We start from the raw sequence: 55,568 nt of genomic DNA, 5'->3' as shown, positions 1-55,568 counted from the left end.
TCTGGCGCCTGGTCAGCAGGGTCGGCGAGGTCGGCGGCGTCGGCCGGCGAGGCGGTCGCGACGGCCGGAGCGATCCCGTGGAGCGTGGCGATGGCGGCTGCGGTGGCCGCAGCCGCGGCGAAGGCTCGTCGGAGCGTCGGTCGGAGCATCAGCGGTTCCTCTCGAGGCGGAGCATCAGCAGGTGGTAGCCGAGGGTCTTGCCGTGGCCGTCCAGACCTGAGTAGCCGGTCACGCCGCCGGCCAGGACCGACGGGACCCGGAAGACCAGCGCGGGCAGGTGCGGGAGCTCGGTGCGCGCCACGGGCTCGCTGACGGCGAAGTGGTCGGCGACCACCTCGGGCGTGAGTGCGCTCTCGAGCACGACGTACGCCTCCGCGTCCCGCGGCAGCACCGCGAGGATCAACGTGTCGCCCTTGTCGCCGGCGCGGACGTCGGCGAGGTCGTCGACAGTCACTTCGTTCATCGATTCTCCATCAGGGTCACGGTCGGGGAGACCAGATCGCGCGGCACCAGGCAGGACCGGACCACCAGCGTCTGCTGCGTACCGGTACGGGCTCCGCCGCCTCCCGCCGGGCCGTTCGTGTAGAGCGACTCGACCTCCCAACCGACGATGCGCGCCTGGGCGGCGTCCGGGGTGCGGGCGGTGACGCGCAGACGGACCTCCAGAGGCTCGCTCGCCGGCGCCAGCCCACGGAACGCGGCGCCGGCACCGATGAGCTCGACGCCGATCGCGTCCGGGGCGATGCCGTGGACGGCGGAGAGGCGCTCGCGGACGATCTCACCCGCTAGCTCTGCCCGTGCCAGCGCACGCGGTCCGGCGTAGGAGATCTGTCCTTCGCCGAGCCAACCGCCGCGGAAGCCAAGGGTCACCTTGAGGTCCTCCGGTCTCGCGGCTCCGTTCGCGCCGGCCACCTCGACCCGGTCCGGGCCCGCCTGCCGGAACGAGACGCCGGAGAAGTCGGCGACCACGTCGGGGGTGAGGTACGCCTCCGGTCGGTCGACCTCGTAGAGGAGCTGCTCGGTGGCGGTGCGTACGTCGAGCCGGCCGCCGCTCCCGGCGAGCTTGCCGAGCGTCGCTGTCCCGTCGGGGCGTACGTCTGCGAAGGGGAAGCCGAGTCGCGCCAGGTCCGGCACCGGCTTGGTGCCGGGGTCGGCGAAGTAGCCGCCGGTGAGCTGGCCGGCGCACTCCAGGAGGTGGCCGACCACGGTGCCGGCGGCCAGCCGCGGCCAGTCGTGCTCGGTCCAGCCGTACTCGTGCTGCAGCGGTCCGAGGTAGAGCGCCGGGTCCGCGACCCGGCCGGTGACGACGACGTCGGGGTCCTCGGTGAGCGCCTGCCGGATCCCGTCGGCACCGAGGTAGGCGTTGGCCGAGACGAGTTCGTCCGTGCATCGGGAGAGCGGTTCGCCGGTCTCCCACACGATCGGGTCGAGGCGGCGTACGGCTGCCAGGGCGTCATCGCCCGTGACGACGGCGACCCGGGTGGGGCGGCCCAGCGCCTCGGCCACGGCGACGACGCGACGGCCGGCCGCGAGCGGATGGGCGGCGCCGGAGTTGGTGATGATCCGTGTCTGCCCGGGCTCGATCACCGGAAGGACGGCGCGCATCCGCGCCTCCAACAGCGGGTCGTACCCGTCGTCGGGGTCGGCGAGCCGCCGCAGCTGCCCGGCGGCCACGGTCCGCTCGCCCAGGCACTCGAAGACCAGGTAGTCCAGCTCGCCGTCCCGGGCGAGCTCGACCGCCGGATCGATCCGGTCGCCGGCGAACCCGGCACCGGCCCCCAGCCGGATCATGCGGCCCACACCGGGATGACGCCGGTGATCAGTGCAACGGCGAGCATGACCAGGGAGACCAGCCACGCCCAGCCGATGAGGTGCCGGATGTGCTTGCCGATGTCGACTCCTGCCAGGCCGACCAGCAGGTAGAACGAGCCGGTGAGCGGACTGATCGGGAAGCCGACCGTCTCCTCGCCGAGGATCGAGGCCTGGGCGATGTCGGCCGCAGCGATGCCGTGCATCTCGCCGACGCTGATCAGGACGGGGAGCACGCCGAAGTAGTAAGGGTCGGGGCCGAACACCAGACTGAGCGGCACGGCCAGCACGGCCACCAGGACGGGGAGCACGGGGGCCGCCCCGTCGGGCAGGGCGCCGGCGGCGGTCTCAGCCATCGCCTCGATCATGCCGCTGCCTTCGAGGATGCCCAGGAAGACGCCGGCGGCGATCAGCGTGGTCGCCATGAGCATCGCGCCCTTGGCGTGCGCCTCGATCCGGTCGGTCTGATCCTTGAGTCCCGGATAGTTGATGAGGAGCGCCACCACGACGGCGATCAGGAAGACCAGCTCGGGTGTGGCTGCGGCGCTGACCAGGGCGGCGATGACCGCCACCGTGAGAGCGACGTTGACCCAGAACAGACGGGGGCGACGCAGCGCCTGATCCTCGGGGCTGAGGGTGCCGACCCCGTCGAGCGGAACGTCGGCGGCTGGGAGCTCCTCGGGGCTGGAGGTGCCGGCAGAGCTGTGGGCAGGTCCGTCGGCAGAGGCACCGACAGCGACCCCGGCGGGAGCTGCAGCGAGTCGGCTGGTCTCGCGCCGGCCGAGGAACCAGGCGATGACCAGGACCGCGACCATGCCGACGAGCTGGGCGGGGATCAGCGGGACCCACAGGTCGTTCGCCGGTACGCCGGAGGTGGCTGCCGCTCGGGCCGTGGGGCCACCCCAGGGGACGATGTTCATGACTCCGGCACCGAGGCCGACGCAGGTCGTGAGCACCAGCCGGCTCATCCCGAGCCGGTCGAAGAGCGGCAGCATCGCCGGGATGGTGATCAGGAACGTGGTCGCGCCGGCGCCGTCGAGGTGGGCGGCCATGGCGAGGGTCGTCGTGGCCAGGCAGACCGTGACGGGCGCGTTGCCGGCGAAGGCGACGATGCGACGGATGATCGGATCGAACATGCCGGCGTCGCGCATGATGCCGAAGTAGACGATCGCGAAGACGAACATCGCCACGACGCCGACGACCCCGCCCAGGCCACCGGCGACGAACTCGCCGATCTCGGTGGGGGAGAAGCCGGCGACGAGCGCCGTCAGAACAGGGACACCGGCGAGCGCGACGACCGCCGCGACCCGGTTGGTCAGGAGGAGGGCGAGGATCACCGCGACGGTGACGAAGCCCATGAGGGAGAGCATGGGTATGAGTGTGATGACGATCACTTGTTCCTGTCCAACACCAATACCCGATAGATTGATGTGCTGTGGGCATCGATCTGACACTGCGGCACCTTCGGGTGGTGATCGCCGTGGCCGACGCCGGTGGGTACACGCCTGCGGCGCGTGAGCTGCACGTCGCGCAGTCGTCCCTGAGCCGTACGGTGCAGGAGGTCGAGCAGCGCATCGGCGTCCCGCTCTTCGAGCGGACGACGCGCCGGGTGCGCCCCACGTTGGAGGGAGAGGAGTTCCTCGCGACGGCCCGGCGGCTCGTGGGGGAGTTCGACACCGCGCTCAACCACTTCGAGGGCTACCTGGCGGGCACCCGGGGTTCCGTGTCCGTGGCCGCGCTCCCGTCGCTCGCCGGCTCGATGCTGCCGCCTGTGCTCGCCGCGTTCCGTCGCGGACATCCCGAGGTCGCGGTCTCGGTGAAGGACGGGTTCTCCGAGGAGGTCCTCGACCTCGTGGTCCGTGGCGAGGTCGACCTCGCCGTATCGGTCGCTACCCAGGTGCCCGCCACTTTGGCCGTACGCCACATCGCGGTCGACGCTTTCGCGGCTGTGCTGCCGTCAGATCACCCGCTCGCCGCCCAAGAGGAGCTCCGGTGGGCGGATCTGGCGGGCCTGCCGTTCGTCGCCTTCGAACGGATCTCGAGCATCCGCAGCTATGTCGACCGGGTGCTGGCCGAGACCGGCACCCGGACCGGGGCGCTCACCGAAGCGCGCAACATCGGCGCGGTAGCGGGCCTCGTCGCAGCGGGGCTCGGAGTCTCCGCCGCGCCCAGCCTGGTGCTGCCGATGATGATGTTCGCCGACGTCGTGATGCGGCCGCTGGTGGATCCGGGGGTCGAGCGCGACATCTGTCTCATCCATGACCCCCGGCGGCCGATGTCACGTGCGGCACAGGCCCTCATGCAGCTCCTGGTCAGCGCGGGCGAGCGTGAGATCGCCACGCCGCCCGGCGTGCGGTGGGTGCCAGGGGAGCCGGGTCAGGCCTGAGCGCGCCGCCGCTCGAACCAGATCTTGCTGGGGCAGGTGTCCATGACCATCGGTACGCCGGCAGCGGTGGTGCGCTCGAAGGCGGCCTCGTCGACCACACCCATCTGGAACCAGACGCCCCCGGCGCCGATCGCGACGGCCTCGTCGGCGAACTGGCCGGCGGCCTCGGAGCGGCGGAAGACGTCGACGACGTCGATCTTCCCGACGGCCGCGGTGGCGTCGGCCAGGGTCGCGTAGACCTTCTCGCCGAGCACATCCTTGCCTTCGGCGGCGGCGCCGGGGTGGATCGGGACGATCCGCTTGCCGTGCTGCTGGAGCTCCTGGGCGATCGAGTAGGCGGTGCGGTAGGGGTCGCCCGAGAGGCCGACGACGGCCCAGGTCTCGGAGTCGTCGAGAAGCGTGTCGATGGTGTCCTGGTCGAGCCATGCAGCGGTCATGTCGGACACAACCACGACAACGCTCCGACGATTCCGTGGCCACCGACGTACTGGCCAGTAGCAAACAGGCATAGACTCCGGGACATGAGTGCCGAGTACCCGTTGTTCGCCCTCTCCGAGGAGCACCAGGAGATCCGCAAGGCCATCCGCGAGATCTGTGACGCCAAGATTGCCCCGGCTGCGGCCGCGGTGGACGAGGAGGCGCGTTATCCGCAGGAGGCGCACGATGCGCTGGTGGAGACCGACTTCTTCGCGCCGCACGTGCCGGAGGCGTATGGCGGTGTCGGGGCGGACGCGCTCGCGACGGTGCTGGTGATCGAGGAGATCGCTCGCGCGGACGTGTCGGCCTCGCTGATTCCTGCGGTGAACAAGCTCGGTTCGCTGCCGGTGCAGATCGGCGGGTCGGAGGAGCTGAAGAAGAAGTACCTCGGTGCGCTGGCTGCCGGCCAGGGGAACTTCTCCTACTGTCTCTCCGAGCCGGACGCCGGCTCGGATGCGGCCAACCAGAAGACCCGGGCGGTCCGTGACGGCGACTTCTGGGTGCTCAACGGGGTGAAGCGCTGGATCACCAATGCCGGTGTCTCGGAGTACTACACCGTGCTCGCCGTGACCGACCCCGAGAAGCGGTCCAAGGGCATCTCCGCGTTCGTGGTGGAGAAGTCGGATGAGGGGGTCAGCTTCGGTGCCCCGGAGAAGAAGCTCGGTATCAAGGGCAGCCCGACGCGTGAGGTCTACTTCGACAACGTACGCATCCCGGCCGACCGGCTGATCGGTGAGGAGGGCAAGGGCTTCACCTACGCGATGCAGACCCTCGACCACACCCGGATCACCATCGCGGCCCAGGCTGTGGGGGTCGCCCAGGGGGCGCTGGACTATGCGCTGGGCTATATCCAGGAGCGCAAGCAGTTCGGCAAGCCGATCGCGGAGTTCCAGGGCCTGGAGTTCATGGTCGCCGACATGGGCATGAAGATCGAGGCCGCCCGCCAGCTGACCTACGCTGCGGCGGGTCGTTCCGAGCGTGGCGATGCGGACCTGACGTTCTTCGGTGCGGCGGCCAAGGCGTTCGCGAGCGATGTGGCGATGCAGGTCACCACCGACGCCGTCCAGCTGCTGGGTGGCTATGGCTTCACCCGTGACTACCCGGTCGAGCGGATGATGCGCGATGCCAAGATCACCCAGATCTACGAGGGCACCAACCAGGTCCAGCGGATCGTGATGGCCCGCCAGCTGTTGGCAGGCGTCCAGTCGACCCTGTGACCTATCGTGTCCGGCGTGACTGATCAGGGCTTTCGGCTTCGACCGTGGGAGACGTCGGACGCCGAGGTCCTGCTCGCTGCCTACGGCGGGTCGGGGATGTCGACCGAGCGGCCGGACGGGGTGGCCGCCGTCGAGGACGCAGCGCGGTTGATCCGCGAGTGGGCCGAGGAGGCTGCGGCCCGCAGGGCCTACACCTTCGCGGTCGTCGACGGCCCCGACGTCCTGGGTCAGATGCGGGTCACCATGCAGTCACCCGTTCACAAGATCGGCTGGATCTCCTACTGGACCCTCGATGAGCACCGCGGGCGAGGCGTCGGGAGCACCGGGCTGAAGCTCCTGGCGAGGTACTGCTTCGACGAGCTCGGCCTCTTCCGTCTCGAGACCGGCCACCGCCTCGACAACCCTGGATCGTGCCGCGTCGCCACCGCCGCCGGATTCCTCGTCGAGGGCCGCGAACGCCAGAAGCTGCTCTACGACGGCGTCCGCTACGACACCGAGACCCACGCCCGCCTCGCGACCGACCCTGACCCTGCCTGACGCGGAGAAGGCAAGTACGTCGGGCGAGACGTCACGGAGGTCGGCCGAGACGTCACGCCCGCGAATCGAGATGGCGCACCGATGCCAGCTCGGCCGACGTACCTGACGCTTCGGCCGACGTACCTGACGTCTCGGCTAGTCCTGGACGCGGCCGCGGAGCTGTTTCGTCTGGCTGCGCTGGCGCTTCGCGTCGAGGCGGCGCTCCTTGGAGCCGCGGGTGGGTCGGGTGGGGCGGCGGGTCGGAGGCGGCGGGGCGAGCAGGTCGCGGACCCGCGCGGCGAGGCGCTCGCGGGCCTCGATGCGGTTGCGGTGCTGGGAGCGCTGTTCGTGGGAGACGACGACGATCGGGCCGTTCGACCGGCTGAGGATGCGCGTGAGCTGAGCCTCGGTGAGTGCACCGGAGGAGGCAGGGTCCCACTCCAGCTCGACCCGGGAGTCGGTGGTGTTGACCGACTGGCCTCCGGGGCCGGGGGAGCGGGAGAACCGCTCGACCAGCTCGGCGTCGGGGATCACGAGCCCGTCGGGCAGGCCGGGCCCCGGTTGTACGCGTACGTCCTTCATCGGACCGCGCCGTGCACCTCGCTGCGCAGCCGGGCCATGGTGGCGTCGAGGTCGGCCGCCGTGCGGGCCGCCGCACCGAGCTCGTCGCGCAGGGTGGTGGGGACGGTGCCGTCGTATTTGTAGTAGATCGAGTGCTCGACGCTGGCCCAGAAGTCCATCGCGATGGTGCGGATCTGCAGCTCGACCGGCACCTCCACGGCGCGGTCGGAGAGATAGACCGGCACCTTGATGATCAGGTGGAGGCTGCGGTAGCCGTTGGCCTTGGGCTCGGCGATGTAGTCCTCGACCTCGACCACGTCGACGTCGGACTGGCTGCCCAGCATCTCCATGATCCAGTAGACGTCGGAGACGAACGGGCAGACCACCCGGATCCCGGCGATGTCGCGGATCTGCTGCTCGAGGGCCTCGATGGTGAGGGGACAGCCGATCTTGCGGGCCTTGGCCAGCAGGCTCTCGGGCGACTTGAGTCGGGTGCGTACGTGCTCGATCGGGCTGTGGTCGTGAGCGTGCTCGAACTCCTCGCGCAGGATCGCGATCTTGGTCGAGACCTCGTCGATGGCGAACTTGTAGCGCATCCGGAAGCTGGCCAGCTCGCGGGCCATCTCGTCGCTGCTCGCCTCGACGAGATCCACCAACCCGTTGATCGGGTTGTCGTCGACTGTTGTCATTGTCCCCTCCTGACAGAGTCATCTTTGCAGGCGGCGACAAGGCGACGGGCAGCGCCCGGCGCGTCCGGGACGCGGTCGGGACGGTGTCGAGGCGGGACCGGGGACGAGGCGGGGCGGGCGTCCTATACCGCACCGGGTCTTCTGTCCCCCTCTTGGGCACCGAGGCTGCGGTCGTTCGGGTGCGCCCGATACAGTGACACCCCTCGGGGGATTTATACCCCTCGGGGGATACAAGGTCTGTTCGGGTTACCTACCAGTAAGGACACCTCCCCCACATGCGCATTCTGCTGCTCGTCTCCGCGTACAACGGTCTGACCCAACGGGTCTGGTGTGATCTCAAGGAGGCCGGCCACGAGGTCGGGGTGCTGCTGGCGCCGGTCCACGACGACGGGGACCTGGTCGCCGCCGTCGATGACATCGCACCCGACCTGATCCTGTGCCCGTTCCTCAAGCACCGGGTGCCGCAGCAGGTCTGGGACCGCTATCCGACAGTCGTGATCCACCCGGGGCCGGTCGGCGACCGCGGCCCGTCCTCGCTGGACCACGCCACGCTCGACGCTCGTGAGCGCTGGGGGGTGACCGCGCTGTCCGCCGTCGAGGAGATGGACGCCGGCCCGGTCTGGGCGACCAAGACCTTCCCGATGGCCGAGGTCCCGATCGCGAAGAGCGCGCTCTACAACGGTCCGGTGGCCGATGCCGCGATGGACTGCGTCGCCGAGGTCGTCCGGATGGTCGCCGCGGGAGAGGAGCCGAGGCCGGCTGAGGAGTGGCCGACGGAGGTCGAGGGGACGGGCGAGCTGCCGCTGCTGCGCCGCACGGCGTTCGAGGTCGACTGGTCGGCACCCGCGACCGAGATCGCCCGGAGGATCGCGGCGGCCGACGGCGCTCCGGGTGCTCCGGCGACCGTCGGGGGCGCGACGTACTGCCTCTTCGACGCCGCCACCACGCCCGACGAGAATCCCGGTGTCGAGCCCGGCACGGTGGTCGGTGTCGACACCGACGCCGTCGCGATCGCCACCGGTGAGGGCACCTTGTGGGTCGGCTATGCCGCGACGCTCGAGAAGAAGCGCGGCCCCAAGCTTCCCGCGGCGTGGGTGCTCGACGCCAAGCATGCGCCCTACCGGCGGATGCCTGAGGCGCTGGCCGAGACGACCTACGAGCGCGACGGCGACGTCGGCTACCTCACTCTTCGCTCCTACAGCGGGGCGATGCACACCCAGCAGTGCCGGAGGATGACCGACGCGGTCCGCAAGGCGCTCGTCGAGGACACCCGAGTCCTGGTCGTACGCGGCACCGAGCACGCCTTCTCCAACGGCATCCACCTCGGCGTGATCGAGGCCGCCCAGGACCCGGCCGTCGAGGCCTGGGACAACATCCGGGCGATCGACGAGCTCTGCCTGGCGATCGCCGAGGCCGAGCAGCTGACCATCGCCGCGTTCACCGCCAACGCCGGTGCCGGCGGCGTGATGACCGGCCTCTGCGCCGACATCACGGTGGCGCGCGCCGGGGTCGTGCTCAACCCCTACTACGACATGGGCATCTTCGGCTCCGAGCTGCACACCTGGGGCCTGCCGAGCCGCGTCGGTGACGAGAAGGCCGATGAGCTGCTCGCCGCCAAGCTGCCGATCTCGGCGGCCGAGGCTGCCCGCATCGAGATGGTCAGCGACCTGGGCCCTCGCGATGCGGCCGAGTTCGACGGCTGGTTGCGTGAGCTGGCGCAGCGGTACGCCGAGCCCGAGGCGTACGTCCCGGCCCTGGCGGCCCGTGAGGCGCGACGAGTCGGTGCGATGCCGATGTCCTACTACCAGAGCATCGAGCTGGCCGAGATGGCCCGGGACATCTTCGAGGACCGCTACGCGTTCGCGGCGAAGCGGAAGGCGTTCGTCACCAAGGCCGCGCCCACCGAGACGCCGTCGAAGATTCGGTTCTGACAGTTGACAAACTAGAACGTGTTCCACCAGCCTGAGGTGTGTGATCTGACTCACGCCCCAGGAGGAGTACGTGACCCAGGCGCCCCCGCCGCCCGAGATGACCTTCCAGAAGTCGGGCCGCGATCCTGCGGCCATCGGCGCCAGGCTGGAGCAGTGGCTGACCACGACGCTTCCGCCCGGCGCCGATCCCGCGGTCGCCATCCTCGGTGGCATCGACGCGAACGGGCTCTCCAGCGAGACCGTCCTGCTCGACGTCACCTCGACGGTTGCCGGGAGCAGGGAGACGAAGGCGTACGTCCTCCGGGTGGCGCCCCGACCGGAGGACATCCCGGTCTTCGCGAGCTATGACCTGCAGGCGCAGTACGACGCGATGCGCCTGGCCGGCTCGCTGTCCTCCGTCCCGGTGCCGGAGGTCGGGCTCGCCGAGCTGAGCGGCTCGGTCCTGGGGACTCCGTTCTTCCTGATGGAGCGGGTCGACGGGGTCGTCCCGCCGGACGTGATGCCCTACAACTTCGGCGACAGCTGGCTCTTCGACGCCTCGCCCGAGGACCGGGCGGCGCTGCAGGCGCGCTCGGTCGAGGTGCTCGCCGGGCTCCACGGGATCCCCGACGCGGCCTCCCGGTTCGCCTTCCTGGACCCCGCCGCTGCCGGCTACACCGGGGAGACGCTGCTCGCCCGCAACCTGGCCAAGACCCGTGAGTGGTACGCCTTCGCCTCCTCGGCCGAGGAGTGGGGCGGTCGCTCACCGCTGGTCGAGCGAGGTCTGGCCTGGCTCGAGGCCAACCTGCCGGACGACGTGAGCGAGCCCGTCCTGTGCTGGGGCGATGCGCGGATCGGCAACATCATCTACCGCGACTTCGCGCCGGTCGCCGTCCTCGACTGGGAGATGGTCAGCCTGGGGCCCCGCGAGATGGACGTGAGCTGGATGATCTTCGCGCACCGCATCTTCGAGGATCTGGCCGCGATGCTGGAGCTGCCGGGGATGCCCGACTTCCTCACCGCGTCCGAGGTGCGTGAGACGTACGCGGCGGCGAGCGGTGTCGAGCTCGGTGACCTGACCTGGCACGAGGTCCATGCCGCGGTGATGTGGGGCGTGATCTACCTGCGGATCGCGGCTCGGCAGATTCACTTCGGCGAGATCGAAGCGCCCGAGGACCCGGAGTCGACGCTCTACCACCGGGCGATGTTCGCAGCGATGCTCGACGAGGTCGGCGCATGAGCGAGCGCCAGCGAGCGACCATAGGTCTCAGGCCGCCGCGTCCGTATCATGGCGCTTGCGCTACGGAGGTGGCGGCATGACGGACCCGGGGGCTCACGGCGAGTACGTCGGGATCGGTCCGCTGGACGAGTACCCGATCCACCAGCTCCCGCGCCCGGTCGCCTGGGCGGGTAGCAGCGACCGCAACTTCTACGACCGCTGCTACCTCAACGCCCACGACCGCACGGGGGACCTCTTCCTCATCACCGGGATGGGGTTCTATCCCAACCTCGGGACCAAGGATGCGTACGTCCTGCTGCGCCGCGGCGACGAGCAGACCGCGGTGCATCTGGGCGACGGTGCCGACCCGCGGGGCGGTGACCGGATGGGGCAGCAGGTCGGGGCGTACCGGATCGAGGTCACCGAGCCGCTGCGGAAGCTTCGGCTGGTGCTGGAGGAGACCCACGGGGTCGCGCTGGACCTGCGCTGGGAGGGCTCGTTCGAGGTGGTCCAGGAGCAGCCGCACATGATGCGGCAGGGGGCTTCGACCGTCCTCGATGCGCAGCGGTTCGCGCAGGTCGGGACCTGGGAGGGAGTGATCGAGGTCGACGGCGAGCGGATCGTCGTCGACCCCGACCGCTGGGTCGGGACCCGTGATCGGTCCTGGGGGATCCGTCCGTCCGGTGAGGCGGTGCCGCCGGGCAAGCCGGCCGACCCGGGGTTCGAGGGGATGTGGTGGCTCTACGTGCCGCTGCGGTTCGAGGACTTCGCCGTGGTCCTGATCATCCAGGAGACCCCTGACGGTCATCGCACCCTCAACGACTGCACCCGCATCTTCGCCGATGGCCGGGTGGAGCAGCTCGGCTGGCCGCGCGTCCGGATCCACTACCGGGACGGGACGCGTCTCCCGGAGGGCGCGACGATCACCTGCTCGACCCCGGCCGGGGAGCCGTTCGTGCTCGAGGTCTCCTCGCTGCTGGGGGTGCCGATCCATGTCGGTGGTGGCTACGGCGGCGACTCCGACTGGGCGCACGGCGTCTGGAAGGGTGCCGGATTCGCCGAGCGGCTGACCTATGACATGAACGCGCCGGAGGTCGCCGGCCGGGTGCCGTTCGGCGTGATCGACCACGTCGGCCGCGCGGTCGCACACGGGCCCGGCGCCGACGGAGTCGAAGGCTGGGGGCTCTTCGAGCACGGCGTCCTCGGGCGCCACGACCCCTCCGGCTTCACCGACTGGCTCGACCGGATCTGAGGAGAATCACATGACGTACGACCACGACGCACTCTTCATCGGCGGCACCTGGACCAAGCCCGCCACCGACGCGACGATCGAGGTGATCTCGCCGCACAGCGAACAGGTGGTGGCGCGGGTCCCCGAAGGCTCGGTGGCGGACATCGACGCCGCGGTGGCTGCGGCGCGTACGGCGTTCGACGAGGGGCCCTGGCCTCGGATGTCGCCGGCCGAGCGGATCGAGATCGTCCAGGCGCTCTCGGGGCTCTATGCCGGCAGGCTCGGCGAGATGGCCGAGGTGATCACTGCCGAGATGGGCTCGCCGATCTCGTTCAGCAACCTCGCCCAGGCGCCGGCGCCCTGGATGCAGATCGAGGCCTTCCTGGCCATCGCGCGGGAGTTCCCCTGGGAGTCGCGGCGGGCCGGTGCGCTGGGCTCGGACGTCGTCGTACGCCACGAGCCGGCCGGGGTCGTCGCTGCGATCGCGCCGTGGAACGTCCCGCAGTTCACCGTGCTGTCCAAGCTCATCCCCGCGCTGCTGGCGGGCTGCACGATCGTGGTCAAGCCGGCCCTGGAGACTCCGCTCGACGGCAACCTCCTCGCCGAGATGCTGGTCGAGGCCGGGGTGCCCGAGGGTGTGGTCAGCATCGTCGCCGCGGGACGCGAGGTGGGTGAGCACCTGGTGACCCATCCCGGCGTCGACAAGGTCGCGTTCACCGGGTCGACCGCGGCCGGTCGGCGGATCGGCGCGTTGTGCGGCGAGCGGCTGAAGCGGGTCTCGCTCGAGCTCGGGGGCAAGTCGGCCGCGATCGTCCTCGACGACGCGGATCTCGCGGCCACGCTCGAGGGCTTGAAGTTCACGGCGTTGATGAACTCGGGGCAGGCGTGCGTCGCCCAGACCCGCGTGCTCGTCCCGATCGGCCGCCACGACGAGATCGCCGACGCGCTGGCGGAGACGGTCGCGGCCATGACGGTCGGCGACCCGTCCGACCCGGCGAGCGAGATCGGGCCGATGGTCGCCCGCCGCCAGCAGGAGCGGGTCGAGAAGTACATCGCCCTCGGTCAGGAGGAGGGCGCGCGCCTGCTCACCGGCGGCTCCGGTCGTCCGGCCGGCCTCGACACCGGGTGGTACGTACGCCCGACCGTCTTCGCCGGCGTCGACAACCGGATGCGGATCGCCCAGGAGGAGATCTTCGGCCCGGTCCTCTCCGTGATCCCCTACGGCTCGGTGGAGGAGGCCGTCGGCATCGCGAACGACTCCGACTACGGCCTGGCCGGGACGGTGTGGACCGCCGACCAGGCGGCCGGGCTCGACGTCGCCCGGCAGGTGCGGGCCGGGACGTACGGCGTGAACACCTACACGATGGACTTCGCGGCACCGTTCGGCGGCTTCAAGGCCTCCGGGATCGGGCGGGAGTTCGGGCCCGAGGGGCTGGCTCAGTACACCGAGCTGAAGTCCGTCTACCTCTGATCCGTGGCGGGTCTCGCACTCCGGTGGCGACGTCTCAGGATCCGAGCGGTGGTTTTATAGCGAATCTCTACTGACTTACTCTGGTTTGGACGGACCAACCAGAGGAGAGCCATGATCCGCCCCACCCCACCTCGCCTGACTGCCATAGCCGCCATCCTCACCACCCTGCTCCTGGGATCGACGGCGTGCGGTGGCGCCGAAGCGACCGACGCCGCCAAGCTCGCCGCCGACGCGGAGCTCCCCGACCAGGTCCCGGAGGGAACGGTCCTGCGCCTCGGGATCCCGCCGGTCGAGGTCGCCCTGAAGGAGTCCGGCCTCATCGACGAGGTCGAGGGCTACGAGATCGAGTGGGCCAACATCTCCGGTGGCCCGAAGAGCATCGAGGCGTTCCGCGCGGGCGCGCTCGACGCGAGCTACGTCGCCGACATCCCGCCGCTGTTCGCGACCTGGACCGACACCCCCGTGCGGATCGCCGCCGTCACCGAGAACCCGGACCCGCTCGAGAACCCGATCTACGAGCTCGGCATCGCGCCCGAGTCGAAGGTGAAGACGCTCGAGGACCTGAAGGGCAAGAAGATCGCCTACTCGCCCGGCCAGGCCCAGGGTGCACTCGTGCTCAAGACCCTCGACTCGGTGGGGCTGACCCAGGACGACGTCGAGCTGGTCGAGATCCAGAGCGTCGATGACACCTACGCCAACGCGCTCGCCTCCAACCAGGTCGACGTCGCACCGCTGGGCGGGCCCCAGCTGACGTCCTATCTGGCCAAGTACGGGCGCGACGGCGCCACCTCGGTCCGCACCGGCATCCGGGACGACGCGATGCTGTTCTACGGGCCCGAGGAGACCTTCGAGGACGCCGCCAAGGCGGCCGCGTTCAAGGACTTCCTCGGGTTGTGGGTCAAGGCCGAGAAGTGGATCGACGAGCACCCCGACGAGTGGGTCCAGGCCTACTACGTCGACCACGAGGGCCTGACCTTCGAGGACGGCAAGGCGGTCTACGAGACCTCTGGCCAGCGGATCATCCCCGAGGGCTGGGACGAGTTCATCGAGCGTCACCAGGAGACCGCCGACATCCTCGTCGAGGAGCAGGGCCAGCCCGACATCGATGTCGAGGAGCTCTATGACCGTCGCTACGAGACGGTCATCGCCGACGCCGTGAAGGAGGAGCAGTGATGGCCACCACGGCAGTCGAGGCGCCGATCGTCGGCGTCGTCTCCGAGAAGGTCACCGACAAGCGGGTCGTACGCCGCCGGCTCGGCCCCGGGCCGCGGATCCCCGGCACGCTGTGGATCGGGCCGGTCCTGCTCCTGGGGCTGTGGTGCCTCGCCTCGGCGACGGGCGTGCTCGATCCGCGTACGTTGTCGGAGCCGTGGGTGGTGGTCGAGACCGCTCAGCGGCTGATCGCCGACGGACGGCTCCCCGAAGCGCTCGCGACCTCGGCCTACCGGGCCGCGCTCGGGCTGGTGATCGGGGTCGCGGTCGGGCTCGTGCTGGCCTTGATCTCCGGGCTCAGCCGGGTCGGTGAGGCGCTGATCGACGGTCCGATCCAGGTGAAGCGGGCCATCCCGAGCCTGGCGCTGATGCCGCTGCTGATCCTGTGGCTGGGGATCGGCGAGCCGATGAAGGTGATCACGATCGCCCTCGGCGTACTCATCCCCATCTACATCCACACCCACAACGGTCTGCGGGGCATCGACAGCCGCTACGCCGAGCTGGCCGAGACCGTCAGCCTGCGCCGCGGCGCGTTCATCCGGCACGTGGTGCTGCCCGGCGCGACACCGGGGTTCCTGCTGGGGCTGCGGTTCGCCGTGCTCAACGCGCTGCTGTCCCTGGTGGTCGTCGAGCAGGTCAACGCGACCAGCGGCATCGGCCACATGATCACCCTCGCGTCCAGCTACGGCCAGACCGAGATCATCGTCGTCGGCCTGGTCGTCTATGCCCTGCTGGGCCTGGTCGCCGACGGCATCGTCCGCTTCACCGAGAGAAAGGCACTGGCATGGCGACGCACGCTGGAGAGTCACTGACACCCCCCGAAGGGCCCGCCGTACGCGTCGAGGGGCTGCACCGCAGCTTCTCCGAGGCCGGCGGGGTGCTCAACGGACTCGACCTCACCATCGCGTCCGGGGAGTTCGTGGCGCTGATCGGGCGCTCGGGCTCCGGGAAGTCGACGCTGCTGCGGGCGCTGGCCGGCCTCGATCGCTCCGTCTCGGGATCGGGTGTCGTCGAGGTGCCGGAGCGGGTCTCGGTGGTCTTCCAGGACTCCCGGCTGCTGCCGTGGCGGCGGGTGCTGGACAACGTGACCTTGGGCCTGTCAGGTCCGGATGCCCGTTCGCGTGGTCTCGAGGCGCTCTCCGAGGTCGGTCTCGAGGGCCGCGACCAGGCCTGGCCGCACCAGCTCTCCGGTGGCGAGCAGCAGCGCGCGGCGCTGGCCCGGTCGCTGGTCAGGGACCCCCAGCTGCTGCTGGCCGACGAGCCGTTCGGGGCCCTGGACGCGCTGACCAGGATCAAGATGCACAAGCTGTTGCAGAACCTGTACGCCGCCCACCACCCCGCCATCCTGCTCGTCACCCACGACGTCGACGAGGCGATCGCGCTCGCCGACCGGGTGATCGTGCTGGTCGACGGTGTCGTCGGCTCGGACATCCGGATCGATCTCGGCGCGAGCCGGAGCCCGGGGGACCCGCGGTTCGCGGCGCTGCGGGCGCGGCTGCTGGCCGAGCTCGGTGTGGTCGAGTCGGTCGGGGAGGAGGTGGCCTGATGGGTGCGCGGCAGCTCCACCTCAACCTGTTCCTGCACGACACCGGCCACCATGAGGCGTCGTGGCGGCTGCCGGAGTCGGATCCCCATGCCAACCTCTCGCTCGCTGCCCATCAGCACCTGGCACGGGTGGCGGAGGCGGCCAGGTTCGACTCGCTGTTCCTGGCCGACTCGCCCGCCATGTTCGGCTCGCCCGAGCGACGGCCCTCGGCGCGTCTCGAGCCGACCGTGCTGCTGGCCGCGCTGGCGGCGACCACGGAGCACATCGGCCTGATCGCGACGGCGTCGACGTCCTACAACGAGCCGTTCAACCTCGCCCGGCGGCTGGCCTCGGTGGACCATCTCTCCGGCGGGCGGGCGGGGTGGAACATCGTCACCACCGCCGGGGACGCGGCGGCCCGCAACTTCGGTCTGGAGGGGCAGCCGCTGCACAAGACCCGCTACGAACGGGCCTCCGAGTTCCTCGAGGTCGCCACGGCGCTGTGGGACAGCTGGGCCGACGACGCGATCGTGGCCGACAAGTCGGCCGGGGTGCACGCCGTCGGCGATCGGATCCGGCCGATCTCCCACGTCGGACCGCACTTCGCCGTCGAGGGCCCGCTCAACCTGGCCCGGCCGCCGCAGGGCCATCCGCTGCTCGTCCAGGCGGGCTCATCCGAGGACGGCAAGGAGTTCGCGGCCCGCTGGGCCGAGGCGATCTTCACCGCCCAGCCGACCCTGGCCGAGAGCCAGGCGTTCTACGCCGACATCAAGCGCCGGGTGACCTCGGCCGGGCGCAACCCCGACCAGGTGCTGGTGCTGCCCGGGATCGTCCCCATCCTCGGCGAGACCGAGGCCGAGGCGCGTGAGCTCGAGGCCGAGCTGGACCGGCTGATCGCCCCGGAGTACGCCGTCGCCCAGCTCGCTCAGCTGCTGCGGGTCCCGCCGTCGAGCTTGTCGCTCGACTCGGAGCTGCCCGACGACCTGCCGTCGGAGGACTCCATCGAAGGGGCCAAGAGTCGCTATACGCTCGTCGTCGAGTGGGCTCGGCGGGATCGGTTGACCGTGCGGGAGCTCATCGGAAAACTGGGTGGTGGGCGGGGTCATCGCACCGTTGTCGGGACGCCTGTTCAGGTCGCCGACACGATCCAGCACTACTTCGAGAACGGTGCCGCGGACGGGTTCAACATCATGCCTGCGGTGCTACCTTCGGGGCTCGAGGCGTTTGCTTCTTCTGTTGTTCCTGTTCTTCAGGAGCGGGGGCTTTTTCGGCGGGAGTATTCCGGGGTCACTCTTCGGGATCACTATGGGTTGGGGCGGCCGGATCGGGTTGCTTCTTAGGGGCGCTTCTCTGCTGCTGATGTTCTTCGGGGTTGGGGTGGGCCGCCGGCCCTCCTTCTACGGTCTTCTCGACGAACCCCGGAGTCAAGGACGGCCTGCGGCCGCCGGCTTCGCCGGTCGCCTTCGGCGATCCTTGACACCGGGGCACGTCGAGAAAACTTGGCTGGCTATCGGGACGGCGGCCCCGGGTGTGGCCGGGAGGCAATCCTCCGTTCGGGACGAGAGGGTTCCACGGGGCTGGGTGTGGCCCTTCGGGCCACTTATCATCCACAGGAGCGATGCCGTTCGCTCACCGCGAAACCGCATTTGACCTGCACCTATGGATGGTTAGGTATCGAATCTAAGCGTAGAATCAGATCCATCACAACACGCCTCTGAACACTCCGGAAGGGAGGAGGCAGCGATGAGTCTGGACAGCGGGATCGACGCGACCACATCGATCATCGATGCCTCCTTCGATGACCTCCTCGATCGGGACCCGATCTACTGGTCTGCCTCCCAGAAGAAGGAGATGCTGGCGTGGCTCGCGAAGACCGAGGCGCGACAGGCTGCGCTGAAGCTGAGGATCCTGGGTGCCTGTGGTGATATCGCTGCTGAGACAGGGGACAAGGACGCCTCCGCTTGGATGCGCGCCGAGCTGCTGCTCGACCGAGGCGTGGCCCGGTCCCAGATCAAGCTTGCCGGCGCGCTGAACAGATACGACCTGGTCGCCACCGAACTTGCCGCCGGCCAACTGTCTGAGGCGAAAGCCCAGGCGATCACCCGTGCCCTCGACACGATCGACACCGACCCGGTCGCCACCCGCGAAGACTTGGTCCTGGCGGAAAATCTGTTGGTCGAGGAGGCCGACCGGCTGACCGCCAACCAGCTCCGGGTCGCGGGGAGACGGATCCTGGAACGAGTCGACCCCGACCGGTTCGACGAAGCCGAAGCCCAAGCACTCCTCGCCGAAGAGCAACGCGCCTTACAGAAGACCGCATTGCGGATCTGGGACAACCACGACGGCACCGTCGGGTTCGAAGGCGTGCTCCCGGTCTCGACCGGGATCAGGCTCAAGACCATGGTCGAGGCCTACGCCCAACCCCGCAAACAACAACTGGTGGAGAAAGGTGCGGCGCTGCCGCCGTGGGAACGACTCCTGGGCCACGGGTTCACCCGGTTGCTCGAGACCATCGACCCCACCGTCCTGCCCCGCCACGGCGGCGACGCCACCGTCGTCATCAGCCTCGAGGATCTCCGCAAAGAGCTCGGCACAGCGACCCTCGGGTACGACGAGACCAACGGCACCACCATCACCGCTGCCGAAGCCAGGAAGATGGCGTGCAACGCCACCATCATCCCCTGGATCCTCGGCAGCGACGGAGAAGTCCTCGACGCCGGCCGGGCCAGCAGGTTCTTCCAACCCATCCAACGCAAAGCACTCCGGATCCAGCAGAAATGCTGCCAAGCCGAAGGCTGCGACATGCCACCCGAATGGTGCGACGCCCACCACCTCGATCCCTGGAGCACCGGAGGACGGACCGACCTCAAAGACGGGGTGCTGCTGTGCCCACATCATCACCGGCTCGCCCACGCGCCCGGATTCACCCATGAGCGTCTGCCCGACGGCACCATCCGGTTCACCAGACGATCCTGAGCCGACCCAGGTGATGCGCGACGGTTGAAGAGAGCGCAGCGTCGGATTCCCGCCGGAAGCGACCGCTGGCGGACTCTAGTTTCGAGGCATGAACACGCATGTCGACATCGATCCGGCGATCCTCTACTTCGGCACGCCGGTGGTGGTGCTCTCGACCCTCAACGAGGACGGCACCACGAACCTGATGCCGATGTCCTCGGTCTTCTGGCTGGGGCGTACGGCGGTCCTCGGGATCGGGGCGTCGTCGCAGACGGCGCTCAACCTGAGGCATCGGCCCGAGATCGTCCTCAATCTTCCCAGCGTCGACCTGGTGACCGAGGTCGATCGGCTCGCGCTGACCACGGGCAACGGGGCGATGTCGGCGACGAAGCTCGAGCGCGGGTATGTGTATGTGCCCGACAAGTATGCCCATGCCGGGCTGACCGCGTACGGGTCGGACACGGTGCTGCCGACGTCGGTGGCGGAGTGCCCTGTGCACATCGAGGGGACGGTCGTAGAGCTTCACGAGCTGCGCGAGCCGAAACTTCTCGCTGTGGAGGTCGCGGTGAGCGCGGTGCGGGTCATGCCCGACGTACGTCTCGACGGGCATCCCAACCGGATCGACCCTGATCGGTGGCGGCCGCTGGTCATGAGTTTTCAGCATTTCTACGGGTTGGGGGAACGCGTCCATCCGTCGCGGCTGGCGAGCATCGACGAGGAGCTCTATCGGTGACCACGTGCCTCCGCTGATGATGTCCGCCATCGTGCGTCGATAACTGCCCTCTGACCTGCGAATATGTTCGGGGCTCGACGACCCGCCGGTTCTCCCAAGGCAAAGATGTGGTTGGGTAGTGACGGTTTTCGAACATGAGGCGAATGGTCGTGGAGGAGTGTTGAGACGTGTGGGAATTCATCGAGGAACGGCATCGACAGATCCTTTACGACGGATTTCAACACGTCTATCTGGTCGTGCTGGCGGTCGTCGCGGCGACGTTCATCGCCGTCCTCGTCGCGATGCTGGTCACCAAGATCCCGCGCCTGAGCGGCGTCACCAACATGCTCAGTGCGATCGGTCTGACCATCCCCGGCTTCGCCTTGGTCGGGCTGCTGATGCCGGCCACCGGCATCGGTAACACCACGGCCTTCATCTGCGTCTGCTTCTACGCCGTGCTGCCGATCCTGCGTAACGCGGTCGTCGGCCTCCAGGGGGTCGAGCCGGTGCTGCTCGAGTCGGCTCGCGGCATGGGCATGGGGGAGGCCGCGGTCATGGCCCGCGTACGCCTCCCGCTGGCGTGGCCGGTGATCCTCGCTGGCATCCGGGTCTCGCTGCAGATGTCCATGGGCGTCGCGGCGATCGCGGCGTACGTTCTCGGCCCGGGGCTGGGGAGCTACATCTTCAGCGGCCTTGCCCAGATCGGCGGCAAGAACGCCCTCAACTACGCGCTGGTCGGGACGCTCGGCGTCGTCGTACTGGCGTTGATCCTCGACCTGTTGCTCGTGCTCGTCGGGCGCGTGACCATTCCGAAGGGAATCCGAGTCTGATGACCACCACACCTGCACCCACCCCCAACGACGCCAGCGCGGCCAGCGAGGTCAGCGGCATCGAGATCGAGCTCGACGAGGTGACGAAGCGGTATCCCGGCCAGAAGGCGGCCGCCGTCGACTCGTTGAGCCTGACCGTGCCGGCCGGCGAGATGGTCATGTTCGTCGGGCCGTCCGGATGCGGCAAGACCACCTCGCTGAAAATGATCAACCGGCTGATCAAACCCACCTCCGGCACGATCCGGCTCGGTGGCGAGGACATCTCGGGCCGCAGCTCCGACGAGCTGCGCCGCCACATCGGCTACGTCATCCAGGGCGGTTCGCTCTTCCCGCACATGACGGTCGCGACCAACATCGCGATCGTGCCGAGGCTGCTGGGCTGGAACAAGTCACGGATCGCCGAGCGCGTCGACGAGCTGCTCGACCTCGTCGGTCTCGAGCCCGGTCGCTATCGCGACCGCTATCCGCGTGAGCTCTCCGGCGGTCAGCAGCAGCGGGTCGGCGTGGCGCGCGGACTCGCGGCTGATCCGCCCGTGATCCTGATGGACGAGCCGTTCGGCGCGGTCGACCCGATCACCAGGCAACGGCTCCAGGACGAGCTGCTCGGCATCCAGCGCGAGCTGCACAAGACGATCGTCATGGTCACCCACGACATCGACGAGGCGATCAAGCTCGGCGACCGGGTGCTGATCCTCCAAGAGGGTGGGCACATCGCGCAGTACGACACCCCTGAGAGGATCCTCGCCGCCCCCGCCAACGACTTCGTGGACGACTTCGTCGGCTCGGGTGCGGCGCTCAAGCAGCTCACGCTGTCCCGGGTCAGCGAGATCGACCTTCAGGAGACGACCACTGCCACGGTCGGCGGATCCAGCGCGGAGGCTGTCGCCCGCGCCAAGGCCGCCGGCGACAGCAGCGTGGTGATCCTCGACTCCCGGCGGCGGCCGGTCGCCTGGCGGTTCCTGCGGGAGCTCGCCCGCCACGAGACGATCCAGGACGGGGACCGCGAGAAGCTGGTGACCCTGGACGAGCGCTCGACCCTCAACGACGCCCTCGATGTCATGCTCGCCTCGAGCTTCGGCGGCGGGATCGTCTGCGACGCCCGCGACCAATACCTCGGGGTGGTCTTCTTCGACAGCGTCACCGACCACATGCGTACGGTGGAGCGGGCGGTCGCCAGCGAGGTGGCCGCCGAGGAAGCGGCAGCCGAGACCGGGCAGGTCGGGGCATGACCACCCTGGACCAGACCGCTGTCACCCCCGGCAAGACCGTACGCCGCTCCCGGCTGCGGCCTGCCGGCGGTGAGAGCGCCGCCATGCTGACGGTGCTGCCGATCATGGTCGCCGTGCTCTTCGTCGGCTACGTGATCTGGCGCCAGACAGCCGACCTGGACTCGATCGAGGAGTCCACGCTGGCCTGGGGCGCGATCCTGGAGCAGCTTCGCGACCACGTCGTGATCACCCTGGTCTCTTCAGCCATCGTGGTCCTCATCGCGGTCCCGCTGGGCATCCTGCTGACCCGCGGCCGGGCCAGGGCGATCGCCCCGGCCGTCGTCGCCTTCGCCAACGCCGGCCAAGCGGCGCCCGCGATCGGGCTGATCGTGCTGCTGGCGATCTGGCTGGGCTTCGGCTTCTGGACCGGCGTACTCGGGCTCGTCATCTACGGGCTGTTGCCGGTGCTGCGCAACACCATCACCGGGCTGCAGGGTGTGGACCCGACCTTGGTGGAGGCGGGCCGCGGTATCGGGATGTCCGCATCCCAGGTCCTGCTGCGTGTCGAGCTCCCGCTCGCGCTGCCGGTGATCATGGCCGGCATCCGTACCGCCTTGGTGCTCGTCGTCGGCACCGCCGCCTTGGTGACCTTCATCGGCGCCGGAGGCCTCGGCGGCGCGTTGACCTCCGGGATCAACCTCTTCCGGTTCCCGGTCATGGTCTCCGCGGCCCTGTTGATCGCACTGTTGGCGCTCCTGATCGAGTGGGTGGGCCGCGTGCTCGAGACCGTCCTCCGGCCGAAGGGGATCTGATGAGGCTCAAGCGACTCACCCTGGCGATCACCACTGCAGTCGTCGCGGTCGCCCTGTCCGGGTGCAGCATCGGGCTGGGCACCGCAGGCGGTCTCACCAGGTCCGGCGCGCTGACCGGCCCCGTCGAGGGGATCGACCTCGGTGAGGCCAGCTTCTCGGTCGGCTCGAAGAACTTCACCGAGCAGATCCTGCTCGGCAAGATGACGGTGATCCTGCTCAAGTCTGCCGGCGCCGAGGTCCAGGACCTCACCAACATCCCGGGCAGTGCGGCCTCCCGCGAAGCCCAGCTGGCCGGCCAGGTGGAGATCACCTGGGAATACACCGGCACCGCCTGGCTGACCTACCTCAACAACGCCAAGCCGATCCCGGACGAGCGGAAGCAGTACATCGCCACCCGTGACGCCGACCTGCGTGAGAACGACCTGGTCTGGCTCCCGCCCGCGCCCTTGAACAACACCTACACCATGGCGATCAGTGCGGAGAGCGCGAAGAAATACGGCATCACGAAGCTCTCGGAGATGAGCAAGGTGCCGCCGGCGGAGCGTACGTTCTGCGTCGAGTCGGAGTTCACCAACCGGCCTGACGGGCTGGAAGGGATGCTCGAGACCTACGGCCTGCCGTTGGGCAGTCCTCAGGGGATCCCGAGGAAGAACCTGCGTACGCTGCAGACGGGCGCGATCTACGATGCGACCGCCAAGGGGCAGTGCACCTTCGGTGAGGTCTTCACCACCGACGGCCGCATCGAAGCACTCGACCTGACTGCGCTGGAGGACGACCGCAGCTTCTTCCCCAAGTACAACGCCTCGCTCGTCGTGCCCGAGCCGCTGCTGGACAAGCATCCCGAGATCGCTGACCTGTTCGAGCCGGTGGCGGCGAAGCTGACCAACGAGGTCATCGCCGGGCTCAACGCGGAGGTCGACGTCGAGGGCCGCGACCCGGCCGAGGTCGCCTGGGAGTGGCTCGTCGAGGAGGACCTCGTCCGCTGACCGCTCAGCCTGCGGAAGCGGCCGCCTTGATCTCCTCGAACTGTGCCCCCATCCGGGCGGCGAGGGCCTCGGCGGCCCGCAGCGGGCGGACCATCACCTTGAAGTCGACGATCCGCCCGTTCTCGTCGTAGGTGAGGAAGTCGCAGCCGTTGAGCTCCAGGCCGTCGACCTTGGCGGTGAACTCGTAGGCGTGATGGGCGCCGTCGTGGATCTCGCGGACGTAGGTGAAGTCCTCGAACACCTTCACCACGGCGCGCAGGATCGCGGCGGTGATCGCCCGTCCCGGGTAGGGCTTGAACGCCACCGGGCTGGTGAACACGACGTCCTCGGCGAGCATCGCCTCCACGGCGTCCATGTCCTTGGCCTCGATCGCCTCACGGAAGGTGGTCATCTGGGTCTTCCTCCTGGGTCTGTGGTCGCGGTCGGTTCGGTCCTGCGGACCGATGTCGCGGCCTGCGTACGCTCCTAGCGTCGTCACCATGATGCCGACAGCCACCAGAGCTCTGGTGAACGACTCCGAGATCCGACTGCGAACAGCCTGGATCCCACTCCTGACCGGGGCGCTGCTGCTGCCCTTCGCCCAGCTGCAGACCACCGTGCCGGTGGCGGCCTGGTTGGCGCCGGTCCTCCTGCTCCGGTTCGTCCGGACCGCCCGGGCGCGCGTGTGGATCCCCACGATGATCCTGGTCACCTGCACCGCGATGACCATCTCCCTGCGAGGTGTCTTCGAGGGGGCCGAGGTGCTGGTCGTGGGTCTCACCGGTGCCTTCAGCGTCCTCCCGTTCGTCGTCGACCGGTTGGTCGCCCGCCGGCTTCGTGGACTGATCGCGACGCTCGTCTTCCCGGCGGCGGCCGTCCTCACCGAGTGGCTGATCAGCCTCACCGGCCTGGGGACGCTGGGGTCACCGGCCAACACGTTCGTCGTGGACGCCGGTCTGCGCCAGGTGGTGGCGGTGACCGGGATCTGGGGAGTGACCTTCGTGGTCTACTGGGTCGCCTCGGCGGCGAACGAGGTCTGGGCGAGGGGCCTGAGGAGCGACTCAGCGCGGCGCGTTCTGCTCCCGGCGGTGGCGCTCGCGCTGATCGTCATCGCTGCCGGTCAGGTGCGGATCGCCTTCGACCGACCCTCGTCCGGCGCCGCGTCGGACACTGTCCGGGTGGCGGCTCTCGCTGCCGACCGCAGCCTGACCGATGCCATGGACGCCCCGAGCCTGCCAGACGTCGCTGCTGGTGGAGTGCAGGTTCGCCGGTCCGCGAGGGCAGAGTTCGCCCCGGCCGCCGACGAGCTGCTGGAGCGTACGACCCGGGTGGCTCGCAGCGGCGCCAAGATCGTGGTGTGGGCGGAGGCGGCCGTCTTCGTCCTGGACGAGGACTCGGCGGCCCTGATCAACCGGGCCCGTGAGGTGGCTCGTGCCGAGGGCATCTATCTGCAGGTCGGCACCGTGGTGGTCCGCCGGACGCAGACCTACCCGTTCGCGGAGAACCACGCGGTGATGATCGGACCGGACGGCGAGGTGGTCTGGGACTACCTCAAGACCGTGCACCCGTTCGGCGACAACCAGGTCTATGAGCCGGGCCCCGGCACGGTGCCGACGGTCTCCACGCCCTACGGGGTGCTCTCCACGGTGATCTGCTACGACGCCGACTTCCCGGCGTTGGTGCGGCAGGCCGGACGAGCAGGTGCCGACATCCTGCTGGTCCCTGCCAACGACTGGCAGCCGATCGACACCATGCACGCCCAGGCCGCGACGTACCGGGCGGTCGAGAACGGACTCTCGCTGGTGCGGCCGACCGGGGGCGGGCAGTCGACCATCGTGAACCACCTGGGGGAGACGCTGGCATCCGGCGACTACTACAGCACCGAGCGGGTCACGGTGACTGCCGACGTACCGGTCCGGGGGTCCGCCGTCGTCTATCCGTTCGTGGGTGAGGCACTGGTGCTGGTGTCCGCGCTCGGGCTGGCTATGCTCACGGCGCTCGCGCTCGTTCGCCGACGTTCGGCGTCGCCCGCGGAACAGGAGTGACTGCTGTGGCCATGCCGACCTTGGATGGGCGCACCTCCCGTCTGCTCGAGCTGTCCAGCTACGGCGCGCTCGTGGTGATGGGAACGCTCGGGACCCTCGGTCTGCCCGACGCCGGTCGCCGGTTGGTGGCGGTGGGGCTGTGCCTGTTGGTCGTCGTGGTGACGGCCGTCGGCCCGAGGATGGCGTCGACCACCGCCGGCAGGATCACCACGTTCTCGATCCGTACGGCGCTGATCACCGGCCTGGTGCTGCTCGGCTCGGAGGACTACGCGTCCTTCGTGTTCCTCTTCTTCGTGCTCAGCGTCCACGTTCCGCTGATCTTCGGCGATCGTGCCTCCGTGGTGTGGATCGCGCTGTTCTGGATCATCTCCAGCCTCGCCTCGGTCGTGGCGGACGCCGACAACGCCTGGTTCGCGGTGGTCTTCAACCTCGGTGTCTTCCCGCTGTGCGGGCTGTTCGGCTACACCCTGCGCCGCATGGCGCAGGCGCGGAGCGAGGGTGAGGACGCGCTCGCCCGGCTGCGCGAGGCCCAGGACCAGCTGCAGCGGCTGGCCGTCACCCAGGAGCGCAACCGGCTCTCCCGCGACCTCCACGACAGCGTCAAGCAGCGGGTCTTCGCGCTGAGCATGCAGCTCGGGACCGCGAAGGTGCTGCTCGACCAGGAGCCCGAGCGTGCCCGGGAGGCGATCGATCACGCCGAACGGCTCGCCCGCCAGGCCGGTTCGGAGCTCAACCTGGTCATCCAGGAGCTGAGGCCGGTCGATCTGGAGGACCGGGGACTCCCGGAGGCGCTGCGTGGCTACGCCCGGGACTGGTCCGGGCAGAGCGGGATCCGTGCCGAGGTCACGGTCATCGGCGACATGCCCGAGATGCCCGAGGTCGAGTACGCCTTGCTGCGGATCGCTCAGGAGGCGATGGCCAACACCGCCCGGCACAGCCGGGCGACCTCGGTGCGGCTCGAGCTGAGGGCGGACGCCGATGCCGTCGCCCTGTCGATCGTCGACGACGGAACGGGATTCGAGCCTCACCGGTCCGGCGGTGGGATCGGTCTCGCCTCGATGCGCGAACGCGCCGAGGCGCTGGGCGGCGAGCTGATCCTGGACAGCGCTCCGGGAGGCGGAGCCTCGGTCACCGTACGGATGGGAGCCCCACGATGACGCAGATCTCCGTCCTCCTCGTCGACGATCACCAGATCGTCAGGCAAGGCGTACGCGCATTCCTCTCGACCCAGCCGGACCTGCTCGTCGTCGGCGATGCCGGGACGGGCGAGGAGGGGGTCGCGCTCGCGGCCGAGCTCGCCCCCGACGTCGTGCTGCTCGACCTGATCATGGACGGGATGGACGGCGTCGACGCGACCAGGCTGATCAAGAAGGCCAGTCCCGGGAGCCAGGTGGTCATCCTCACCTCCTACGACGATGACGCGAACATCTTCCCGGCGCTACGGGCCGGGGCGCTGTCATACGTGCTCAAGGACATCGGTTCCGAGGCGCTCGCCGACGCGATCCGCAGCGCTGCCCGGGGTGATGCGGTGCTGCACCCGCGCGTCGCGCGGCGGGTGGTCGACGAGCTGCGGGGCGGCCGTGACCGGCCGGGCCAGGCGATCAGTGCTCTGACCGACCGGGAGCTCGAGGTGGTCCGGCTGGTGGCCTCCGGCCTGACGAACAGCCAGCTCGCCGAGCGACTGGTGCTGAGCGAGAAGACCGTCAAGGGTCATGTCAGCAACGTGCTCGGCAAGCTGCAGCTCAACGATCGGACCCAGCTGGCCGTGCTGGCGTGGCGAGAGGGGATCGTCCGCCGCGGCTGAGGGCGTACCCGAGCGCGATCCCGATGGCCGCAGGGACGAGGACGAGCCCCGCCACGAAGGGCGTCAGATACTGCAGGTCGCTCAGCAGGACCGCAGTGTCCCGGCCTTCCGAGAACCAGATCTTGAGCGGGCCGCTGAGACCGACGGCCAGGGCGACGACCGCCCAGCGCACGAACACGGGCGGCAGGGTGGTCGCGTGGTAGCCGTCCCACAGGCCCCAGACTCCGGAGACGACGAGCAGCGCCGCGAAGTAGATCAGGCCGGACCCGATGTCGGCGTCCTCGCTGGGGAAGAGGTTGATGACCACGATCGTGTACAGGGCGCTGGCGCCGAGGATCGCGACGAGGCGTACGAGGAGCTTCATGTCCTCAGCCTCTCCCATCCGGCTCCGGGCCGCATGAGTGCGGATACTCATCCGGGCCGTCAAGGCCTGTCACAGCCGCCGTGGCGCCGGTGTATGGATGAGCTGCCGGGTTCGTGGCCTTCTTCGTGCTCGCGATCGGTGCGCACCTCAGGGTGGGGGACCGCAGCCTGGGCCGCGCCGTCACCGGCCTCGCGCTGGCGCTGGCGACGCTCGTCGTCACCGGGATGTGGGCGGTGGCACAGGGCGATCCCGGCGGGGTCGTGTCGACGTACGTCCGGGACGTTCCGGAGCCGTGGTGGCCCATCGTGCTGCTCGCGGTGGTGCAGCTCGGCGACGCGGCGATGTGCTTCAAGCCGGTCGACTTCATCGCCCGCTGCTTCACCGACGTCGGGCTGCCGCGGGCGCTGTGGCCGGTGATGCCGTGGATCAAGGTCGCCGCCGGCACCGGCCCGGTCGCCGGGCTGTGGGTGCCGTACGTCGGGGCGCTGACCAGTGCGGCGCTGGTGGTCTACTTCGTGCTCGCCGTCTCGGCCCACGTCCGCGCCCGGGACCCTTCGACAGGCGCAGGACATCGCATCGGCCGCAACCTGTTCCTCAACGCCACGGTGTCCCTGGTCGCATGCGTGGCGGTCTTCGTGCTCTGCTTCCTGCGGTGAGCCGGCTATCCCCGCTCCGCACGGCTCGGGTCGCTCACGTAGTCGAGGAGGTCGGCGGCGGTCGAGGTGTAACGGTCGACCTCCTCGCCGCTGTCACACCTGCACAGCACGACGGTCACCTCGTCGGCACGCGGCCAGATCGCCTCCCAGGTCGCGCCGGCCTCCTCCCAGCGGAGCAGTCGTTCGAGGTCGCGTGTCATCGTCGGATCAGACGCCGAAGCGTCTCGTCCAGGTGCTCCTCGACGCGCAGGAGCGTGAGCCTCACGTCGCCGGCCTCGATGGCGGCGACGATCTGGTTGTGCTCCTCGACCAGCTGGAGAGGCTGCTGGTAGGTGCTCTCCCACGCGGTCAGGCACATCCGCGCCTCGACGATCAGGGTCTGGTGCATCCGGGCCAGGCGCCGGCTGCCGGAGCTCTGCACCAGCACGTCGTGGAAGTGGAAGTCGGCGTCGCGCAGAGCGTCCGGATCACCGAGCCCGAGGGTGCTGGTCATCACCTCGCAGGCTGTCCGGAGGTCCCGCAGTGCGGCGGGGACGCGTGCGCGGGCGACCATCATGGCGGCGGCTCCCTCGACGGCGGTCCTGGCCGCGTAGACGTCTCGGATGTCGGCCTCGTCGAGCTCGATCACGAAGAGCCCGCGGTTGGGCTCGCTGCGAAGCAGTCCTTCCTGGACCAGGCGCTGCATCGCCTCACGCAACGGACCCCGGCTGACGCCGAACTGGCTCGAGAGAGCCGTCTCGCTCAGCTGGGCGCCGGGCCGGAGGGTGTGCTCCATGATCGCCGTACGCAGCTGGCGTGCGATGACCGCGGCCGTCGACTCTCGGTGCACGGGTTCGAAGCTCGATGTCACTGTCAACGTGGTCTCCGATGGACTACCGAGAACGTGTGGTTGTCGACAATCATCCTAGGCGGTCGGAGGGCACCGGGAGGCCGATCGCGAGCGGGCCGGGCGCGCGTACGGCTGCCCGGCCCGCTCGGTCCGGGACCGTCGGTCAGACGGTCCTGTCCAGCTCGGCGAGCTCCGCCTCGGACTCCGGCGTACCCGGGATCTCGGTGCCCCGGATCGACTTGCCCGCAGTCTCGACGACGAAGAACAGCGCGATCAGGCCGACCACGGATCCGGCGATCATGTAGTAGGCGGGCATCAGCAGGTTTCCGGTGGCACCGATCAGCGCGTTGTTGACGTACAGAGCCGTGCCACCGAAGGCGGCGGTGGAGATGTTGTAGCCGATCGCCATTCCGCCGTAGCGCACCTGCGAGGGGAACATCGCGGGGAAGGTCGCCGAGATGGTCGCCAGCTGGGCGACATAGACGATTCCCAGCACCGTGAATCCCACGACGGCCGGCCAGAACCCCTGGCCGATCAGGAGGAACATCGGGACCGACAGCACGATCAGACCGATGAAGGAGCCACCCCACAACGGCTTGCGACCGATCTTGTCCGAGAGTGCTCCCGCGAGCGGCAGGAAGATCAGCATCGCGACCTGACCGAAGATGACCAGCAGGTCGGCGTCGGTGCTGCTGAAGCCGGCCTCCTCCTGCAGGTAGGTCGCCATGTAGGCCAGCAGGGTGTAGTTGGCGATGTTGAGCGCGGCGACCAGACCGATCAGCGTCAGGATCGGTTTCCAGAAGAGGGCGAAGAGGTCCTTCAGCGCCGCACCGGCGCCGCTCTCGACGGCGTCCTGCGTCTCGAGCTCCTGGAAGACCGGCGTCTCCTCGAGCTTGGTCCGGATGTAGAGCCCGATGAGGCCGATCGGACCGCCGATCAGGAACGGGATACGCCAGCCCCACTCGGTCATCGCCGCTTGGCCGATGATCGACTCGGTGGTGAAGACGACCGCGATCGCAGCGGTGAAGCCGACGATCGTGCCGAACTCCAGGAAGCTGCCGTAGAACCCGCGCTTCTTGTCGGGCGCGCACTCGGCCATGTAGGTCGCAGCGCCGCCGTACTCACCGCCGGTCGAGAATCCTTGGATCACCCGGAGCGCCACGAGCAGGACCACGGCCCAGATGCCGACCGAGTCGTAGGTGGGGAGCAGACCGACGCAGAACGTGGCTGCCGCCATCAGGATGATGGTCATCGCGAGGACGCGCTGGCGCCCGATACGGTCGCCGAGCGGACCCCAGAAGATGCCGCCGAGCGGTCGCAGGATGAAGGAGATCGCAAACGTCAGCGCCGTGCCGGCGAAGCCCTGTTCGGGGAAGAAGTTGGCGGTGATCTCCGTGGCGACGTAGGCGAAAGCGCCGTAGTCGAACCACTCGGTCGCATTGCCGACCGCTGAGCCGGTGATCGCTCTGCGGAGCTTTGACTTGTCGGGTTCTGTCTCGTCGGAGGGGATGGTTGGGGTTCCTGACATTTCTTCTCACCTATTCGGTGTGATTGATGGCTGGGGACCGCTCTTGACCCGCAGTGTCGACGTTAGGTTTGTCAACAATTTGCGTCACGTTAGCGCTATCTGTTCGCCCTGGCCAGGGCGCGCTGAAGGTGGCGCGGGGTGTGACGGGAGGATTGTGCAAAGCCTCGACGCTACCTCACGCGCGCTCCGGCGCCCGGCCGGGGGAGGCGGCTGGGAGCCGAATCGATCGGGTATCGGAAGGGCTTCCATGATTCCGTCGATAGGGTTTGAACATGTCTTGGTCGGAGTGCAACACCCATCACTGGGACGACTGGTCGCTGGCCGAGCTCGTCGAGGCCAAGCAGGGGCAACGGGTCAGCCTCGTGGTGCCTGCGCGCAACGAGGCCGCGACCGTCGGTGACCTGGTCAGCACGCTGCGCAACAGCCTGATGGAGACCTCCGACCTGGTGGACGAGCTCGTCGTCATCGACTCCGACTCCTCCGACGACACCGCGCGAATCGCCTCGGACGCCGGCGCCGACGTCTATGCCTCGGCCGCGATCCGACCGGACCTCGGTTCCTACCCCGGCAAGGGCGAGGCGATGTGGAAGTCGCAGTTCGTGACGACCGGCGATCTCATCGTCTTCATGGACGCCGACCTGACCGACTGGGACACCCATTTCGTACGCGGCCTGGTCGGCCCACTGGTCACCGACCCGACGATCGAGCTGGTCAAGGGCTTCTACCGGCGCCCGGGCGAGCACGGTCTCGACGGTGGCCGCGTCACCGAGCTCGTCGCCCGGCCGTTGCTGGCGCTCCACCGCCGGCCGCTGCGAGACCTGATCCAGCCGCTGGCGGGGGAGTGGTCGATCCGGCGCTCGCTGTTCGAGCGGCTGCGGGTCCCTGTCGGCTACGGCGTCGAGCTCGCGGCCCTCGTCGACACCCTCGACACCCGCGGGATGGACGCGATCGCCCAGGTCGATCTCGGACAACGCGACCACAGCCACCAGGACCTCTTCGACCTCGGTCTGATGGCGACGCAGATCGTGGGCATGATGTCGCGACGCCTCGGCACCGGTCCGGCGGGCGACGACGTCGAGATGCGGCAGTACATCCCGATCGACGGATCCACGAAGGTGGTCGACCGGACCGTGAGCCTTCTGGAGCGGCCGCCGTTGCGCGACGGCGCGGGCGGTATGGTCGCCTGATGCTGCGTCTGGGACGACATGAGTTCGGTGACGACGACACGCTGATGATGGCCATCGTCAACCGCACCCCCGACTCGTTCTTCGACAAGGGTGCGACCTGGGCCGAGGACGCGGCCTTCGAACGCGTACGGCTGGTGGCATCCCAAGGTGCCGAGATCGTCGACATCGGCGGGATCAAGGCAGCTCCGGGAGCCGAGATCGGTGCCGCCGAGGAGAAGTCCCGGGTGGTCGACTTCGTCGCCCGCGTACGCGAGGAGTTCCCCCGTCTGGTCATCTCGGTCGACACCTGGCGCGCCGAGGTCGGCGACGCGGTGTGCGCCGCCGGCGCCGACCTGATCAACGACGCCTGGGGCGGTGCGGACCCGGAGCTCGTCGACGTCGCCGCTGCCCATGGCGCCGCGATCGTGTGCACCCACACCGGCGGCGTGACGCCACGGACGCGGCCCTATCGCATCGAGTACGACGATGTCGTCCGGGCCGCGATCGACGACACCCTCGGCTATGCCCAGCGCGCCCTGGACGCCGGCGTCGCCAAGGACTCGATCGTGATCGACCCGGCCCACGACTTCGGGAAGAACACCTTTCACTCCCTCGAGATCACCCGCCGCCTCGACGAGATGGTCGCGACGGGCTGGCCGGTGCTGGTCTCGCTCTCCAACAAGGACTTCGTGGGAGAGACGCTCGACCGACCGGTCGGCGATCGTCTCCTCGGCACCCTCGCCGCGACCTCGGTCTGCGCCCTGGCGGGCGCCCGGATCTACCGCGTCCACCAGGTGCCGGAGACCCGGCAGACCGTCGACATGGTCTGGACGATCGCCGGACGTCGGAATCCCGCACGAGCGATCAGGGGGCTGCAGTGACGAGAGTGGCGCTGGTCCCGGGATGCCTCGCCCTGCTGCCGGAGTACGCCTCGCTCGACGACCCCGTCGCCGAGCTCCGCGCTGCCTGCCTGGCCGCGGTGGCCTGGCTGGGCGAGGACGTACGCGTGATCGCCGGTGCGCAGGGCGCCCGGGTCGCCTCCGCGCTGCTCGCCGAGGTCGGCGCGGCCCCCGTGAGCAGCGGCGAGGCGGCCTACCTCGTCGTCGGCAACGGCTCGGCCTGCCGCAGCGAGAAGGCGCCCGGGCATCTCGACCCCCGGGCGGCCGGGTTCGACGACCGGCTGGGGAGATCCTTGGTGGAGCCCGACGCCGACGCGCTGGGTGCGCTCGACCTCGGCCTGGCCGAGGAGCTCTGGGCCGACGTCGCGCCGATCGTCGAGGCCGCCGACCTGCTCCGCCGGGTCGAGACCGTAGCGGTCGACTACGACTCCGACCCTTACGGGGTTCGTTACTGGGTGGCGCGTTGGGAGGGGAATGTGGGGTAGTCCGGGAGCCAACTGCCTATTACTCGCCAGTAAATGGGCAGTTCGCTCCCGGACTACCCCGACGTGCCGAGCAGGTCGTTCAACCCCGCGGCGTACGTCGACGGAGTGACGTCGCCCATCACGACCCGCTGCAGGATGAAGCCCGGAAGCATTCCCGTCAGCACCATGGCGACTCGGTCTGGGTCGGCGTCCTTGCGGAGCAGGCCCGATCCGATGGCTGACTCGGCGTAGCGGCGCCAGGCGGCCCGGATGCCGCGGGCCTCGGGGGCCATCAGGGCGAGGAACTCGTCGTCGCGAGCCGCTTCGGCCCAGGTCTGCAGGGCGATCCGAGGCAGGTCGATGCCGAGCTGGCCCGAGAAGTCCAGTAGATGCTGGGTGGCGGCTTCGAGCGCTTGCCCGGGCGGGGGAGGGGTCTCGCTCGAGCCGGCCTCGGGGGTGAGGCGGTCGATCGCGTCCTTGACGCCGGTCACCCCGGAGGACGCGATCGCGTGGATGATCTCGTGCTTGCCGCGGAAGTAGGTGTAGACCGAGCCCGCAGACAGGCCCGACTCCTCGATGACAGCGGCCATCGTCGTCTTGTGGAAGCCGTCGCGCTCCACGCAGCGCAGCGTGGCCGCGATGATCTGCTGACGCTTCTCGGTGCGGTGCTCGTCGCTGACCTTGGGCATGCTACGAAGCGTACCTCAAAAGAAAACGAATGCTCGTTCTTGATAATTCGGAGCAGGAGGAGGAGAGTGATGCCAAAGAGAATGAACATTCGTTTTTTAAGGAGCCAGTCATGTCCACATCAGTGAAAGCGGTGATCGGGGTCAGCCTCGGTCTCGTCACCCTGCTCACGTTGCTCATCTCGGCGTTCGCCTGGCCCGCCAGCGAGATCGGGCCCCGATCGCTGCCGCTGGTCGTCGCGGGGCCCGAGGCCGCGGTCAGCCAGGTGGAGACCCAGCTCGCCGCCGCCATGGGGGAGGACGCCTTCGAGGTCACCGCTGTCGCGGACCGCGACGAGGCTGTCGAGACGATCGAGGACCGGGAGGCGTACGGCGCGATCGTGGTCGGCCCTCAGGGTCAGGAGGTGCTGGTCGCCTCCGCCGCCAGTCCCAACGTCGCCCAGCAGCTCACCCAGATGGCTGCCGCGATGGGCGCCGAGACCGGCGCCGAGCCCACGGTCACCGATGTCGTGCCGAGTGCGGAGGACGACCCGCGCGGTGTCGTCTTCGGTGCGGCGGCGCTGCCGTTGGTGATCGGCGGCATCATGGCCGGCGCGATCACCTCGCTGGTGCTGACCCGCACCCGTGACCGGGTCGCGGCGGCCTTCCTGATCGCGATCGGTGGAGGTCTTGCGATGACCGGGGTCGTGCAGGGCTGGCTCGGCGCACTGGAGGGCAGCTACCTCGCCAACGCCGGCGTCGTGGCCCTTGGCATCCTGGCCGTCGCGCTCCCGATCGTCGGCCTGCGGCATCTCATCGGCCCGGCCGGTGTCGGCATCGTCGCGCTGCTCGTCCTCCTGGTCGGCAACCCGCTCTCCGGGATCACGTCCGCGCCGGAGATGGTGCCGTTCGGATGGCTCGGTCAGATGATGCCTCCGGGGGCGGCCGGATCGGCCCTGCGCGGCTTCTCCTTCTTCGACGGCGCCGGGACCACCACGCCGCTGATCGTCCTCGCCTGCTGGGCCGGGATCGGACTGCTCCTGACTGTGCTGCCGCACCGGGAGAAGGACGGTGCTGAGGCCGAGGTCGCCGAGACGGAGCGTGACCTCGACGCCGTGGCACGGTAGTAATGGAGGGATGAGTCATCCACACGAGCCGGTCGGTGAGTGGTGGCGCGACCAGGTGGCCGCGCTCCACCGCTGGGGCCGGCTCGTGCTGCGTGCGGAGGACGACTCCGTCCACCAGATGCGGGTGACGGTACGCAGGTTGCGCAGCGTCCTGGCGACCTACCGTCCGTTCCTCGACCCGGACCGGGCCGAGCCGCTGCGCGAGGAGCTGACGTGGCTCGCCGACCTCCTCGGAGACGTACGCGACGCCGAGGTGCTCCGCAGGCGGCTGCGGCGGTGGGCGGCCGTCCACGGTCCGGGTCCGACCGGTGTGGACGCGCTGCGTACGGCGCTCGCTGACCGCCAGGCCCAGGCGAGCGACCGGCTGCTTCCGGAGCTCGACGGAGACCGCTACCGCGCGCTGATCGCCGCCCTCGCCTACGGTCTGCCCTGGTCGAGCAAGCTGCCGGGCAGAAAGGCGCTCCGCAAGCGGCTCCGCCGTGGCTGGCGCCGGATGGCGGCCGCGGCCGACGCTGCGAACCAGGCCACCGACCCCGGTGAACGCCGCAGACAGCTGCACGAGGTGCGCAAGCGGGCCAAGCGGGTCCGCTACGCCGCCGAGTCGGTGAGCGAGGTCTTCGGCAAGGACGCCGACCGGCTCTCGAGGGCCGCCCGGTCGATCCAGTCGGTCCTCGGCGACCTCAACGACGCGGCTGTCATGATCCAGACCATCGCTCTGGTCCCGGAACCCGACGACGCGATCCGTGATCTCCTGGCCGCCGAGGAGACCGCGGCCGCCGACGCCGAGGAACGGTTCGCCTCCGTCTGGAAGAAGGCGAACCGTTCGAAGATCCGCAGCTGGCTCGGCTAGTTCACCGTGCGCGCGCTCCCGGTCTATCCGACCGGAAAGGTGAAGTAGGTGTCCGGGTAGGGCTCCTCGATCAGGGAGTAGTGCCACCACTCGTTCTGGTAACGGCTGAACCCGCACGACTCCATCACCGAGCACAGGTGCGATCGGTTGCGGGCCGCGACCTCCGAGACACCCGCCGCGCCATGGTGGGAGATCTCGTCCATCAGGTCGTGGTCGCCGCCCATGTCCAGCAGCTCGCCCGAGGCCAAGGAGAAGAGGGTCAGGTCGACGGTGCTGCCACGGCTGTGACCGGACTGCGTGGCGACGTACCCCTTCTCGAACATCTCCGCACGGGTGATCGCGGGATAGTGGATGCGCTTGCGCGCGTCTTCTGCGTCCGTGGCCGGCGACTCCTCGGCCCAGCGCAGGAAGGCGTCGACGGCGCGCTGGGGGCGGTAGCCGTCCCACAGCAGGATCCCGAACCCGAGCGCTGCCGCCCGGTCCCGGGCGAGGGCGAGCGCGGCGCACAGCTCGTGGGTCCCGACGATCCGGTTCACCTGGTAGCCGTCGACCGGCTTACCGGTGAAGTTGTCCCAGGTGGCGTACTTGCTGTCCCAGCGGATGCCGGGCACCAGCTCGTCGACGAACGCGAAGCCGTCCCTCATCGGGCCGCGCTCTCCGACATCGCGCCCTCCGATGTCGTGCCTTCCGATGTTTCCGCCAGCGCCAGGGTGATCGCGCGGTCGAGGAAGTCGGTCATCGAGATCCCCGCCGCGGCCATCATCCGCGGGTAGCGGCTGTAGGAGGTGAGTCCGGGCAGGGTGTTGACCTCGTTGAGGACCACCGACCCGTCGGACTTGAGGAACATGTCGACCCGCGCCAGACCGCGGCAGCCCAGTGCTTGGTAGACCTGCTGTGCGCTCTCCTTGACGAGCTCCTGCGCGTCAGCGGGGATGTCGGCGGGCACGATGAAGGTGGCGTTCTCCGAGCCGGTCTCGGGGGCGTCCTCCTGGTGGATCTTGAAGAAGCCGTGAGAGAGCGCAACGTGGTCGACCTCGCCGGTGACCAGCTCGGACCCGTTGCCGAGGATCGCACAGCCGATCTCCTCGGCCACGACTCCCTCCTCGATGAGCACCTTGTCGTCGTACTGGCGCGCGGTGGCGATCGCCTCGTCCAGCTCCGCGGCCGAGGTCACCTTGCTGACCCCGAACGACGACCCGGAGCGGGCCGGCTTCACGAAGACCGGATAGGGGAGTACGCCGGGATCGCCGAGAGTCTGCACAGTGTCGCCCGGGAAGAGGGTCCAGAACGTCGGCGTCGGGACACCGGCCTCGGCGACGACCGTGTAGGCCAGCGACTTGTCCATGCACAGCGCCGAGCTCTGCACGTCGCAGCCGACATACGGGATCCCGGAGAGCTCGAAGAGGCCCTGGATCGCGCCGTCCTCGCCGAGCTTTCCGTGCAGGACCGGGAGCACGACGTCGAGCCGGATGGTCTCGTAGGTGCCCTCGTCCAGGACGAGCAGCCCGTGGACGCTGCGGTCGGGGGAGAGCACGACCGGACGGTGCGCGCCGTCCTCCCAGCTCGGCTCGGGCCCGTCACACAGCCGCCAGTCACCGCTCTTGGTGATGCCGATCCAGTAGGCCTCGTACGTGTCGGTGTCGAGGTGCTTGGCGACCTCCTGCGCCGACTTCACCGAGACGGGGTGCTCCTCGAAGACGCCGCCGAAGATGATGCCGACCTTGAGCTTAGACATGCTGAAACCTGCTTTCGAATTCACGACAGTTGAGGATGGAGTTCTCGACCGTGTCCCTGAGGGCATGGTCGGTGAAGTAGGCGATATGAGGGCTGACCAGCACGTTCGGCATCTCTTGCAGCCGCGCCAGCCAGTCGTTGGGGATCTCGCGCCCCCGGAGATCGGCGTAGAAGATGCCCTCCTCGCCCTCGACGACGTCCAGGGCCGCGCCGCCCAGCCGGCCGTCCTCGAGGGCATCGATCAGCGCCGGTGTCTCGATGAGCGCGCCTCGACCGGTGTTGATGACGTACGCGCCAGGGCGCATCACGTCGATGCGGCGCCGGTCGAGCAGATGGTGCGACTCCTCGCTGAGCGGGGTGTGGAGGCTGACGACGTCGCTGCGCTCGACGAGCGTGTCGAGATCGACGTGCTCGGCGCCGTCCGTGGCCGGGCGGGGGCGGAGGTCATGGGCGAGGACGTCGCAGCCGAAGCCACGCAGCCGCTCGATCACCGCCGTGCCGATCCGACCGGTCCCGATCACACCGACGGTGAGGTCGCGCAGCTCGCGTCCCCGGCTGGCCGCCAGGCGGTAGTCGTGGGCGTCCGTGCGCCGGATCGTCGCCTTCGCCTGGCGGATCGCCATGAGCATCAGCATCACGGTGTAGTCGGCGACCGAGTCGGGTGAATAGAAGACGTTCCCGATTGTTATCCCGATGCTCGCCGCGAAGTCGGCATCGATGTGGTCGACACCCACGCTTCGCGTCGAGATATAACGTATCCCGCGCTTTTCCAGCGCGAGGAGAGTCGCGTTCGATATCGGTGCCTTGTGGCTGACGCTGATGCACCGGTCGCCGCGGGCGAGGTCAGCGTTGTCCTCGGTGACAGGCTCGGTCGTCATCGTCAGAGAGACCCCGTGGGCTGGTGCCAGGGAGTCGAAAATGCGCCTCTCATCAGGGGCGCAGCCGAAGACCGTGATCCCGGTCGTCGGCGAGATCGCGGTGTGCGCCATCGGCTCGGTCGGTGCCGTCAGGGTGGGCTCGTGGTAGATCATCGCTGCCAGCAAACCGCAGCGGCAGTTGCTGCCCCGTATGGAATTTCCGATATGCCGACGATAAGTTATCGTCCGCATATCGATAAGCGCATACGTGGTGGCAACAGGCGAATTCGAACACTGATGGGATGATTCCCCTCAGCTTGGACGAAATAGCCTCGTTGGTCGGCGGAAAGGTGGTCGGCGACGGCTCCGTGACGGTGACTGCGCCCGCCGTGATCGACGGCCGCGAGGCCGACCCCGGTGGCCTCTTCGTCGCGTTCGCGGGCGAGCACACCGACGGCCATGACTACGCACTGCAGGCGGCCGAGGCCGGAGCCGTCGCCGTGCTCGGCTCGCGGGCGACCGCGCTGCCGACCGTCGTCGTCGACGACGCGCAGGCCGCGCTCCAGCGCCTGGCCACCCACGTCGTCGCGCTCCTGCGCGATGACCTGACCGTGATCGCGGTCACCGGGTCCCAGGGCAAGACCAGCACCAAGGACATGATCGAGGCGGTGCTCTCGACCGCGGCACCGACCGTCGCGACCTCGGGCTCGTTCAACAACGAGCTCGGCGTACCTCTCACGATGCTGCGCGCCGACGCGACCACGAGGTTCCTGGTCCTGGAGATGGGTGCCCGGCACGTCGGTGACATCGCCGAGCTGACCGGCCTGGTCGCTCCCGACGTCGCCGTCGTCACCAACGTCGGCCGGGCCCATCTGGGTGAGTTCGGGTCGCGCGAGGCGATCGCTGTCGCCAAGAGCGAGATCGTGCGAGGGCTGGCGAGCGGGGGCACGGCCGTCCTCCACGCCGACGACCCACGGGTGCTCGCGATGGCTGAGCTCACCGACGGCCCGGTGCTGTCCTTCGGGACTGCCGAGCAGGCGAGCGTACGTGTCCACGACCTCGCCCTGGACCGTCTCGGCCGGCCCACCTTCACCCTTCACCATGCCGAGACCGAGACCGAGGCCGCTGTCGCGCTTCCGTTCATCGGTGCCCACTGGGGGCTCAACGCCGCTGCGGCCGCGGCGGCCGGTCTCGCCGCCGGCGTGCCCCTCGAGCGGGCCGCGACCGCGTTGAGCACCGCCTCGATCTCGAAGTGGCGGATGGAGCTGCGTTCGCTGGCCTGCGGCGCGACGCTGATCGACGACTCCTACAACGCCAATCCCGAGTCCACCCGTGCCGGCCTGGACGCGCTGGCCTCCGTCGACGCCGAGCGCCGCATCGCCGTGCTCGGCGAGATGCTCGAGCTCGGCGAGGCGAGCCGCGACGCGCACCTCGAGATCGGGACGTACGCAGCCACCCGGGCCGATCTGGTGGTCGCCATCGGCGAGGCCGCCGCCCTCATCGCAGTCGGAGCCGGAGCCAAGGCCGTATCCCTCCCGGACAACGCCGCGGCGATCGACTGGTTGCGAGACCACCTGTCCTTCGGCGACGTCGTGCTCGTCAAGGGTTCCCGCGGCGCTCGACTCGATCAGGTCGCCGCGGCGCTCGTCCAGCAGCTCTAGCCGGATCCCACCGGTTTCGGGTGAGGCGACGCGATCCTGGCCCCATGAGCGTCGGAGCATGACTGCAACCCCTCGTGACGCCACCGCCGCCATCGCCGAGCAGCAGCGTGCGCTTCTGGAGCGCCTGCCGTTCTCGGACACCCAGGACTTCGACGACGCCAACCGGGGACTCGTCGGACGTCGTGAACCGAACGCGGTCACAGCCGAGGACGGCCGGGTGGTGTGGGACAACGACACCTACGGCTTCATCACCGGCGACGCCCCGGACACGGTCAACCCCAGCCTGTGGCGGCAGTCGACGCTGGTCGCGACCGACGGGCTCTTCGAGGTGGTCCCGGGCCTCTACCAGGTGCGTGGACTGGACCTGTCGAACATCAGCTTCGTCGAGGGCGAGACCGGGGTGATCGTGATCGACCCGCTCATCTCGACCGAGACCGCCGCGGCCGCGCTCGCGCTCTACCGCGAGCACCGTGGCGACCGGCCGGTGACCGGGGTCATCTACACCCACTGCCACGTGGACCACTTCGGCGGTGTCAAGGGTGTCATCACCCAGGAGGACGTCGACTCGGGCCGGGTTCCCGTGGTCGCGCCCGAGGGATTCGTCGAGCACGCCGTCGCGGAGAACGTCTACGCCGGCACCGCGATGGGACGACGCGCCGGTTACATGTACGGAGCGGCGCTCCCACGCAGCACCCAGGGAGCGCTCGGAGCCGGGCTCGGCCAGACCACCTCGACCGGCACCGTGACGCTGATCCCGCCCACGCTCGAGATCACCACCACCGGTCAGGAGGAGGTCATCGACGGCGTCCGGATCGTCTTCCAGATGGCGCCGGGCACCGAGGCTCCTGCGGAGATCCTGTTCTACTTCCCGGACCTCAAGGCGCTGTGCACGGCCGAGGACGCGACGCACACCCTGCACAACCTCCTCACCCTGCGTGGTGCGGTGGTCCGTGACCCGCACGTGTGGTCGAAATACCTCACCGAGACGATCGACCTGTTCGGTGGCGACGTCGAGGTCGCCTTCGCCTCCCACCACTGGCCGACGTGGGGCAAAGAGCGGGTGGTCGACTTCCTCTCGCTGCAGCGCGACCTCTACGCCTACCTGCACGACCAGACGCTCCGGATGCTCAACAAGGGCCTGATCGGATCGGAGATCGCCGAGCAGATCACCCTGCCGCCCGCCCTCGAGAACGCCTGGTCCACCCGCGGCTACTACGGCTCGGTGAGCCACAACGTGAAGGCGATCTACCAGCGCTACCTCGGCTGGTTCGACGGGAACCCCGCCCACCTGTGGGAGCACACGCCCGTCGAGAAGGCCACGCGGTACGTCGCACTCGGTGGCGGCGCGGACGCCGTCGTCGCGAACGGTCAGGCGGCCTACGACGAGGGTGACTACCGCTGGGCGGCGGAGGTTCTCAGTCACGTGGTGTTCGCCGAGCCGGACCACGCCGCGGCGCGGGAGCTGCTGGCCGACACGCTCGAGCAGCTCGGCTACGGCTCGGAGAACGGCACCTGGCGCAACTTCTACCTCTCCGGCGCCTACGAGCTGCGCAACGGCTCGTTCGGCACCCCCACGGTGACCGCGTCGCCCGACATGGTCGCCCAGCTCAGCCCCGAGATGCTCTTCGACGCCATGGCCATCCAGGTCAACGGCCCCGCGGCATGGGACGAGAAGCTCAGCATCGACGTGGTGATCACCGACACCGACGAGCGTTACCGTCTGCGGCTCGCCAACGGCGTGCTGACCTACAGCGCTGCGCCGCAGGCCGGCGACGCCGACGCGACGCTCACGGCCAAGCGGCACAGCCTCCCGGCTCTGGCCGTGGGCACGCCTACCCCCGAACGACTGGCTCAGGCGGGCATCGAGGTCACCGGCGACGGTTCCGTGCTGCAGCGGCTGACGAGCGTGCTCGACCCGGGCGACCCCGACTTCGCCATCGTCACGCCCTGACCGACACCGCCTAGCCGACGCGCTCGGACGTCTCGGCAGGCTCGACCATGGGCGGTCGAGCCTGCCGAGACCGCGGTGCGCGCGGCCGCCACCACGGCCAGGACAGGATCGCGGCGGCCGTGGCGCCGCCCGCGTTGAGGATCACGTCATCGACCGAGGAGACCCGGTCCAGGAGCAGGACGTACTGCAGCACCTCGATCGTGACCGATGCCGCGACGGCGAGCGCGAGCACCCGCCACACCGATCGCAGGGCGTGGAAGCGGATCGGTCCGAAGAACCCGAGCGCGGCGAAGAGCAACAGGTTGCCGACGACCCCGATCCGGCCCATGGTCGGCAGGTCGGCGAACGGCTCCAGACTGACTGCGCCGGTCGCGGTGCCGGCCATGCTTCCCGGCACCATCGTCAGCATCACCATGGGGACCGTGCCGTAGACGATGGCGACCTCGGCGAGCGACACACGCCATGCGCGCCCCCACGTGACGCCGAAGCCTCGGCGCAGGAGGGCGAGGACCGGCACGGCCAGCGCTGCCAGCGGCAGCGCCAGGACGGTCAGGATGACGATGCCGGTCTCGGTGAGCGAGCCGGACGCGTTCACGATCATCGGTGCGCCCCTTCCTTCTGGTTGCGCCGCCTCATGTAGAGGTCGAATGCCCGGTAGACGATAGGGCGCAGCGGCAGGTCCCACTCGCCGACGTACCGCACCGCCTGCCCGCCGGTGCCGACCTTGAACTGGATCAGCCCGACGTGCGGGTCGTCGGCGGACAGGGTCGGGGTGATGCCGCGCAGGTCGTAGACGTCGCACCCGGCGGCGAGAGAGTCGCGGATCATCGCCCACTGGCAGGCGTTGGAGCCGCGTACGTCCCGCTTCTCGGTGGAGGAGGCGCCGTAGACGTACCAGGCGTGACCGCCGACGCGGACGTAGATCGACGCCGCGACCAGGTCGCCGTCGTGACGGGCGAGATAGAGCGCGATCCGCTGTTCTCCATCTTCGGGGGAGTCCTCGGCAGCCAGCGCGTCGAACATCTTCTCGAAGTAGCCCAGCGGTCGCGGGGTGAAGCGGTCGCGCTCGGCGGTGTGGACGTAGAGGTCGTGGAACGCCTTCAGGTCCTCGCCGCCGGTGGAGGTGGTGACCTCGACCCCGGCCTTGGCAGCCTTCTTGACGTTGCGCCGCCACAGCTGGTTCATGCCCTGGAGCACCTCCGCCTCGGAGCGGGCGGAGCCGTCCGGTCGACGCAACGGGATCTCGTAGGTGAACTGCGGCTGCCCCGCCCCGAACCCGTCCTCGGGGTTCTGGGGGATCCAGCCGGAGTCGCGGAGATAGCGCGTCACCTCGGCGCCCACGGGGTCGGGCCGACCGGGCAGATCGGTGAGACGGGCGACGGCAGGATCGGCGATGCCCTCCTTGACCTGAACCGCGTCCCAGGTGTCGGTCGGCACCGGGGGAGCGACCCGGATCGCGAACGCACCCTGCGAGCGCAGATAGGAGACCAGCGGCGGGAACCACACCGCGAGCCCGCCGGACCAGTCGATGTCCGGGCCCCACGGCAGGTAGGCGAGCGTGTAGCCCAGCCGCGGCACCGGCCGGTGCAGCACCAGGCCGGTACCGGCGAGCCGATCGCCGGCGTACCAGCCGAGCGACTCGGTGTGCCACTCCGTCTTCACCGCGGCCCAGGCCGGGGTCTGCTGGAAGCTGACCGAGCGTCGCGACCGGACGTGGTCGAGGTGCTCGGCGGGACTGATCGCTCTGACAGTGAAGGTCACCGTGCCAGTGAACCCGGGCCGGTGTCACCAGGGCGTATGCCAATTCGGATACGCCGGCGATATGCCGTTTCGACCTAGGATCAGGAGCATGCGGGTGCTGGTGGTCGAGGACGAGCCGTTGATGGCTGAGGCGATCCGGGATGGGCTGCGGCTGGAGGCGATCGCCGCCGACATCGCCGGCGACGGGGACACGGCTCTGGAGATGCTGAGCGTCAACTCCTACGACATCGCCGTGCTCGACCGAGACATCCCTGGTCCCTCGGGTGACGAGATCGCCAAGCGCATCGTCGCCTCCGGGACCGGGATGCCCATCTTGATGCTCACCGCCGCCGACCGGCTCGACGACAAGGCCTCCGGGTTCGAGCTGGGCGCCGACGACTACCTCACCAAGCCCTTCGAGCTGCGCGAGCTCGTGCTCCGGCTGCGGGCGCTCGACCGGCGGCGCGCTCACAATCGCCCGCCGGTGCGGGAGATCGCCGGCCTGCGGATCGACCCGTTCCGGCGGGAGGTCTACCGCGAGGGCCGCTACGTCGCGCTGACCCGCAAGCAGTTCGCGGTCCTCGAGGTCCTCGCCGCCGCCGAGGGCGGCGTGATCAGCGCCGAGGAGCTGTTGGAGCGGGCCTGGGACGAGAACGCCGATCCGTTCACCAACGCCGTACGCATCACCGTCTCCGCCCTGCGCAAGCGGCTCGGTGAGCCCGCGATCATCGCGACCGTCCCGGGGGTCGGCTACCGCATCGACGTCGATGGCTGAGCAGACGGGCGTCAGGCGCCCGGGGATGAGTGTTCGGCTCAAGCTGACCCTCAGCTACGCCGCCGTCATTGTCGTCACCGGCATCCTGCTGCTCGCGGTGGTGTGGGTCTTCCTGCTGCGCTACGTGCCCGACAACGTGTGGGTGGAGTGGCCGCAGCAGCCTGGAGCACCGCGTGCTCCCTTCGTCCCGAACCGGTCCGACCTCGAGCGTGCCTTCGTGCCCCGGGCAGCCACGATGATGGCCTTCCTGCTCGTGTTCGGGCTGATCGGGGGCTGGATCCTGGCCGGGCGGATGCTGGCGCCGCTGAGGAAGATCACTGCTGCCACGCGTACGGCTGCCGACGGGTCGCTCTCGCACCGCATCGCGCTCGAGGGGCCTGGCGACGAGTTCCGCGAGCTCGCCGACGGCTTCGACGACATGCTCGCGAAGCTCGAGGCGCAGGTGGCCGAGCAGCAGCGGTTCGCGGCCAACGCCTCCCACGAGCTGCGTACGCCGCTCGCGATCACCCAGACCCTGCTCGACGTCGCCGGCAGGGACCCGGACCGCGACGTCGACGAGCTCATCGAGCGGTTGCGCCTGATCAACTCCCGCGCGATCGAGCTGACCGAGGCCCTCCTCGTGCTCAGCCGGGCCGACCAGCGGTCCTTCGCCAGCGAGCCGGTCGATCTGTCGCTGGTCGCCGAGGAGGCGGTCGAGACACTGCTGCCGCTCGCCGAGCAGCGCGGGGTGCGGATCGAGACCTCGGGCGAGGAGGCGTCGGTCCACGGCTCTCCGGCGCTGCTGCTGCAGGTCGCGACCAACCTGATCCACAATGCGATCGTCCACAACCTGCCCGAGGGCGGGTCGGTGTCGGTCACCGTGGTCGCTCACGAGCGGAGCGTGGTCCTCACCGTCGCCAACACCGGCGAGGAGCTCTCCCGCGAGCTCGTCGCCACGCTCACCGAGCCGTTCCAGCGCGGCACTCAGCGCATCCACGTCGACCAGGCCGGCGTCGGACTCGGTCTGGCGATCGTCAAGAGCATCACCCGAGCTCACGATGGCAACCTGGCGGTGCTCTCGCGGCCCGGCGGTGGGCTGCAGGTCTCGGTGGAGCTGCCCAGGACCCCGTGATCGGCGGGGTTGTGAAGCTGAGAGTGACCTATAGCCCACGCTCGGCTTCACAACCTAGGTGCGCGGAGTGGCTCCCGTGCGCAGCAGGTCGAGGGTGCGCGGCTCGATGAGGGTGGAGAGGGTGACCACGCTCGTCGAGCGGACCACCGCGTGGGACTGGTCGATGCGCACCAGCACCTCCTGCAGCTTCGCGTGCGAACCGGTCGCGACCTTGCAGAAGACGTCGAAGGATCCGGTGGTGACGTACGCCTCGAGCACCTCGGGGATCTCGGCGAGGTCGCGGCGTACGTCCTCGAGCGCTCCCTGGGAGATCTCCAGGGTCACGAAGGCCTGCACGGTGTGGCCGGCCGCGGCCGGGTCGATCGTCGGGGCCCAGTCGCGGATCACCCCCGCCTCGGCCAGCTTGCGCAGCCGGCTCTGCACGGTGGCCCGGGCTACGCCGGCGACCCGGGAGAGCTCGAGGTCGCCGACGCGGGGGTGGGCGTGCAGCGTCTCCAGCAGCGTGATGTCGAGGTCATCGAGGTTCATGGCGCGATGATAGTCAGATTGCCTAGTGAACGGCGATGAAGACTGGTCCGATCTGGCAGATTGACCAGTGCTCGGTGGTCAACTTGTTTGGTGTGACTCGGCCCACTTGACTTGCCCGCATGACGCTTGCAGACACCCTGACCAACCAAGAGAAGCTCGCCGGACTCGGGCTGGCCGAGCTGGAGCAGCTCGTCGGCCTGGTGGCCTACGACGACACCTCTGACCCCTTCCCGGTGACCGGCTGGGACGCGGTCGTATGGGCCGTCGGCAACGCCACCCAGACCGCTCACTTCTTCCAGAGCGCCTTCGGCATGGAGCTGGTCGCCTACTCCGGCCCCGAGACCGGCAATCGCGACCACCACTCCTACGTGCTGCGCAGCGGGGGAGTGCGGTTCGTGATCAAGGGCGGCGTGGCACCCGACAGCGAGATCATCGCCCACCACGCCCGTCACGGTGACGGCGTCGTCGACATCGCCCTCGAGGTGCCCGACGTCGACCGCTGCATCGAGCACGCCCGCTCCGCCGGCGCCACCGTGCTCGAGGAGCCCCACGACGTGACCGACGAGCACGGCACCGTACGCATCGCTGCGATCGCCACCTACGGCGAGACCCGCCACACCCTGGTCGACCGTTCCGGCTACAACGGCCCCTACCTGCCCGGCTATGTCGCCCGCACCTCGACGCTGAAGAAGCCCGAGGGCGCGCCCAAGCGCCTCTTCCAGGCGCTCGACCACGTCGTCGGCAACGTCGAGCTCGGCAAGATGGACGAGTGGGTCGACTTCTACGGCCGCGTCATGGGCTTCACCAACATGGCCGAGTTCATCGGCGACGACATCGCCACGGACTACTCCGCGCTGATGTCGAAGGTCGTGGCCAACGGCAACCACCGGGTGAAGTTCCCGCTCAACGAGCCGGCGATCGCGAAGAAGAAGTCGCAGATCGACGAATACCTGGAGTTCTACCAGGGCCCCGGCGCCCAGCACCTCGCGCTGGCCACGGGCGACATCCTCGCCACCGTCGATGCGCTGCGCGACGCCGGGATCGAGTTCCTCAACACCCCTGACTCCTACTACGAGGACCCCGAGCTGCGCGCCCGGATCGGTGAGGTGCGGGTGCCGATCGAGGAGCTGCAGAAGCGCGGCATCCTGGTCGACCGCGACGAGGACGGCTACCTGCTGCAGATCTTCACCAAGCCGATCGGCGACCGCCCCACGGTCTTCTTCGAGCTGATCGAGCGCCACGGCTCCCTCGGGTTCGGCAAGGGCAACTTCAAGGCCCTCTTCGAGGCCATCGAGCGCGAGCAGGAGCGCCGCGGCAACTTCTGACAACCCCCGCGCCGAGTTGGCCCGTCAAGACGGGCCGACTCGGCGGCTGGTCAGCCGGCCTGTCTGGCCAGGCGGACGGGGGCGTTACCGGCGCCGTAGCCGTCGTAGCGATCCCGGCGCTCGACGAGCTCGAAGAAGACCTCCCCGACGGTCTCGGTGTAGCAGTGCAGGTACTCGCCGTCGGCGTCGCGGTCGTAGAGCAGGTCGAGGTCGCGCAGGGTGGCGACGAGGTCCTCGGGCAGGGCGAAGCGGGCGACCAGGTCGTCGTAGTAGTTGCCCGGCACCTCGAGCGGTCGCAGGCCACGCTCCCGGGCGGCCGCGACGACACCGATGATGTCGTGGCAGGCGAGCGCGATGTGCTGTGCCTGACCTTGCTGCCCGTTCGGGAGCAGGTTGAGCGGAAGACGTACGCCGCCGGCCGGTGAGCTCATCACCTGGCTGCGGACGAGACCGGCGGGCCCGGCGACCTCCTGGGTCGGCTCCGGGGTCAGCGACAGCACGCTGGCGTAGAAGAGGACCGCCTCGTCGAAGCTGTGCCACGGCTGGACCAGGTTGACGTGGTCGATCCGCGCAGCGTGCCCGTTTGGGCGCGGGACGCCACCCTCGAACTCGCCGATCCAGTCCTCGGCATGGGAGAGGAACACCTCGGTGCCATCGGGGGAGGTGAAGGCGCGCAGCGCCTGCTCGCCGGCGTAGGTCCGGCGGTGGACCGGCGGCGCCATCAGCCGCGCGGCGCGCTCGGCGGCCGGGTCGGAGGCCGTGACGTCGAAGCCGACGGCCGCGATGTGCGGCTCGGGGGTGGCGCTGGGTACGTCGTTGCAGACGACGCGCGCCGACCCCCAGGTCCACAGCCGCACCTGCTTGCTGCGGTGGCGGCCGCCGAAGTCGAAGCCGAGCTGCTCGAGCAGCACCTCGACGCCCGACGTGTCCGCCGCCTTGATCTCCACGAAGTCGAACGCCTCCGGTGCGGTCACCTCCGGCAGCCGGGGGAGCGGTCCGGCCTCCTCGCCGAGCAGGTCGGCGGTGCGGTCGGCGAGCCAGCGCAGGGAGCGTTGAGCCTGCCGCGCGGTGCGGACGGGGTCGGTCTGGCGGAACGTGTCGTTGAAGACCTCCAGCGACAGCGGACCGTCGTAGCCGGCGCGGATCACGTGACCGAGGAACGCTGGCAGGTCGAAGCTGCCCTCACCGGGGAAGAGCCGGTGGTGGCGGCTCCAGGAGAGCACGTCCATGCTGAGTGCGGGCGCGTCGGCGAGCTGCAGGAAGAAGATCTTCTCGCCCGGGATCTTCTCGATCTGCTGGGGGTTATGGCCGCGGGAGAGGATGTGGAAGCTGTCCAGGCAGGTGCCGACGTTGGGGTGGTCGGCGAGCTCGACGATCCGCCAGGCGTGCCGGTAGTCGTCGACGTACCGTCCCCAGGCCAGTGCTTCGTAGGCGAGCCGGATGTCGTACGTCGCCGCGAGCTCGCCCAGCCGCCGCAGCTGTCCCGCCGAGACCTCGTCGTCGTCGACGGTCGCGGTGCCGACGTTGCTGCACACCAGCATCAGGTCGATCCCGAGCCGCCGCATGAGCTGGAACTTCGCCTCGGCCCGGTGCAGCACCGCGGCGAACGTCTCCTCGTCGACGCCTTCCGCGTCGCGGAACGGCTGGTAGAGGTCGAGGGTGAGCCCGAGCCGGTCGGCGAGCGCCCGGATCTCCTCCGGGGACTGCGGTGCGGCGATGAGGTCGGGCTCGAAGATCTCGATCGCGTCGAAGCCGGCCTCGGCGGCGGCGTACATCTTCTGGACCAGGCCGCCGCTGAGGCAGACGGTGGCGATCGAGGTGCGCATGGTTCTCCGTTTCTCGTTAATGTACGAAACGGTACATACATTGCTCCGGCTTGGGAAGTGGGTCGTGCTCTAGGCTCGGGGGCATGGTTCAGTCGCGTGATGCCGAACGCACCCGGTCCGAGCTGCTCGATGTCGCGACCGAGGTGTTCTCGGAGCAGGGCTATTCGGGGGCCCGGGTCGACGAGATCGCCGAGCGCACCCGCACCACGAAGCGGATGATCTACTACTACTTCGGCGGGAAAGAGGGCCTGTTCCTGGCCGTGCTCGAGGCCGCCTATCGCCGGATCCGCGACCTGGAGCAGGGCCTGCACGCCGGTGACCTCGAGCCTGTCGACGCGATCCGTCGCATCGCCGAGCTCACCTTCGACCACCACGTCGACCACCCCGACTTCATCCGCCTCGTCTCCGTCGAGAACATCCACCGCGGCCGGCACCTGGAGAAGGTCGAGTCGCTGCGCGAGCTCGGCGCCCCGGCCGCCACGGTTCTCGACGAGGTTCTCGCCCGTGGTCGTGAGTCCGGCGAGCTCCGTGCCGATGTCGACGCCGTCGACGTGCACATGATGATCAGCGCCTACTGCGTCTTCCAGGTCGCCAACAGCGCCACCTTCGGCTTCCTCTTCGGTCGCGACATGCTCGCCCCCGACGTACGCGCCCGCCACCGCCGCATCCTCGGCGACATCGTCGTCGGCTGGCTCACCGCCTGACCGAGAAGTCACCCGCTCCGGTCGAGGCGTCGCGCGCGTCGGCCGAGGCGTCACGCGCGTTGGCCGAGGCGTCACGCGCGTTGGCCGAGTGGTCAGCGCGGTGCCACCTCGGTCGACGGCAGTGACGTCTCGCCTGGAGGCCCACTGTCGAGGCGTCGCTCGAGAAGTCGCTCCCGTCGGCCGACCGGGGTGACGTGTCGGCCGACATGCCTGACGTCTCGGCGCGGGGGTTGACGAGTCGGGGTGGGATGTGATCCCCTTCACTCTCGTAACGTACTAGTTCGTACATTAAGGACCACCCAGATGAAGTCTTCGTTTCTTGTCGGCCTGATCGGCGCGGGCGTCGGACCCTCGCTGAGCCCGGCGCTGCACATGCGCGAAGCGATGGAGCACGGGTTGTCGTACGTCTACAAGACGCTCGACATCACCGACCTGGGGGTCCCGGCCGAGGGGGTGGGTGACCTGATGAGGGAGGCCCGGCGCCTCGGCTTCGACGCGCTCAACATCACCCACCCGTGCAAGGAGCTGGTGATCGAGCACCTCGACCGGCTCGACGAGACCGCGGCCCGCCTCGGTGCGGTGAACACCGTGGTCTTCACCGACGAAGGTGCGGTCGGCTACAACACCGACACCACCGGGTTCGGCCACGCGCTGCGCACCGGGATGCCGGATGCCCCGCTCGGCACCGTCGTCCAGCTCGGCGCGGGTGGGGCGGGTTCGGCCGTCGCTCACGCGCTGGTGACCCAGGGCGTCGACCGGCTGGTCATCGCCGACATGGACCTCGACCGCGCGCAGGCGCGGGTCGAGGAGATCCGGCGCCACCACCCGGAGAGCAGCGTCGAAGCCAGCCACGTCGACAAACTGCCGGCGCTCCTCCCCGACGCCGACGGACTGGTCAACTGCACCCCGATGGGCATGGCCGACCACCCCGGTACGCCCGTGGAGACGAGTCTTCTCCGCCCCGACCTGTGGGTGGCCGACATCGTCTACCGGCCGCTGGACACCGCGCTGCTGCAGGCCGCGCGCGAGGTCGGCTGCCGGACGCTCCATGGAGGCCACATGGCGGTCTACCAGGCCGTCGACGCCTTCCGGCTGATCACCGGCATCGACCCGGATGCCCCGCGGATGCTCGCCCACCTGCGCGAGCTGGCGGCGGCCGGCTGACATCAATCGAAGACCCAGACAACTCATCCCCCACACCCCGCGGCCAGGACCGCGGGACGAACCCGAGGAGGACCCGATGGCGGGACCTGACACCGACAGCACAGCGAACCAGGAAGGCAAGACTCCGGTCCGGGCCGCGCTGGCCAGCTTCATGGGTAGCGCGGTCGAGTACTACGACTTCTTCGTCTTCGGCTCTGCCGCGGCGCTGATCTTTCCGCACGTCTTCTTCCCCAGCGCCGGCGATGCTGCGCTGGTGATGTCGTTCGCGACGTTCGCCTTCGCGTACGTCGCCCGCCCGGTCGGCGCGGTCTTCGTCGGTCACTTCGGTGACCGGATCGGCCGCCGCAAGGTGTTGCTGTTCACCCTGCTGCTGATGGGCGGCAGCACGTTCCTGATCGGCTGCCTGCCGTCCTACGACCGGGCCGGCTGGATCGCGCCGGCGCTGCTGGTCCTCTGCCGCCTGCTCCAAGGGCTCTCCGCTGCGGGTGAGCAGGCCGGTGCCAGCTCGCTCACGCTCGAGCACGCACCCGACGACAGGCGCTCCTTCTTCACGTCTTGGACGCTGACCGGCACCCAGGGCGGCCAGATCCTGGCCGCGCTCGTCTTCATCCCGGTCGTCGCCCTGCCCGACGACATCAAGTACGGCATCGGCTGGCGGATCCCGTTCTGGCTCTCCGCGATCGTGGTCCTGGTGGCGTTCTTCATCCGAAGCCGCCTCAACGAGACCCCGGAGTTCGAGGAGGCCAAGGCCAACAACGAGGTCGCCAAGCTGCCCCTCGCGGTGCTGCTGCGTGACCACTGGGTCGACGTGGTGCGGGTGGTCTGCTGCGCCTTCATCGCCGCAGTCTCCACGGTCTTCGGCAACCTGGCGATCGCCTACGGTGTCAAGGTCGGCATGGTCGACTCGATCACGCTGTGGCTGGTCGTCGCTGCCAACTTCGTCGCGTTGTTCACCCAGCCGATGTTCGGCCTGCTCGCCGACAAGATCGGGCGCAAGCCCGTCTTCATCTACGGCGCCGTGGCCAGCGCGGTGATGATGCCGTTCTACCTGCTGTCGATGAGCCAGGGCAACGAGCTGCTCGTGTTCGCGCTCGCGATCGTGACCTTCTCGTTCGGCTACGCAGCCGCGAACGCGACCTGGCCGTCGTTCTACGGCGAGATGTTCTCGACCCCGGTGCGCTTCTCCGGTGTCGCGATCGGCACCCAGATCGGCTTCCTGCTGGCCGGGTTCACCCCGTCGATCGTCACCGCGCTGGGTGGCGTGCAGGAGGGCGGCTGGGTCGTCACCGCGGGCTACACCGCGGTCGTCTGCATCGTCGCGTCGGTCGCCGCCCTGACCGCGCGCGAGACCAAGGACGTACCGACCAGCCAGCTCGGTCTGCGGCCGGCGCCTACCCCGCAGGGCGCCAGAGTCTAGCCGTTACTGGTCACGTGGTTGTCGGCTGTCAGCGTCAACTGTGCTGACGTGGATTCATAGCTGCGTGAGCGCGTAGAGCAGATGGCGCAGGGCGTTCGCGTCTTTGTGGTCGCTGCGCCAGACGAGTCTCAGCTGAAGTGGGGGCGGCTGCACGTCGAGCTGGGCGAGGCGTCGTGAGCCGAGGTCGGCACGAACAGTGAAGGTGGGCAACAGCGCGATCCCGCGGCCGGTGGCGACCCATTCGCGGACCTGCGCCAGTCCGCCGACGGCTGTGAGGTCGGTGTCGGGGCCGAGCCAGCGCTTGGTGGCCATCCAGAAGGAGCAGCGCGACTCTCGACCGATCAGGCCTCCGGTCTGCCGGATCTCCCGCATCGTCACTGCGCGCCCGAGCAGCGGATGATCCGGCGAAACGACGACGGTCATAGGGACCTCGCGGACGTCGAGGTACTCGATCGCCTTGGCGGGGTGGGCGAATCCGAGGTCACCGACGTGCTCGCCGAGGTCGAGGAGCACGGCGACGTCGATCTCGCCGTGGTCGAGAGCGGCAAGGATCCGGATTCGGTCGGGATCGGGACGTAGCTGCACGTGGAGGCCGGGCCGCGCTCGTCGTAGGTCGTCCAAGACCGCGGGAAGGAGTTCGTCGGCGATCGAGGCTTGTGCCCCCACGGTGAGCCCTGGCGCGGCGTGGAGTCGCTCGGCCGCGGCGTCGAGGGCCTCGAGCGCCGCGCCTGCGGACGTCAGGTAGGCGCGTGCGGCTGCGGTGGGATGCATACCGCTTCGATCGCGGGTGAACAACGAGGCCCCGAGGGCCTCCTCGAGCCGGCGAATCCGGTCGGAGACCGACGACGGTGCCAGGCCCAACGCGGCTGCCGTCTGGTTGACGGTTCGATGCTGGACCAGCGCGATCGCGGTCCGCAACTGGTTCAGGTCCACGGAACCACTCTAGGCCGGTGTTCGGATATTCCGAATGATGGTGCAGTGACACCGGTCGAACGGAGGGCACGGAAAGCGGAGGGTCTCGTTTCGACGAAACCGTCTCATCCTCGAGGAGATCCATGCCCGGCCTCTCACCCCGTTCCCGCCAGCTTCCCCAGCGTCGACCAGCACCTCAGCTCGTGGGCATATCGCTGGCCTACTTCATGGTGCTGCTGGACACCACCGTGCTGGCCGTGGCCGAGCCCAGCATCATGTCCTCACTTCACACCGATGTCGTCGGGGTCGGGTGGGCGACCACCATCTACACGATGGCTTTGGCGGCGGCTGTGGTCTTCGGTGGCAGCCTGGCCGATCACTGCGGGGCCTACCGGGTCTTCATCCTCGGAGTCATCGGCTTCGGCGTCGCATCTCTGGGCTGCGCGGTCGCCCCCGCCCTCGCAGCGCTGCTGGTCCTTCGGGCGCTCCTGGGGCTGTTCGCCGCGGCCATCATCCCGAGCTCCCTGAGCCTGATCGCCAGCCTGTATCCCGACCCGGCGCGCCGTGGGGGCGCGATCAGCGCATGGGCGGCGATCAGCGGTGTCGCGATGGCCGCCGGACCTGTGCTGGGTGGCTGGTTGATCGCGGCCGATGGTTGGCGGTCGGTCTTCCTGATCAACGGACCCCTGGTCGTGGTTGTCCTGGCGCTGTGCCGCACGTCGATCGTCAGCACGCGGCACGCAAGGGGGATCTCCTGGCTCCCGCACATCGGGCTGGCGGCAACGCTGGCGACCGCTACGCTTGCCATCACCCAGGCCGGCCAACGTTCCTGGCTCCTGGCGGCGGTCCTCGGGTTGCTCGCTGTCGGCCTCACCGTCGGCACCAGGGCGGTTGATCGCAGCTCGCCGGCACCGCTGGTTCCGGCTGCCTTGCGTCGCAATCGCGCGGTGTGGGCCGCGTTCGGCTGGGGTGCCGCGGTCAACTACGCCCTGACGACCGTGATCTTCTCCATCCCGCTGCTGCTCGACACCACAGCCGTGGGGGCCGGAGCGACGCTGTTGCCGATGACCTTGCTGGTCGCCGTGAACCCGCTGCTCACCGGGCGCATGGTGGCTGCGCACGGGCCACTGCGTCTGATCCGTATGGGCTTCATCGCCTTCCCGTTCGGGCTGTGCCTGGTCGCGATTGCGATCGCCGACCATCATCAGCCGCTCGTTCTCGCCCTCGGGCTGTTGCTCTCCGGTCTCGGCGTGTCATGGACACTGCCCGCGCTGGTCGCCTTCGCGGTCGATCACGCCGATCCCGAGGCCACCGGATCGGTCGGTGGGATCCTCAACGCCACCAGACAGGTCGGTGCCACCATCGCCGCCGCCGTCGCCAGTACCCTCCTGACCCAGAACCAGGAGGACGCCGTCGCGTCTTTGCCATTCCTGGTCGCCGCGGCAGTCTGCGTGCTGGGCCTCGCCACCGCCGCGACCCAGCGGGTCGCCCGCGCGAGGACGGCAGTCGCGAGCGGGGCAAGCGCAACGCGAAACCCGGCATGACTCAGGTCGGCAGGACCCCCAGGCACTTCTCGGTTCGCGCTATCAGCGGATCACCAGCCACGCGGTTTCGCCAGGGCGTCACCAACGTCATGGCCTCGTACATCTGGTCCCTCGACAAGAACGCGGTCGTGGGGGGCGGGCCCCCCACAAAACAACCCCCCCCCCCCCGGGGGGCCCCCCCCCCCCGCGGGGCGCCGCCGCCCCCCCCCCCGCCCGG

Annotated in this window: 56 protein-coding genes (1 of these 56 cut by a window edge); 35 read left to right on the top strand and 21 right to left on the bottom strand. The window is 69.3% G+C overall.

The genetic code is table 11. The features are described 5' to 3' along the window. The 4 genes in view from WBG06_RS01155 to WBG06_RS01140 are tightly spaced (each overlapping or abutting the next) and all read right to left on the bottom strand, a layout consistent with a single transcriptional unit that may run on beyond the window. Positions 1-149, bottom strand: the beginning of a protein-coding gene (locus WBG06_RS01155) for a CocE/NonD family hydrolase (RefSeq protein ID WP_336734285.1). 1,450 nt of this gene lie to the left of the window's left edge; 149 of the gene's 1,599 nt are visible here — the first part of the coding sequence; it begins with the start codon at positions 147-149; its stop codon lies beyond the left edge, outside the window. After that, positions 149-463 carry an AtuA-related protein gene (locus tag WBG06_RS01150; protein WP_336734283.1) on the bottom strand — a complete coding sequence of 105 codons (315 nt, stop codon included), beginning with the start codon at positions 461-463 and terminating at the stop codon, positions 149-151. The genes WBG06_RS01155 and WBG06_RS01150 overlap by 1 nt, the downstream gene beginning before the upstream one ends. Beyond that, a complete protein-coding gene (locus WBG06_RS01145) occupies positions 460-1,791 on the bottom strand; it encodes an acyclic terpene utilization AtuA family protein (RefSeq protein WP_336734281.1) in 1,332 nt (443 codons plus the stop codon). The genes WBG06_RS01150 and WBG06_RS01145 overlap by 4 nt, the downstream gene beginning before the upstream one ends. After that, entirely contained in the window at positions 1,788-3,203 is a 1,416-nt protein-coding gene (locus WBG06_RS01140) for a CitMHS family transporter (protein ID WP_336734279.1), read from the bottom strand. The genes WBG06_RS01145 and WBG06_RS01140 overlap by 4 nt, the downstream gene beginning before the upstream one ends. Positions 3,204-3,244: 41 nt before the next feature. Between WBG06_RS01140 and WBG06_RS01135 the strand changes: the two genes are divergently transcribed. Further along, on the top strand, positions 3,245-4,195 hold the full coding sequence (locus WBG06_RS01135; protein ID WP_336734277.1) for a LysR family transcriptional regulator: 951 nt from the start codon (positions 3,245-3,247) through the stop codon (positions 4,193-4,195). Here the strand turns inward: WBG06_RS01135 and WBG06_RS01130 are convergent. Next, positions 4,186-4,632, bottom strand: a complete 447-nt coding sequence (locus WBG06_RS01130) for a CoA-binding protein (protein ID WP_336734275.1) — start codon at positions 4,630-4,632, stop codon at positions 4,186-4,188. The two genes, WBG06_RS01135 and WBG06_RS01130, sit on opposite strands and share 10 nt — an antisense overlap. 84 nt (positions 4,633-4,716) lie before the next feature. Between WBG06_RS01130 and WBG06_RS01125 the strand changes: the two genes are divergently transcribed. Further along, complete coding sequence (locus tag WBG06_RS01125) at positions 4,717-5,889, top strand: acyl-CoA dehydrogenase family protein (protein WP_336734273.1); 1,173 nt, start codon at positions 4,717-4,719, stop codon at positions 5,887-5,889. Positions 5,890-5,904: 15 nt separating this feature from the next. After that, positions 5,905-6,426: a GNAT family N-acetyltransferase gene (locus tag WBG06_RS01120; protein WP_336734271.1), complete on the top strand. Its 522-nt coding sequence runs from the start codon at positions 5,905-5,907 to the stop codon at positions 6,424-6,426. A gap of 135 nt (positions 6,427-6,561) precedes the next feature. Here the strand turns inward: WBG06_RS01120 and arfB are convergent, their stop codons facing one another. Together arfB and WBG06_RS01110 are read right to left on the bottom strand one after the other, a co-directional pair. Beyond that, positions 6,562-6,987 carry an alternative ribosome rescue aminoacyl-tRNA hydrolase ArfB gene (gene arfB, locus WBG06_RS01115; protein ID WP_336734269.1) on the bottom strand — a complete coding sequence of 142 codons (426 nt, stop codon included), beginning with the start codon at positions 6,985-6,987 and terminating at the stop codon, positions 6,562-6,564. Continuing rightward, complete coding sequence (locus WBG06_RS01110) at positions 6,984-7,655, bottom strand: GTP pyrophosphokinase (RefSeq protein ID WP_336734267.1); 672 nt, start codon at positions 7,653-7,655, stop codon at positions 6,984-6,986. The genes arfB and WBG06_RS01110 overlap by 4 nt, the downstream gene beginning before the upstream one ends. A gap of 275 nt (positions 7,656-7,930) precedes the next feature. Here WBG06_RS01110 and WBG06_RS01105 point away from each other — a divergent pair, with 275 nt between their 5' ends. From WBG06_RS01105 to WBG06_RS01040, 14 genes are all read left to right on the top strand, one after another. Next, positions 7,931-9,586 (top strand): enoyl-CoA hydratase-related protein, encoded by a 1,656-nt coding sequence (locus WBG06_RS01105; protein ID WP_336734265.1) that lies wholly within the window; start codon positions 7,931-7,933, stop codon positions 9,584-9,586. 70 nt (positions 9,587-9,656) lie between these two features. Further along, positions 9,657-10,805, top strand: a complete 1,149-nt coding sequence (locus WBG06_RS01100) for a phosphotransferase family protein (RefSeq protein WP_336734264.1) — start codon at positions 9,657-9,659, stop codon at positions 10,803-10,805. Positions 10,806-10,881: 76 nt separating this feature from the next. Next, on the top strand, positions 10,882-12,036 hold the full coding sequence (locus WBG06_RS01095; protein WP_336734262.1) for a hypothetical protein: 1,155 nt from the start codon (positions 10,882-10,884) through the stop codon (positions 12,034-12,036). Positions 12,037-12,046: 10 nt separating this feature from the next. Further along, positions 12,047-13,486, top strand: coding sequence for an aldehyde dehydrogenase (locus WBG06_RS01090; RefSeq protein ID WP_336734260.1), 1,440 nt, complete (start codon positions 12,047-12,049; stop codon positions 13,484-13,486). Positions 13,487-13,597: 111 nt separating this feature from the next. Further along, positions 13,598-14,659 carry an ABC transporter substrate-binding protein gene (locus WBG06_RS01085; protein ID WP_336734258.1) on the top strand — a complete coding sequence of 354 codons (1,062 nt, stop codon included), beginning with the start codon at positions 13,598-13,600 and terminating at the stop codon, positions 14,657-14,659. After that, a complete protein-coding gene (locus WBG06_RS01080) occupies positions 14,659-15,510 on the top strand; it encodes an ABC transporter permease (RefSeq protein WP_336734256.1) in 852 nt (283 codons plus the stop codon). Before WBG06_RS01085 ends, WBG06_RS01080 begins: the two co-directional genes overlap by 1 nt. Next, a complete protein-coding gene (locus WBG06_RS01075) occupies positions 15,483-16,244 on the top strand; it encodes an ABC transporter ATP-binding protein (RefSeq protein WP_336734254.1) in 762 nt (253 codons plus the stop codon). The genes WBG06_RS01080 and WBG06_RS01075 overlap by 28 nt, the downstream gene beginning before the upstream one ends. Then, positions 16,244-17,563: an LLM class flavin-dependent oxidoreductase gene (locus WBG06_RS01070; protein WP_336734252.1), complete on the top strand. Its 1,320-nt coding sequence runs from the start codon at positions 16,244-16,246 to the stop codon at positions 17,561-17,563. Before WBG06_RS01075 ends, WBG06_RS01070 begins: the two co-directional genes overlap by 1 nt. Positions 17,564-17,966: 403 nt before the next feature. Beyond that, positions 17,967-19,199 carry an HNH endonuclease signature motif containing protein gene (locus tag WBG06_RS01065; protein WP_336734250.1) on the top strand — a complete coding sequence of 411 codons (1,233 nt, stop codon included), beginning with the start codon at positions 17,967-17,969 and terminating at the stop codon, positions 19,197-19,199. Positions 19,200-19,287: 88 nt separating this feature from the next. Continuing rightward, positions 19,288-19,911 (top strand): flavin reductase family protein, encoded by a 624-nt coding sequence (locus WBG06_RS01060; RefSeq protein WP_336734248.1) that lies wholly within the window; start codon positions 19,288-19,290, stop codon positions 19,909-19,911. Positions 19,912-20,078: 167 nt separating this feature from the next. Beyond that, on the top strand, positions 20,079-20,720 hold the full coding sequence (locus WBG06_RS01055) for an ABC transporter permease (protein WP_336734246.1): 642 nt from the start codon (positions 20,079-20,081) through the stop codon (positions 20,718-20,720). Continuing rightward, a complete protein-coding gene (locus WBG06_RS01050; RefSeq protein ID WP_336734244.1) occupies positions 20,720-21,949 on the top strand; it encodes an ABC transporter ATP-binding protein in 1,230 nt (409 codons plus the stop codon). The genes WBG06_RS01055 and WBG06_RS01050 overlap by 1 nt, the downstream gene beginning before the upstream one ends. Then, a complete protein-coding gene (locus WBG06_RS01045) occupies positions 21,946-22,740 on the top strand; it encodes an ABC transporter permease (RefSeq protein ID WP_336734242.1) in 795 nt (264 codons plus the stop codon). Before WBG06_RS01050 ends, WBG06_RS01045 begins: the two co-directional genes overlap by 4 nt. Continuing rightward, a complete protein-coding gene (locus tag WBG06_RS01040) occupies positions 22,740-23,726 on the top strand; it encodes a glycine betaine ABC transporter substrate-binding protein (RefSeq protein ID WP_336734241.1) in 987 nt (328 codons plus the stop codon). The genes WBG06_RS01045 and WBG06_RS01040 overlap by 1 nt, the downstream gene beginning before the upstream one ends. Before the next feature lie 4 nt (positions 23,727-23,730). On the opposite strand, the gene WBG06_RS01035 is transcribed toward WBG06_RS01040, so the two are convergent. Next, complete coding sequence (locus WBG06_RS01035) at positions 23,731-24,117, bottom strand: nuclear transport factor 2 family protein (RefSeq protein WP_336734239.1); 387 nt, start codon at positions 24,115-24,117, stop codon at positions 23,731-23,733. Positions 24,118-24,205: 88 nt separating this feature from the next. Here WBG06_RS01035 and WBG06_RS01030 point away from each other — a divergent pair, with 88 nt between their 5' ends. From WBG06_RS01030 to WBG06_RS01020, 3 genes are read left to right on the top strand one after another with little or no spacing between them, the layout of a single operon-like run. Then, positions 24,206-25,750 (top strand): nitrilase-related carbon-nitrogen hydrolase, encoded by a 1,545-nt coding sequence (locus WBG06_RS01030; RefSeq protein WP_336734237.1) that lies wholly within the window; start codon positions 24,206-24,208, stop codon positions 25,748-25,750. 11 nt (positions 25,751-25,761) lie between these two features. Continuing rightward, positions 25,762-26,907, top strand: a complete 1,146-nt coding sequence (locus WBG06_RS01025) for a sensor histidine kinase (protein WP_336734235.1) — start codon at positions 25,762-25,764, stop codon at positions 26,905-26,907. Further along, complete coding sequence (locus WBG06_RS01020) at positions 26,904-27,554, top strand: response regulator transcription factor (RefSeq protein WP_336734233.1); 651 nt, start codon at positions 26,904-26,906, stop codon at positions 27,552-27,554. Before WBG06_RS01025 ends, WBG06_RS01020 begins: the two co-directional genes overlap by 4 nt. Here the strand turns inward: WBG06_RS01020 and WBG06_RS01015 are convergent. Beyond that, on the bottom strand, positions 27,493-27,918 hold the full coding sequence (locus WBG06_RS01015; RefSeq protein WP_336734231.1) for a hypothetical protein: 426 nt from the start codon (positions 27,916-27,918) through the stop codon (positions 27,493-27,495). The two genes, WBG06_RS01020 and WBG06_RS01015, sit on opposite strands and share 62 nt — an antisense overlap. Before the next feature lie 113 nt (positions 27,919-28,031). Here WBG06_RS01015 and WBG06_RS01010 point away from each other — a divergent pair, with 113 nt between their 5' ends. Further along, the gene (locus tag WBG06_RS01010) at positions 28,032-28,574 is read left to right on the top strand and encodes a DoxX family protein (RefSeq protein ID WP_336734229.1); all 543 of its coding nucleotides are present in this window, start codon (positions 28,032-28,034) and stop codon (positions 28,572-28,574) included. A 5-nt stretch (positions 28,575-28,579) separates the two neighbouring features. Here the strand turns inward: WBG06_RS01010 and WBG06_RS01005 are convergent, their stop codons facing one another. The 3 genes from WBG06_RS01005 to WBG06_RS00995 form a co-directional block, all read right to left on the bottom strand. After that, positions 28,580-28,774, bottom strand: coding sequence for a hypothetical protein (locus WBG06_RS01005; RefSeq protein ID WP_336734227.1), 195 nt, complete (start codon positions 28,772-28,774; stop codon positions 28,580-28,582). Continuing rightward, positions 28,771-29,403, bottom strand: a complete 633-nt coding sequence (locus WBG06_RS01000; RefSeq protein ID WP_336734224.1) for a GntR family transcriptional regulator — start codon at positions 29,401-29,403, stop codon at positions 28,771-28,773. Before WBG06_RS01000 ends, WBG06_RS01005 begins: the two co-directional genes overlap by 4 nt. 163 nt (positions 29,404-29,566) lie before the next feature. Continuing rightward, complete coding sequence (locus WBG06_RS00995; protein ID WP_336734222.1) at positions 29,567-30,931, bottom strand: MFS transporter; 1,365 nt, start codon at positions 30,929-30,931, stop codon at positions 29,567-29,569. Between the two features lie 272 nt (positions 30,932-31,203). Between WBG06_RS00995 and WBG06_RS00990 the strand changes: the two genes are divergently transcribed. The 3 genes from WBG06_RS00990 to WBG06_RS00980 are packed head-to-tail and all read left to right on the top strand — an operon-like array spanning position 31,204 to position 33,481. Beyond that, entirely contained in the window at positions 31,204-32,118 is a 915-nt protein-coding gene (locus WBG06_RS00990; protein ID WP_336734220.1) for a glucosyl-3-phosphoglycerate synthase, read from the top strand. Next, a complete protein-coding gene (folP, locus tag WBG06_RS00985) occupies positions 32,118-32,978 on the top strand; it encodes a dihydropteroate synthase (protein WP_336734219.1) in 861 nt (286 codons plus the stop codon). Before WBG06_RS00990 ends, folP begins: the two co-directional genes overlap by 1 nt. After that, positions 32,975-33,481 (top strand): hypothetical protein, encoded by a 507-nt coding sequence (locus tag WBG06_RS00980; protein WP_336734218.1) that lies wholly within the window; start codon positions 32,975-32,977, stop codon positions 33,479-33,481. The genes folP and WBG06_RS00980 overlap by 4 nt, the downstream gene beginning before the upstream one ends. Before the next feature lie 53 nt (positions 33,482-33,534). Here the strand turns inward: WBG06_RS00980 and WBG06_RS00975 are convergent, their stop codons facing one another. After that, positions 33,535-34,149: a TetR/AcrR family transcriptional regulator gene (locus tag WBG06_RS00975; RefSeq protein WP_336734216.1), complete on the bottom strand. Its 615-nt coding sequence runs from the start codon at positions 34,147-34,149 to the stop codon at positions 33,535-33,537. Between the two features lie 110 nt (positions 34,150-34,259). Between WBG06_RS00975 and WBG06_RS00970 the strand changes: the two genes are divergently transcribed. Together WBG06_RS00970 and WBG06_RS00965 are read left to right on the top strand one after the other, a co-directional pair. Beyond that, positions 34,260-35,252 (top strand): hypothetical protein, encoded by a 993-nt coding sequence (locus WBG06_RS00970; protein ID WP_336734214.1) that lies wholly within the window; start codon positions 34,260-34,262, stop codon positions 35,250-35,252. A gap of 10 nt (positions 35,253-35,262) precedes the next feature. Then, positions 35,263-36,102, top strand: a complete 840-nt coding sequence (locus WBG06_RS00965) for a CHAD domain-containing protein (protein ID WP_336734212.1) — start codon at positions 35,263-35,265, stop codon at positions 36,100-36,102. A gap of 23 nt (positions 36,103-36,125) precedes the next feature. Here the strand turns inward: WBG06_RS00965 and vanX are convergent, their stop codons facing one another. From vanX to WBG06_RS00950, 3 genes are read right to left on the bottom strand one after another with little or no spacing between them, the layout of a single operon-like run. Beyond that, complete coding sequence (gene vanX, locus WBG06_RS00960; protein WP_336734209.1) at positions 36,126-36,746, bottom strand: D-Ala-D-Ala dipeptidase VanX; 621 nt, start codon at positions 36,744-36,746, stop codon at positions 36,126-36,128. Further along, positions 36,743-37,837, bottom strand: coding sequence for a D-alanine--(R)-lactate ligase (vanA, locus tag WBG06_RS00955; RefSeq protein ID WP_336734207.1), 1,095 nt, complete (start codon positions 37,835-37,837; stop codon positions 36,743-36,745). Before vanA ends, vanX begins: the two co-directional genes overlap by 4 nt. After that, complete coding sequence (locus WBG06_RS00950; protein WP_336735635.1) at positions 37,830-38,756, bottom strand: D-isomer specific 2-hydroxyacid dehydrogenase family protein; 927 nt, start codon at positions 38,754-38,756, stop codon at positions 37,830-37,832. The genes vanA and WBG06_RS00950 overlap by 8 nt, the downstream gene beginning before the upstream one ends. Positions 38,757-39,010: 254 nt before the next feature. Between WBG06_RS00950 and WBG06_RS00945 the strand changes: the two genes are divergently transcribed. Both WBG06_RS00945 and WBG06_RS00940 read left to right on the top strand, forming a co-directional pair. After that, positions 39,011-40,354 (top strand): UDP-N-acetylmuramoyl-tripeptide--D-alanyl-D-alanine ligase, encoded by a 1,344-nt coding sequence (locus WBG06_RS00945; protein ID WP_336734205.1) that lies wholly within the window; start codon positions 39,011-39,013, stop codon positions 40,352-40,354. 58 nt (positions 40,355-40,412) lie between these two features. Beyond that, entirely contained in the window at positions 40,413-42,305 is a 1,893-nt protein-coding gene (locus WBG06_RS00940) for an alkyl/aryl-sulfatase (RefSeq protein WP_336734203.1), read from the top strand. Between the two features lie 10 nt (positions 42,306-42,315). Here the strand turns inward: WBG06_RS00940 and WBG06_RS00935 are convergent, their stop codons facing one another. Both WBG06_RS00935 and WBG06_RS00930 read right to left on the bottom strand, forming a co-directional pair. Next, the gene (locus WBG06_RS00935; RefSeq protein WP_336734201.1) at positions 42,316-42,906 is read right to left on the bottom strand and encodes a VanZ family protein; all 591 of its coding nucleotides are present in this window, start codon (positions 42,904-42,906) and stop codon (positions 42,316-42,318) included. After that, positions 42,903-44,066, bottom strand: a complete 1,164-nt coding sequence (locus tag WBG06_RS00930; RefSeq protein ID WP_336734199.1) for a lipid II:glycine glycyltransferase FemX — start codon at positions 44,064-44,066, stop codon at positions 42,903-42,905. The genes WBG06_RS00935 and WBG06_RS00930 overlap by 4 nt, the downstream gene beginning before the upstream one ends. 88 nt (positions 44,067-44,154) lie before the next feature. On the opposite strand from WBG06_RS00930, the gene WBG06_RS00925 reads away from it, so the two are divergent. Further along, a complete protein-coding gene (locus tag WBG06_RS00925) occupies positions 44,155-44,820 on the top strand; it encodes a response regulator transcription factor (RefSeq protein WP_336734197.1) in 666 nt (221 codons plus the stop codon). Between the two features lie 25 nt (positions 44,821-44,845). Beyond that, positions 44,846-45,931, top strand: coding sequence for a sensor histidine kinase (locus WBG06_RS00920; RefSeq protein WP_336734195.1), 1,086 nt, complete (start codon positions 44,846-44,848; stop codon positions 45,929-45,931). A 54-nt stretch (positions 45,932-45,985) separates the two neighbouring features. Here WBG06_RS00920 and WBG06_RS00915 read toward each other — a convergent pair whose 3' ends face one another. Beyond that, positions 45,986-46,459 carry an Lrp/AsnC family transcriptional regulator gene (locus WBG06_RS00915; protein WP_336734193.1) on the bottom strand — a complete coding sequence of 158 codons (474 nt, stop codon included), beginning with the start codon at positions 46,457-46,459 and terminating at the stop codon, positions 45,986-45,988. Positions 46,460-46,578: 119 nt separating this feature from the next. Here WBG06_RS00915 and hppD point away from each other — a divergent pair, with 119 nt between their 5' ends. Next, a complete protein-coding gene (gene hppD / locus WBG06_RS00910) occupies positions 46,579-47,784 on the top strand; it encodes a 4-hydroxyphenylpyruvate dioxygenase (RefSeq protein WP_336734191.1) in 1,206 nt (401 codons plus the stop codon). A 50-nt stretch (positions 47,785-47,834) separates the two neighbouring features. Here hppD and WBG06_RS00905 read toward each other — a convergent pair whose 3' ends face one another. Further along, positions 47,835-49,610: a bifunctional sugar phosphate isomerase/epimerase/4-hydroxyphenylpyruvate dioxygenase family protein gene (locus tag WBG06_RS00905; RefSeq protein WP_336734189.1), complete on the bottom strand. Its 1,776-nt coding sequence runs from the start codon at positions 49,608-49,610 to the stop codon at positions 47,835-47,837. An 83-nt stretch (positions 49,611-49,693) separates the two neighbouring features. Here WBG06_RS00905 and WBG06_RS00900 point away from each other — a divergent pair, with 83 nt between their 5' ends. The 3 genes from WBG06_RS00900 (at position 49,694) to WBG06_RS00890 (ending at position 52,895) form a co-directional block, all read left to right on the top strand. Next, positions 49,694-50,314, top strand: coding sequence for a TetR/AcrR family transcriptional regulator (locus WBG06_RS00900; protein WP_336734187.1), 621 nt, complete (start codon positions 49,694-49,696; stop codon positions 50,312-50,314). Positions 50,315-50,617: 303 nt separating this feature from the next. After that, positions 50,618-51,478, top strand: a complete 861-nt coding sequence (locus WBG06_RS00895) for a shikimate dehydrogenase (protein ID WP_336734185.1) — start codon at positions 50,618-50,620, stop codon at positions 51,476-51,478. A gap of 76 nt (positions 51,479-51,554) precedes the next feature. Next, positions 51,555-52,895: an MFS transporter gene (locus WBG06_RS00890; protein WP_336734183.1), complete on the top strand. Its 1,341-nt coding sequence runs from the start codon at positions 51,555-51,557 to the stop codon at positions 52,893-52,895. Between the two features lie 54 nt (positions 52,896-52,949). On the opposite strand, the gene WBG06_RS00885 is transcribed toward WBG06_RS00890, so the two are convergent. Next, positions 52,950-53,828: a LysR family transcriptional regulator gene (locus tag WBG06_RS00885; protein WP_336734181.1), complete on the bottom strand. Its 879-nt coding sequence runs from the start codon at positions 53,826-53,828 to the stop codon at positions 52,950-52,952. A 182-nt stretch (positions 53,829-54,010) separates the two neighbouring features. Here WBG06_RS00885 and WBG06_RS00880 point away from each other — a divergent pair, with 182 nt between their 5' ends. Continuing rightward, complete coding sequence (locus WBG06_RS00880) at positions 54,011-55,351, top strand: MFS transporter (protein ID WP_336734179.1); 1,341 nt, start codon at positions 54,011-54,013, stop codon at positions 55,349-55,351. The last annotated feature ends 217 nt before the right edge of the window (positions 55,352-55,568 follow it).

The organism is Nocardioides sp. CCNWLW239 (assembly GCF_037137035.1).
Lineage (GTDB): Bacteria > Actinomycetota > Actinomycetes > Propionibacteriales > Nocardioidaceae > Nocardioides.
The sequence above is the reverse complement of the archived record's forward strand: the minus strand, read 5'-3'. Positions and strand labels throughout refer to the sequence as shown.

Excerpts from the sequence above, each read along its gene's own strand:
- WBG06_RS01150 (WP_336734283.1), bottom strand. The coding sequence starts at position 463 with ATGAACGAAGTGACTGTCGACGACCTCGCCGACGTCCGCGCCGGCGAC.
- WBG06_RS01145 (WP_336734281.1), bottom strand. The coding sequence starts at position 1,791 with ATGATCCGGCTGGGGGCCGGTGCCGGGTTCGCCGGCGACCGGATCGAT.
- WBG06_RS01130 (WP_336734275.1), bottom strand. The coding sequence starts at position 4,632 with ATGACCGCTGCATGGCTCGACCAGGACACCATCGACACGCTTCTCGAC.
- WBG06_RS01125 (WP_336734273.1), top strand. The coding sequence starts at position 4,717 with ATGAGTGCCGAGTACCCGTTGTTCGCCCTCTCCGAGGAGCACCAGGAG.
- arfB (WP_336734269.1), bottom strand. The coding sequence starts at position 6,987 with ATGAAGGACGTACGCGTACAACCGGGGCCCGGCCTGCCCGACGGGCTC.
- WBG06_RS01110 (WP_336734267.1), bottom strand. The coding sequence starts at position 7,655 with ATGACAACAGTCGACGACAACCCGATCAACGGGTTGGTGGATCTCGTC.
- WBG06_RS01105 (WP_336734265.1), top strand. The coding sequence starts at position 7,931 with ATGCGCATTCTGCTGCTCGTCTCCGCGTACAACGGTCTGACCCAACGG.
- WBG06_RS01095 (WP_336734262.1), top strand. The coding sequence starts at position 10,882 with ATGACGGACCCGGGGGCTCACGGCGAGTACGTCGGGATCGGTCCGCTG.
- WBG06_RS01090 (WP_336734260.1), top strand. The coding sequence starts at position 12,047 with ATGACGTACGACCACGACGCACTCTTCATCGGCGGCACCTGGACCAAG.
- WBG06_RS01085 (WP_336734258.1), top strand. The coding sequence starts at position 13,598 with ATGATCCGCCCCACCCCACCTCGCCTGACTGCCATAGCCGCCATCCTC.
- WBG06_RS01080 (WP_336734256.1), top strand. The coding sequence starts at position 14,659 with ATGGCCACCACGGCAGTCGAGGCGCCGATCGTCGGCGTCGTCTCCGAG.
- WBG06_RS01075 (WP_336734254.1), top strand. The coding sequence starts at position 15,483 with ATGGCGACGCACGCTGGAGAGTCACTGACACCCCCCGAAGGGCCCGCC.
- WBG06_RS01070 (WP_336734252.1), top strand. The coding sequence starts at position 16,244 with ATGGGTGCGCGGCAGCTCCACCTCAACCTGTTCCTGCACGACACCGGC.
- WBG06_RS01065 (WP_336734250.1), top strand. The coding sequence starts at position 17,967 with ATGAGTCTGGACAGCGGGATCGACGCGACCACATCGATCATCGATGCC.
- WBG06_RS01060 (WP_336734248.1), top strand. The coding sequence starts at position 19,288 with ATGAACACGCATGTCGACATCGATCCGGCGATCCTCTACTTCGGCACG.
- WBG06_RS01050 (WP_336734244.1), top strand. The coding sequence starts at position 20,720 with ATGACCACCACACCTGCACCCACCCCCAACGACGCCAGCGCGGCCAGC.
- WBG06_RS01045 (WP_336734242.1), top strand. The coding sequence starts at position 21,946 with ATGACCACCCTGGACCAGACCGCTGTCACCCCCGGCAAGACCGTACGC.
- WBG06_RS01040 (WP_336734241.1), top strand. The coding sequence starts at position 22,740 with ATGAGGCTCAAGCGACTCACCCTGGCGATCACCACTGCAGTCGTCGCG.
- WBG06_RS01035 (WP_336734239.1), bottom strand. The coding sequence starts at position 24,117 with ATGACCACCTTCCGTGAGGCGATCGAGGCCAAGGACATGGACGCCGTG.
- WBG06_RS01030 (WP_336734237.1), top strand. The coding sequence starts at position 24,206 with ATGATGCCGACAGCCACCAGAGCTCTGGTGAACGACTCCGAGATCCGA.
- WBG06_RS01025 (WP_336734235.1), top strand. The coding sequence starts at position 25,762 with ATGCCGACCTTGGATGGGCGCACCTCCCGTCTGCTCGAGCTGTCCAGC.
- WBG06_RS01020 (WP_336734233.1), top strand. The coding sequence starts at position 26,904 with ATGACGCAGATCTCCGTCCTCCTCGTCGACGATCACCAGATCGTCAGG.
- WBG06_RS01015 (WP_336734231.1), bottom strand. The coding sequence starts at position 27,918 with ATGAAGCTCCTCGTACGCCTCGTCGCGATCCTCGGCGCCAGCGCCCTG.
- WBG06_RS01005 (WP_336734227.1), bottom strand. The coding sequence starts at position 28,774 with ATGACACGCGACCTCGAACGACTGCTCCGCTGGGAGGAGGCCGGCGCG.
- WBG06_RS00995 (WP_336734222.1), bottom strand. The coding sequence starts at position 30,931 with ATGTCAGGAACCCCAACCATCCCCTCCGACGAGACAGAACCCGACAAG.
- WBG06_RS00990 (WP_336734220.1), top strand. The coding sequence starts at position 31,204 with ATGTCTTGGTCGGAGTGCAACACCCATCACTGGGACGACTGGTCGCTG.
- folP (WP_336734219.1), top strand. The coding sequence starts at position 32,118 with ATGCTGCGTCTGGGACGACATGAGTTCGGTGACGACGACACGCTGATG.
- WBG06_RS00975 (WP_336734216.1), bottom strand. The coding sequence starts at position 34,149 with ATGCCCAAGGTCAGCGACGAGCACCGCACCGAGAAGCGTCAGCAGATC.
- WBG06_RS00970 (WP_336734214.1), top strand. The coding sequence starts at position 34,260 with ATGTCCACATCAGTGAAAGCGGTGATCGGGGTCAGCCTCGGTCTCGTC.
- WBG06_RS00965 (WP_336734212.1), top strand. The coding sequence starts at position 35,263 with ATGAGTCATCCACACGAGCCGGTCGGTGAGTGGTGGCGCGACCAGGTG.
- vanX (WP_336734209.1), bottom strand. The coding sequence starts at position 36,746 with ATGAGGGACGGCTTCGCGTTCGTCGACGAGCTGGTGCCCGGCATCCGC.
- vanA (WP_336734207.1), bottom strand. The coding sequence starts at position 37,837 with ATGTCTAAGCTCAAGGTCGGCATCATCTTCGGCGGCGTCTTCGAGGAG.
- WBG06_RS00940 (WP_336734203.1), top strand. The coding sequence starts at position 40,413 with ATGACTGCAACCCCTCGTGACGCCACCGCCGCCATCGCCGAGCAGCAG.
- WBG06_RS00935 (WP_336734201.1), bottom strand. The coding sequence starts at position 42,906 with ATGATCGTGAACGCGTCCGGCTCGCTCACCGAGACCGGCATCGTCATC.
- WBG06_RS00925 (WP_336734197.1), top strand. The coding sequence starts at position 44,155 with ATGCGGGTGCTGGTGGTCGAGGACGAGCCGTTGATGGCTGAGGCGATC.
- WBG06_RS00920 (WP_336734195.1), top strand. The coding sequence starts at position 44,846 with ATGAGTGTTCGGCTCAAGCTGACCCTCAGCTACGCCGCCGTCATTGTC.
- WBG06_RS00915 (WP_336734193.1), bottom strand. The coding sequence starts at position 46,459 with ATGAACCTCGATGACCTCGACATCACGCTGCTGGAGACGCTGCACGCC.
- hppD (WP_336734191.1), top strand. The coding sequence starts at position 46,579 with ATGACGCTTGCAGACACCCTGACCAACCAAGAGAAGCTCGCCGGACTC.
- WBG06_RS00905 (WP_336734189.1), bottom strand. The coding sequence starts at position 49,610 with ATGCGCACCTCGATCGCCACCGTCTGCCTCAGCGGCGGCCTGGTCCAG.
- WBG06_RS00900 (WP_336734187.1), top strand. The coding sequence starts at position 49,694 with ATGGTTCAGTCGCGTGATGCCGAACGCACCCGGTCCGAGCTGCTCGAT.
- WBG06_RS00895 (WP_336734185.1), top strand. The coding sequence starts at position 50,618 with ATGAAGTCTTCGTTTCTTGTCGGCCTGATCGGCGCGGGCGTCGGACCC.
- WBG06_RS00890 (WP_336734183.1), top strand. The coding sequence starts at position 51,555 with ATGGCGGGACCTGACACCGACAGCACAGCGAACCAGGAAGGCAAGACT.